Genomic DNA, 57,671 nt, shown 5'->3' with positions numbered 1-57,671 from the left:
GTCGGCCGATGAGGTCGTAGCGGAGCATGGTCGGTCTCCTGGGGTGCGTCGATGCGTCGGGCGGTGAGGCAGGCGACAACGGTCGTGGCGACAGCCGCTGCGAAAACGGTGGTGAACGCCGTGGTGCCCGTGGACAGTGCGTTGAAGAGGGCGCCGCACACGCCGATGAGCAGGACGCTGCACAGGCTGTCGGCGAGTTGGAGGGCGGCCGTGCGGGCGCCGTGGAGCCCGGTCGGGGAGCGATCGAGAACGAGGACGCCGATACCGGGCAGGAGCAGCCCCATGCCGAAGGCGGAGACGACGAACCCCGCGGGCGCCGCCACCGGGTGCAACTCGCGCGCCACGCCGACCATGACCGCCGCGACCCCTGCCGTGTGCGTCAGTGCGCCCAGTTGCACGACCCTTGCGCGGGGCAGACGGAGACCGGGCCGGCCTTGGAGCCACGAGGCTCCGGCCCAGCTCAGCGACGCGAACGTCAGGGAGGCCCCGGCCTCCGTGGGCGTCCAGTGGTGGGCCTTGACCAGCAGAAGCGGAATGTACGACTCAACAACGAAGTAACCCGCGGCCGCAAAGCCCCGCAGCAGCACCAGGGACGGAACACCCCGCCGGGCTCGCAGGGTCCCTGCGGGCAACAGGCGCGGCAGGCACGCGGCCACGGCGACGAGCGCGGCCACCGACAGCCCGGCGGTGAGGGGCGACGGCCGGGAACCGGCGTACTGCAGCACGCCGACGCCCAGGGCGACGAGGACGGCGGGGATCAGCCGACTACGGCCGGGCGGTGCCGACTCGTGCGCGCGCAGGCCGGAAAGCGGACGCCTGAGCAGGCCCAGCGTGCCCAGCGCGAGGACGGCGATGCCGTGGAAAACCCAACGCCACGACAGGTGTTCAGTCACCGCTCCGGCGACGAAGGGGCCGATCATCGACGGCAGCACCCAGCAGGCCGTGACGAGCGAGAACATACGGGGACGCAGCGCGCTCGGATAGCCGTGCCCCACGACCACGTACAGCGTGACCGTCAGGGCTCCGCCGCCGAGGCCCTGGAGGAACCGGCCGACGAGGAACATGGGCATCGACAGGGCGGCTCCGGCGAGTATCGAGCCGGTGACGAAGCACAGGCCCGATACGAAGAGCGGGGTCGCAGGGCCGCGTTGGTCCGCCCACCGGCCGCCCAGCACAGTGCCCACGAGGCTCGCGGTGAGGTAGCCGCCGAACGCCACCGCGTACCACGGCATCCCGTCGAGGGATTGCGCGGCCACGGGCATGACCGTGTTGAGTGCGAACGCGGCGGAGGCCAGGAGCACGAAGGCGGCGGCAACGGGAAGCGTCCGGGACCGGTGGGTGTCCGAGAAGAGGCCCGCTGTCCGGGTCCGGTCGGCGTCACCGTCAGCGGCAGTCATCGTCCGACGGCTCGAGCGTCGGTCGTCGATGGGGTGTTGGTGGCGTGGGAGGTCATGCCTGCCTTCCGGGCCGGTGGCCGGCCATCGTCAGATCCTCGGCCGGCCGGCTCGCATGTCTTCCTGGTCTCGGCCAAACAGCACACCCCCTGCTCCGACGGTCAGTACCACCCGCTTCCCTGCAGCAGGACCGGACTCCGCCCCGACGCGGCAGCCGGGTCGCCGGCCGGTGCCGGGCGCGGAGCCCGCGCCGGCGGGCTGACGGCGCCACGAACGGCCAAGGCTAGCGCCGAGCAGTCGCGCCGGTTCCCAACTCCCCGAAAACGGGGGCGTGTTGCTGCCGACCTGGAGCGGCGAGCGGGTTGACACGAGCCATTGGTCCAGTCCACCTTTACTGAGCTACGGTCACGACGCGAGGGCCCCGGGAAGAAGCGGAACCGGGTCCTCTTCCGACGTGCGCTACTCGAAGTCTGCTGCGACCGCCGAGAGAGCGCCGTGGCTGCGCTCCGGCTGGGGCCCGGACGTTCGCGCCCGCGTGCAGCCGTCACCTCCCGCACCGAGCTTTGGAGTACCAGTACGCATGTCAACGGCATCCCCCTATCTGCACCGCGCCGCTTCCGACCTCCCTTATTTCAGCTCTGACGGTGAGACATACCTGGCCCCGACACGACTGCGCGACCTGGAGAAGTCACGGCCCCTCAGAGTGCTGTCACAAGAGGACTTCACTTTCTGGCAGACCTACGGCTACGTTGTGGTCAAGCGGGCGATCGAGCCGGAGGCGGCGAAGCGCCTGCTGGATTTCGCGTGGGATTTCCAAGGGCTTGATCCTGACCGTCCCGAGACGTGGTACGAAGAGCAGGAGTACCGCTCGGAACTCGACAGGGAGCTGCACATCTACGGCTTCGTCGAGGCCTATCACCACCAACTTCTGTGGGACAGCCGCCAGACCCGGCGTGTGTACGACGCGTTCGTCGACGTATGGGACTGCGAGGAGTTGTGGGTGACTCTGGACCGGATGAATCTGAACCCGCCGAATTCGGGGACCCGGGACCGTTCACTGATCGAGTCCCGTGAGCGCGGCTTCGACATCGAACTGCACTGGGACGTCGACACCACGCTGGCAGTGCCCCCGCAACGGGTTCAGGGCATCGTCGCACTCAACGACACCGGTCCCGAGCACGGCGGCTTCCAGTGCTGTCCCGAACTCTTCCGCACGCTCGACCGATGGGCGGCGCTCCAGCCGGACGATCGCGATCCGATCCGGCCGGCGATCGACCGGAACGAACTCCCCGTGGTCCGGCCGGACTTGCAGGCCGGAGACCTGCTGATCTTCAACGGCCACCTGGCCCACGGCGTCGGCCCGAACCGCACTTCGGACGGTGTCCGAGCGGTGCAGTACCTGGCGATGATGCCTGCTCTCGACGGCCACGCGGAGCTCCGCCGCTCCCGCGTCGATTCCTGGCGCAACGTCACCACGCCGACCTGGAACGGCACCTTGCTCGGCGACGCGTTGCGGCCGGAGTCCGAGCGGTACGGGCCCGCGGCGTTGAGCGAACTCGGAGAGAAGCTTCTCGGCCTGCGGTCCTGGCACGGGCAGGACTTCGACGAAGCGGCGGGGGAGGCAGAATGCAGCGCATCTGCCTGACTCTTCCGACCAACCGCCCGTGCGCCGAGAGCATTGCCGGCCTCGGCCAGGAGGCGGCCTACGCCGTCGACAACCACCCCGTGGAAGTCCACCTCCTGATCCTCGACTCCTGCGACGCATCGGTGTACGCCCAGCACGCGGAGGCCGTCCGTGCCCTGCCCCGGCACCCCCGCATCACCGTCCACCACCTGAGCGAGTCCGAGCAACGGGACTTCCTGGAACGGGTGATCGGGAGAACCGGTACCGCGGAGCCGGGTCGGCTTCTCGAGCTCATGCTCCCGGAGCGGGTGTCGTACGGCGCCTGTACCAACCGGGCCTTCCTCATCGCCTTCGCGCTCGGCTGCACTTCCGTGCACCGCAGGGATTCCGACAGCAACTACCAGAGCGGCCCGAACGGCGAGGCCGTCTTCCCCGTCCACCACGAACTCGCCTGCATCGGCAAGCAGGCCGCGGACGTGGCGGACGTGGTCTCGGAGACAGTTCTGGCCGAGGAGAATGCCGGTCGGCGCGTAGCGATGGTGGGAAGCTCCTTCGTGGGCGAACCGTCCGTGGACATCGACGAGATCGCGCGCGTCGATCCGGACGCCTATCAGGAGATAGTCAGCCTGTGGGCGCCGAGGGACTGGTCGGCCGCGCAGAAACGGCAGCTCGTCGAGGAATCCTTCCGCGGTGCGGGTCAGGAGCTGTTCGCGCAGGACCACTCGTTGCTCACCTTGGTCGATCCCATGCGCGTCGACATGTGCAACATCGCATTTCACGGCGTGCATGCCCAGGTGCCGTTGCCACCCGCGACCGACACGATCGGCAGCGACTACTTCCTTGTCCACCTGGTGTACAACGCCGCACTCCCCGGCGTGCTGCACAACCGCAACATCGTCAACTACTACACGCCCGAGCGGAGAACCAGCGCTGGATTCGTCGCGTACCAGGGCCGTTTCGTGAAGTTCCTCCTCTCCATGCTCTATTTCAACTTCCTCTACGACCGGCTGGCCGAAGCCGGTTCCTCGTTGCTCGACGAGCGGCTGCGGGTGCGCGCCACTGCCGTCGCCGAGTTCGCACGGCGGAGTACGGAGCTCGACCAGGAAGAGAATCGCGAGCGGCTGGACCGGATCGACGTCGCCTACCGAAAGCTCGGCGGAAAGTACGCGGACTTCGCCGATGCGCTGGCGTCCCGGCGGACGAGCCTGCTCGAGGAAGTCCGCGACGACATCCGTGATTTCGCCGTCCTGACGGAAGCGTGGGGCGCATTGGTGGGCGCCGCGCGCGACACGGCCTTGTACGGTGCGGAGCCCGGTCCCCGGCGGGCGGTCCTGTGACCGACGAGCGCCTTCTGCCGTCCGCCCGGAGCGAAGAGCCCGGGGACGACCGGATCGTATTCGACCTGGACGGCGTGCGGGAGCGGTACGAGACCCTGTGTCGAGAACTGCCCGGTGTCGACGTCCGCTTCGCCATGAAGGCATGTCCGGTCGACGGCGTACTCGCCGGCCTGACCGGACTCGGCTCCGGCATCGACGCGGCGAGCGTGCCCGAGGTGGAGCAGGCGCTGCGAGTCGGCGCCTGGCCCGCCCGCATGCACTACGGCAACACGGTCAAGTCGGATCAGGACATGGCCGACGCGCACCGCTTGGGCATCAGGGACTTCGCCACCGACAGCCTCGAGGACGTCGAGGCCCTGGCACGCTGGGCTCCCGGGGCGCGGGTCTTCTGCCGGTTGGCCACCACCGGTGACGGAGCCCTGTGGGGCCTCAAGCACAAGTTCGGCTGCTCGCCCGAGAGCGCCGTGCGCATCCTGAGGGCAGCCGAGGCCGGCGGCCTGGTCCCCTCCGGCCTCTCGGTGCACGTCGGCTCACAGCAGATGAACCCCGACGCCTGGACCGACGCCTTCGAGCGGCTCGACACGGCTATGCGGGCCCTTGCCCGACACGGAATCGTCCTGAGCCACGTCAATCTCGGCGGTGGGCTCCCCGCGCTCAACTACCTCGACCGACACGGGAATCCCCTGCACCCGCCGATCGAGAAGATCTTCCACGTGCTTCGCGAGGGGACGGCGGGACTGCGCCGGATCCACGGCGAACACCTCAAGACCGTCATGGAGCCGGGGCGGTACCTGGTGGCCGATCACGGCACGATCCACGCGCGCGTGATCCGGATGACGGAGCGCCACCTACCGGACGGCGGTCGGCAACGGTGGCTGTATCTGAGCGTCGGCAAGTTCAACGGCCTGTACGAGATGGACGCGCTCCAATACCGCCTCGTCTTCCCTTCGCACACCGCACAGCGGACGGTACCCGCGGTCGTGGCGGGGCCCACCTGCGACAGCGACGACGCCTACCCCTCCGCACACGGGCTGGTCCGGGTGCCGGAGGACCTGCACTCGGGCGATCCGGTGGAGATCGGGTCCTGCGGCGCGTACGCGGTCAGCTACATGACCGAGGGCTTCAACGGCTTCGTACCGCTGCGCCGCACCTGTACGGGCGGCGACTGGTGAGCAACGTCGCGCCGATACGCCGGATACAGGCCCGGGACTGGGACTCCATCGCGGAGATGGAGTTCATGGCCTACGCGGAACTGGGCCTGTCGGAGGGGCGGAAGATCCTGCGGTCCCGGGCGCGGCTCTCCCCGGAAACCTGCTTCGTGCTCGAAGCCGACGGCCGGGCGGCCGGCTACCTGCTCGCCTTCCCCTACCCGCCCGACCGCTGCCCGGATCTGCGGCAAGAGGCGGCAACCGCCTTTCCGTCGCGCAACCTTCACCTGCACGACCTCGTCGTCGCCGCCTCGCTGCGGCATCGGGGTATGGCCCGGCGGCTGCTGGGACACCTCGTCAGGACGGCGGAGTACCTCGGGTACGAGCAGCTGTCGCTGGTCGCGGTCGGCGGAAGCGAAGGGTTCTGGACAACCCGAGGGTTCACGCCGCGACTCGGAGTGGTCACCACGGGCGGTTACGACTCCGACGCCGTCTACATGCTGGCACCGCTGCCGGCCCATGCCCCAAGTCCGCCTCTGCAGCAGCATGAATCGAGATAGCCCCGTGTCGAGACTCCACGACCCGTTCCGCCGGGGCCAGTTGGCCGCGGCAGCGCTCTTCTTCTCCCTCGGTTTCCAGTACGCCACCTGGGTCTCTCGTCTACCGGCCCTCAAGACGGACCTCGGCCTCACGCTGGCGGAGGTGGGGGTCCTGCTGATGGCGGCCGGCGTCGGCGCTTCGGTGTCGTTCCCGCTGGTGACATACCTGATGGGACGCATGGGATCGCGGCGGCTCTCGCTCTGGTCGGCGCCGGCTCTCGCCGCGGTCCTCCTCGCACTGGTCGCGGCGCCGAACTACCCCGCCGCGCTCGTGGTGCTCTGCGTGGACGGCGTACTCGTCGGATGCCTGAACACGGCGATGAACGCCCAGGGCGCAGCCCTCGAAGCACGCCACGGACGCGCCACGATGGCGAAACTGCACGCCACATTCAGCGCGGGGTCCGCGCTCGCGGCACTCCTCGCCTCCGGGGTGCACGTGGTGACCCCGTCCGTCGTCGCCCACTTCGCCGTGGCGGCCGCCCTTCTCGCGCTCCTCGCGGTGGGCGCGCGCGGCGGGCTGCTCGCCGACGACAAGCCCTCGGGGTCCACGCGGAAGAACCCCCGCACCGCCTGGAAGATGCCCCACCGCGTGACGTTGTGGATGTGCTGCGCCATGGTCTTCGGCACCGTCACCGAGGGTGCCATGAACGACTGGTCCACCCTCTACCTCAAGGACGTCGCGAGAGCCTCGGGGGAGATCGCCTCCCTGGGCATCGCCGTCGTATCGGGCATGATGCTGCTCGCCCGGCTCTTCGCGGACGGTTGGCGCAGCCGCTGGGGGGATGGCCGCGTCGTCCTCCTGGGCAGCCTACTGGCGTGTGCGGGGCTCGCCTTCGCGCTGGTCACCGGGGGTGTGGTCACCGCGCTCATCGGGTTCGCCTGCGTCGGTCTGGGGATCGCAGCGGTGACGCCTTGCGTCTACGTGGCAGCCGCGAAGCAGGACTCGAACGCACTGCCTCTGGTGGCTGCCATGGGGACGACGGGTCTGTTGGCCGGCCCGCCGCTCATCGGCTTCGTGGCGAACGCGAGCAGCCTCGTGTGGGGTATGGCGCTCGTTTCGTTGTCCGCGCTCGTCGTGGCCGTGAGCAGTACCCGGATCGGCTGGGAGGCGCGCGAGGTCGTGCGGGACGCCGGTGACGACGGATCGACCTCCGACGAAGCCGTCCGCCGCAGTCGGTGAACCGGCTCGGGGAGAAGCTGCCGTACCTCCAACTCCGTGTGTACGCGGGACAGTTGTACTTTGACTCCACGCGCGTCACCGGCAGTGGCATCCTGGTGCGCGTGCATGACGGCCATGGCTGCGCTCGTCGGTGCTCCCTTCCGATGCTCACCGCGGAGGCCGCGACCGGATGATGCAGGAGATCGCCCCCTCGCGGAGCGGAGACCGGAGGACCGGGAGAAAGAGTGGGACCGCCACGCTCACCGAGCCGTCTTCGGTACGGACGGGGCCGCGGAGGACCGACTCCGCGTTGTCGTACGGAGCGGCCTCGCCGAGACCGGCAGCGAGCGGCTCGCCGAGACCGTGACCGAGATCCTCGGGGCCTCGTGGTCCACCCCGACAAGCCGTGCGACGAGCAGCAGTTCGACGCCCGCCCCCCTTCGCCGGCTGTATCCCGTGCCGCACCGCGCGCGAGGCGAGACAGCCCCGTTTCCGAGGAGTGCCGCATGTCCTCATACTCCGACTTCCGCCAGCGGTTGGCCGCCGCCGATGCGCGCATCGCGCTCGGCAACCACGAGCGCGCGGCCGGCGCGGACGAGCGGGCCCGCGTCATCGACTCGGAAGCCACCCGCCGCGGCAAGACGGGAACCGCCGAACTCGCCGAGGTGCTCGGCGTCTCCGTCGGAGCGATCCGCGCCATTCGCGCGCGAGCCCGCCGGGGCCCCGACTCCGCTCGCACCCTGCCGAGCGAGACCCTGGAGCTTCTCCTGGCGGCCGAAGCGGCCACGCTTCCGCCTCTCGCCCGTGCGCAGTGGACGGCGCTCGCTCGGCTGATCAGGCGCACCCTCATCGATGTCTCCTGGATCGAGCGGCCCGGCCTGCTGCTCGCCGACGAAGTGGAAGCCGAGCTGGGCGAGGAGTTCGACCCGGCTGCCCTCGCCCGGGCGTGCCGCGCCTGGAGGCGCACGCAGGCGCTCGCGGTCATCGACGCCTGCCAGCGCGACAACCTCGATGCCTTGCCCACCTCGGAGTGAGCCCCGTGGACGTCGGGCTCAGCGCCCCCGACGCCCGACGGCCTGCCCGACGGAGCGGTGGGAGCGGCACGTTGTGCGGGACGAACTGCCCGGCCCCGGGGCGGACCTCCGTGCCGCCGCCGTACGTCACCGAGGGACGATGCGTACCGGCAGGCTCTCCAGGCCGTTGACGACGATCGAGCGGACCGGGACAGCGGGCCCCGCCTGCTCCACGCGCACGGCCATGTCCAGCAACTCCCGGAACAGCACCCGCATCTCCGTCCGGGCCAGCACGGAGCCGAGGCAGAAGTGCTCTCCCGAGCCGAGCGCGAGGTGGCGATTGGGCCGCCGTGCGGGGTCGAAGCGGTCCGGTTCCGCGAAGACCTGCTCGTCGCGGTTGGCCGACGGTATCCACAGCATGAGCCGGTCGCCCGCTCCGATCGGCTGCCCCGCGACGGCCGTCGGTGCCGTGGCCACTCGCATGACCACGTTGGCGCTGGACGTCCAGCGCAGGATCTCTTCGACCGCCCGCGGCAGCAGCGCGGGATCGGCAGCCAGCCGCTGCCACTCGTCGGGACGCTCCAGGAGCGCCAGCATGCCGCCCGACGTCGCCAGCCGGACGTTCTCCGTACCGCCCACGAGCAGGTTGTCGCAGTTGAGGAGGATGTCGTCCTCGGAGAGCAGCTCGCCCTCGACCGTGCGGTTCGCCAGCATGCTCACGAGATCGTCGGCGGGCTCCTCCATGCGCCGGTACATGAGCTCGACGAAGTACTGCATGATCTCCTGGTGCGCCGCGCTCTGCGCGACGGGGTCAGCGGTGCCGAACGCCACGCCCGCCAGTTGGAAGAGCGTTTCGCGGTCCTCCGCGGGAACCCCCATGAGACGGCAGATCACGTAGAGGGGCAGTCTGGCGGCGACGTCGGTGACGAAGTCGCACGTGCCCTCGCTGATGGCCTTCGCGATGACCGAACGCACCACCTCGCGCATCGACTCCTCCAGCGAGCGGGTCGACCTGGAGGTGAACCAGTCCGCGACCACGGCACGCAGCCGCCGGTGGCGCGGCGGGTCGGTGAGCGCCAGCGTCCGGCCGCCGCCGGGGTCCTGCCCGTGGCTTTCGGGCCGCAGCACGATGCCCTGTGCGGAACTGAACGTACCGGGGTCCCGGCAGACAGCCCGGACATGCTCGTAGCGAGTGAGGGACCAGAAGCCGGGCAGCGCGCCGGGTTCGTGCCAGTGCACAGGCCGTTCCGCCCGCATCCGGCGCCAGAGCGCGTGCGGATCGCCGGTGGCGTGCAGTTCCGGATCGAGCAGTTGTTCCGGGGTGGCAAGGGCCAGAGTCATCGTTTTTCCTCAGGTTCGGGTGCGCAGGAGGTCGACGAAGCGCTTGAGCAACTCGTGGGCGGTCTGTTCGCAGAGCGCATCCGGACGGAAGGTGAGTACCAGCCGGACGCTGCCGTCGGGTCGGGGCCAGGCTTCCGTGTGTGCCTCCAGGGGCAGTTGAAGGTAGGGCTGCCGTACGAAGCGGGTACGTACACCGTCGAGTCGGAGCGTCGCCGCAGTGTTGTCCTGGAGGACGAAGAGGGTCTGGAAGAGGGGCGGCCGGGCGCTTCTGCGCGGCCTGACGAGGTCGAGGATCTCCGACAGCGAGAGGTCCTGAGCCCCGAACGCCCGCTCGACGGCGCGGCCGGTGGCCGGCACGGAGTCGTCGTCGCTCAGCGCGGAGCCCCGCAGCCTGATGCAGACGGTCTCCACATGGCAGCCGATGGCGTGCTCGAGACCGCTGTCCGCCCGCTGAGCCACGGGCACGCCGACCGCGAAGTCTCGCTGCCCCGTGACCGCGGCGAGAGTCCGCGCATAGGCGGAGAGCAGCAGCACGAAGCGGGTGACACCGGCACCGGCGGCACGGGCATCGAGCGCGGCGAGCTCGGAGGGAGAGAGCAGAGCCTCGACTCTGCGCGGCGTGCGCTGCCCGGCGGGGGGCGGCGGACCGGGCCAGCGCACTTCGGGCACGTCCGCCAGCTCCTCCCGCACGGAGGAGCGCTGTGCCGCCAGATCGGCCCGCGTGCGGCGTGCGGTGCGCCGTTCCCAGGCTTCGGCCAGGGACGGGGGCGCCTCGGCCGGATGTCCGGCACCCCGGGCCACTGCGTTGTAGCCGGCGGCCAGTTCCTCCGCCAGCAACGCCTCCGACCAGCCGTCGAAGGCGATGTGGTGGACCACGATCCCGAGGACCGCCGTGTCCTTCGGAGCGACGGGCGCGAGGACCGCACGCCAGACCTCTCCTTCGGTGATCTCGAGCTGGTCGGAGAGTTCGGTCCGCAGCGCTTCGACCGCCGCTGCTGCCGAGGGCTGTTCGTCGAGGAGCTCCAGGGCCGGCGGCTCGATGGCCACAGGGCGCGCGGACGGTGGCGAGGTGTTGAGGTACGCGCTGTGCAGCGGCTCGTGCCGGCGGTGCACGTACGCGAGCGCGGCAGCCAGCGCCGCACGGTCCAGCGGGCCACTGCACGTCCAGGTGAGCATGCAGTACGCGGTCCGGTCGGGGGGATCGAGCAGATGGCGGGTGAGGTGAACCGTCTGCATGGGCGTCAGCGGGACGGCGTCACTCCGGCGGGCCTCCGCCGCCGGCGCGTCCGGAGCTGCCAACTCCGCGTTCGCCGCCTGCGGTTGCACGGCGATCCACGCGGACACCCCGGTCACCGTAGGGGCCTTGTAGAACTGTGAGAGGGGGACGGGGAAGCCGAGACGCGCCGCGAGCCGAGAGCACACCCGCCCGGCATCGAGAGACGTTCCACCGAGTTCGGCGAACGGTGCCCCGTCCGCGACGTCCTCCGCGTTCAGGACGGCCGCGAAGGCCTCGCGGACCAACCGGACCGTTCCGTCCTCGCCTGCGCTTGCTTCCGGGGGCGCCGCGGGCGCCGTGCGGGCACGGTCAGGAGGCGGAACGTCCGCAACAAGAGGGAGCAGACGCCCCTCGTCGAGCTTGCCCGTCGACGTCAGGGGGAACGCGTCGACTCCTACCACCAGGTCCGGCCGCTGGTACGACACGAGGGCGGCGCGCAGCCTGTCCGGCGCCTCCGTCAGCGGATCGCCGGGGGTCCTCGGCACGCAGAACGCCAGCAGCCCCTCGGCCGTCCCGTCCGCGCTGCGGCGCGCAACCACCCGGCAGGCACGCACCGAAGGAAGCAGCGCCTCGATCTGCTGCTCTACTTCGGCGGGCTCGATCCGGTGGCCCCTGACCTTCAGTTGACGGTCGGCCCGGCCGCGGTAGTGCAGCACACCGCTGTCGTCCCAGTACCCCAGATCGCCGGTGCGGTACGTCCGTTCGCTCCTCCCGCCGACGGTCGTCGGCGGGAAGGCGGACCGGTCGATCCGCCCCGCGTTCAGGTACCCCAGGGCCAGCCCCGCCCCGGTGACGCAGATCTCGCCGGTCTGCCCCACCGCACACGGTGCGCTCCCGTCGAGGACGTGGATGCCGGTGCCGGGAACCGGTCGGCCGACGGGGATGCCGTCGGGGTGCGCGCAATCGGCTTCGGAGACGTCGTGGGCGGTGGCGAAGACCGTGCTCTCGACGGGGCCGTACCCATTGACCAGGCGTACGTCGGGGTGCCGACGTACGAAGGCTCGTACCCGGGGGACCGACAGCCGTTCACCGCCCGTCATCACGACCCGCAGGCCCGTGAAGGCTTCCGGGTCCTCGTCGACGATCATGTTGAAGAGGCTGCTGGTGAGCCAGGCCGTCTGCACCCCGTGCCCGGCCACGGAGTCCCGCAGTGCCTGAGCCGAAAGATACGGCTCCTCGACGATCACGGAAGTGCCGCCGTTGAGGAGCACGGCCCAGAGTTCCAGGGAGAAGGCGTCCCAGGGGAGAGAAGCTGCCAGAGGCATCACCGTCTCGGGACCGAACGGCAGGAAACCCTCCGGGTGGAAGAGTCGCATGGTCGCGCGGTGCGGCGACACCACGCCCTTGGGGGCGCCCGTGGTGCCGGAGGTGAAGAAGACGCAGCAGGGTGCGGTGCCGGCGACGCTCGCCGCCCGGAAGCCCTCGGGAGGGGACACCTCACCGTCCGGGGGGACCCAGGTGGGCAGATCGGTTCGCTCGGTGCCGTCCTGGTTCGTCACAAGTACGGGGGCGCCGAGTTGGCGAGTCACCTCCTCGATCCGCGGGTCGGGCCAGGCCGGGTCGCACAGGGCGTACGCCGCGCCCACCTTCAGCACCGCCAGTACCGCGGTGACGAGCTCCGTGCCCCGTGGCAGCAGGACCGGTACCAGCGAGCCCTGCTCGACGCCGGCTTCGGCGAGCTGGGCCGCCCACGCGTCTGCCGCGGCGTCCAACTCCCCGTACGTCATGCGGCGGTCGCCTTGAACGAGAGCGACCGCGGACGGACGCAGCCGCGCGATGTCGGCCGCCTTCTCATGGACGCCTTCGACCGACCGGTGCGACGACCGCACCGGGGGCCCATCTGCTTGCTTCTGCACGGACCGTCCCGTCTGTGAGGGAGTTGCGTCGTCGGGTGGGGAGCGCGCGGTACTCGCGGCGGTGGTGGCGGCTTTGCAGGCCGTCACCACCGGTTTCGGCGAGTCAGGCGCGGATCGCGGTGACCATGACCCTGGGTACGGTCTCCAGCGGCCGGGGAGCCTCCAGCGCCTCGTCCACGAGCACTTGGCACGCGCTCTCGCCCATCTCCCGTGCGAGTGCGTCCCGTTCGTCGAGGATGCGCGCGTACACCATGAGCTGGCGCTCGGTCGAGCCGGTCACCTCGGCCGTCCCGATGTCCCGGAAACCCGCGGGTTCGAGGAACCACGCGTAGTCGAGATGCTGCGGCGCCCACGTCGTGAACACCAGCGGACTTCCCGGGCGCAACAGTCGGGACAGCTCCGCGAAGGCGGCCGGTTTGTTCAGCACCATCCACAAGGCGTCGATGCTCATCGCGCCGTCGAATCCGCGCTCGGGCAGTCCGGTGTCCGTCGCGCTGGCGACGAGGAAGGAGGCGGGAGGAGCGTCCGCGAAGGAATTCGCGAACCGCGCCGCCTCCTGGACCGCCTCGCCGACGATGTCGACGCCTGCGAGCGAGGCAGCCAGCTCCCTTGCCACCCAGAGCCCCGGACCACCGCAGCCGCATCCGACATCGACGAGCCGGGACACGCCGTACTTCCCCAGGAAGCCGGCGCAGGAACGGAGATCGCTCCTCGTGACGAAGCCGAACGGACGCACGTCGTCCGGGTATTCGTCCCCGTAGACCTCCCGGTAGATGGCGCGCAGCGTACGGCTTTCCCGTTGGTTCGCCAGCACGGGGCGGTAGCGGTCCTCGTGCACGGTGATGGACTCGGTATTGCTCACAGCGCCTCCTGCCTTGTGCCGATCACTTCTTGGTCGCCCGCAGCGAGTACATGAGCGGCACCCGGGGCCGGCCGGTGGGCAGACGGAAGGCACCGTCGGCATGTGCCTCGAGGGCGGGGAACTTCTGGAAGACCGTGCTGTCGTGTTCGTGCAGGAAGTCGACCTTCATCCCCGCCGTCACAACGGCCGAGACGACGTCGCCGAGTCCGTGCTGGAACGCGACGGCCCGGGTGTTGCGCGTCGACGCCTCGGTGTCCGCGTAGGTGCCGCGCATGTCGCCCACGAGCGGTCCGTTGCCGAAGTAGTCGTGCGTGACCGTTCGGCCGTCGGGCGCGAGGGTGTCCGCGAAGGGATGGAACTCCGAGAGATAGAGCATGCCGCCGGGTGCCAGCAGCGAGGCCACCGTCTCGGCCCACTGCTGCATGTCCGGCAGCCAGCACAAGGCTCCTACACCGGTGTAGACGATGTCGTACGCACCGGTGCCGAGCAGGGCGCCCGACTCGTAGACGTCGGCGGTGACGAACCGGGCATCGAGCGACAGCTCGGCAGCGAGTTCGCGCGCCTGCTCGACAGCCGGAGCCGAGAAGTCGAGCCCCGTCACCCGGGCCCCGCGACGTGCCCACGCCAGCGTGTCCAGCCCGATGTGGCACTGCAGGTGGGCCAGACGCTTGTCGGTGACGTCGCCGACTTCTCCGGGCTCGAACTCGCGCAACGGGTCGACGCCGCGTTTGAAGCCCTCGACGTCGTAGTACTCGCTGGCGGTGTGGATGGGCACCCGCTCGTCCCAGAGGGCCCGGTTGAGGTCGAGGTAGTCGGCTTCCTCGTCCGTTTCGCCCGCCAGCAGAGCCGCCACCACCGCGCGCTGGCCGCCGAGCGTACGGGCGGCGAGCATGTCGCGGACGGGGATGTCGAGGCCGAGCTCCCCCGCGACGTCGGCGGTGATGCGGGTGATCAGGAGAGAGTCACCGCCGAGCTCGAAGAAGTCGACGTCGTCCGTGAGATCGGACCGACCGAGGTGCGCCGACCAGGCCCGGGCCACCGTTTCCCGCGGGTCCGTGGAAGCCCTGCTCTCCGCGGCCGGCGCGGCGGCCGCAGGCGCGGGTGTCGCCGACGGTGCCGGGGCGGTGGTCGGCACCTCGACCGGCAGGGCCTCGGGTGCGATCCAGTCGGGACCGGCGAACTGGTAACCGGGCAAGCGGGTCGGGCGGCCGTCCTCGCAGAGCACCGCCGGGTCGACGGGCTGCCCCATGACCCACAGCTCGCCCAACGCGGCGAGCGGCCCCGTGCCCGGACTTCCGGGCCGCGCGGCGGCAAGCGGAACGGTCGTCAGGCCGACGGACTCCGCCAACGCCGACAGCGTCCTGCCGGGACCGACCTCGACGGTCACGGCGTCGGGGTGGGCCGCGAACACCGAGGTGAGCGCGTCGTGGAACCTGACCGTGCGGCGGGCCTGCTCGGCGAACATGTCGGGCTTGATCTCGGCACCCGCGGGGACGAGCCGGCCGGTGGTGTTGGTCGCGAGCGGCAGGCACGGAGGCGCGAGCCGGACGTCGCGCAGCGCGGTCTGCAACTCGGGGATCGCGGGCTCCACGAGGGCTGAGTGGAAGGCGTTCCCCGTCCGCAGCCGTTGGCGGACGATCCGGTCGTCGAGCCGGGAACCGAACGCCTCGATCGCGTCGACCGGACCGGCCACCACGCAGTTTTCCGGGCCGTTCACCGCGGCCAGCTCGAGTCCGGCGCCGTACTCGTCGATCAGCTTCGTCGCTCGGGCCTCGTCGCAGTGCAGGGCGAGCATGGCGCCGGACGCGCAGCCCTGCATGGCGAGTCCGCGGGCGGTGACGAACCGGGCGGCGTCGGTCGGCGTGAGAACTCCCGCGAGGGTTGCAGCGGTGATCTCCCCGAGGCTGTGCCCGACGAGTACGGACGGGGCGATTCCCAGCGCGGTCAGCGCAGTTGCCGCCGCGTACTCGACGGCGAACAGGGCCGGTTGCGCGAGTGCCGTCGACTCGAGTTCCGCGGCCGGGAAGTCGGCGTCCGTCAGCGCTCGGCGCAAGGTCGCCGCCTGCTCGTCGGGGAAGGCGGCAAGGCAGGTGTCCAGCGCTTGCGAGAAGCCGGGGAGGGTGTCGAGAAGAGGCAGGGCCATGCCGGGCTGCTGGGTGCCCTGTCCCGGGAAGAGGAAGATCACGGGGGCCGGCTCTCCTGCCGGAGTGCCGTGCACGGCGCCCTGGCCCGCGCTGAGGCGCTCGGCCACCTGGGTGCTGGTGCGCCCCGTCACCGCACGGCGACAGGGCAGTTGGGCGCGGCCGGTGGCGAGTGTACGAGCGACGTCGGCCAGGCTGGCCCCGTCCTCGCCGAGATGTGCCGAGAGCCGCGCGGTGGAGCGCTGCAGGGCCTCGGGCGTCCCGGCGGACAGCACGACCAGCCGCTCGCGCGCGTCCTCCGTGTCTCGGTCGGCAGCGGCCTGCGGGGCTTGCTCGACGATGACGTGGGCGTTGGTGCCCCCGATACCGAACGAGCTGACTCCGGCGCGGCGCGGTGCCGGCCCTGTCCAACCAGCCGCCTCGACGGGTACGTACAGAGGAGAATTCGCCGTCTCCAGAAGGGGGTTGAGCTCGCTGAACCCGGCGACGGGCGGCACCGTGCCCGTCTTCACCACCAGCAGCGCCTTGAGCAGCGAGGCAAGGCCGGCCGCCGCGTCCAGGTGCCCGATGTTGGCCTTGGTCGCTCCCAGGGCCACTTGGCCGGCGCCTGCGCCCATGCCGTGGAGGGCAGCGGAAGCCGCCGACCACTCGATCGGGTCGCCTACTGACGTGCCCGTGGCGTGCGCCTCCAGATAGCCGAGGGAGGAGGCGTCGACCTCTCCGTTGCGCAGCGCGGCGCGGATCACGGCTTCCTGACCGCGGCCGGAGGGTGCGTTGTAGCCGGCCTTGTCGGAGCCGTCGTTGTTGATTGCCGTACCGACGATGACGCCGTGCGGCTGCGGCCCCGAGGCGAGAGCGTCCGCCAGCGGGCGCAGCACCAGGCACACCACCCCGGAGCCGGCCACCGCGCCGTCGGCGTTCGCGTCGAAGGGCCGGCAGACTCCGGAGGCGGAAAGGATGCCGCCCGGCACGTAGCGGTGGCCCGCCTGCGGGAAGTCGACTCCCGCGGCCACCACGACGGCCTGGTCGCAGTCGCCGTTGAGCAGTGCCTGGACGGCCGTATGGACGGCGACGAGAGAGGAGGAACAGGCTGTCTGCACGGTGAGCGCAGGACCTGTCAGCCCGAGCCGGTACGCGATCCGGCTGGCCAGGTAATCGGGCTCGGTGCCGCGCAACGCCTGTTCGAGCGCCGCGGGAGCCAGTCCGCCCGCGCTCAGCATGCGGCGAAGGTAGGCGCTGCCACTCGCGGAGGCGTAGACGCCCGTGGGGCTCGTGGCGTTGAGAGGGGATACGCCCGCGTCTTCCAGAGCCCGCCACGCGGTTTCCAGCATCAGGCGCGCCTGGGGGTCCATCAGTTCGGCGTCCCGGGGAGTTATGCCGAAGAGCTCGTTGTCGAAATTGTTGGCGTCCGCCAGATAGCCGCGGACGGGGACATACTGCGGGTCGTCGACCAACTCGGGTTCCACACCGGCGTCGAGCAGGTCGCTTCTCTCCAGACGCCGGGTCAATATCCGGCCGGCCTGCAGAGCGGCCCACCACTGATCGAGGTCTTCGGACTCCGGAAAGCGGGCTGCCATACCTGTGACGGCCACGTCGAGAGAGCGATCACGGGTCATTTCGTCGCCTCCTGGCAGGGGTGCTGCGGCACTCGCGTGAGTTCTTTCCGGCCTGCTGGCGGGAGTTGGGGGAGGGCAATGCTCATACTTCCTCCGGCGAAAGCGTTGGGGTCACGTGGAGTGGACGGCCCCCGGAACGCCCCAGCGGCTCCGGCCGGTCGGGAAGCGGAAGCCGGGGAGTGTTGCTCCGAGGCGGAAGGGAAGGGGGTCAGGGGGAATCCGCGACCGGTCCGGCGCGCCGTACCAGGCCCCAGACGAGTGCCACCGCGGTCAATGCCGTGAAGCCCGTTCCCGTCAGCACCATGCCCGTCCAGCCATGGACTTCGTAGGCGGACGCGGCGGCGAGCGAACCGATGGCACCGCCGGCGAAGGACGAGAGCATGAAAATGGTGTTCAGTCGAGCCGCGGTCTCCCCGCCGAGCACGAAGATGCGGGCCTGGTTGGCGATTTGGCTGGCGCTGGTACCGAGTGTCAGGAAGTTGCTGCCGATCACGAGGGCGACCATCGAGTGTCCGAATAAACCGAACGAGGCGAATGCCGCACCGATACAGGCAAGTGCCCACGCGTTGACCGCGGTCGGCCCGTATCGGTCGTTGAGCCGGCCCGCGTATGCGGACATCAGTGCCACGGGGAGCGTGAACAGGCTGAAGAGACCGACGAAGCCGGCCCCCCGATGGAACGGAGCGCCGGCTATGTGGAACGAGAGGATGGCCCAGAAGGCGTTGTAAGCGGCGAGCACCGTTGCCCCGAGGAACGCGGCCAGGCGCACTTCACGATGGGCTGCGAGCAGTCCGGGCAGGCTTGCCAGCAGTCGGTGATACGGCATTCGGTTGCCCTCGCGATGGAGCCGCTCCGGCATGCAGCGCGGGAGAACGAGAACGAGAGCAGCGGTGAGGGCCGCCGCGACCAGGTACGCCGCGCGCCAATTGCCGGCCGCGTCGGAAATCGTCCCGGACACCGTGCGCGAGAGTGTCGAGCCGAGGGTCAGTCCGAGACTGATGAGGCCGACGACCTGGCCGCTGCGTTGCGGACCTGCCATGGCGGCCGCAACGGGCGTGATGACCTGCGGCACCACCGTGGCTGTGGAGACGGCAAGGGTGGCGACCGTGAGGGTGAGCAGGTTGGGAGCGGCCGCGGCGACCAGCAGCGCGACGCTGGTGGCGGTGAGCAGCGCAGTGGTCAGCCGCCGGACCCGGGCGACGTCGGCGAGCGGCACGATGAGCAGGATGCCGATCGCGTAGCCGATCTGGGCTGCGGAGGCTATGAGACCTGCGCTGTTCTCCGAGATGTCGAGGCTGCGGGCGATCGCCTCCAGGAGAGGCTGCGGATAGTAGATGTTGGCAACCGTGACAGCCCCCGCGACCGACATGACCAGGACGTTCACTCGCCTGGCAGAAGGCTGGGCAAGGGTGGAGCCGCGGGAGGCGGAGGGGGAAATGGGCAAGACAGCTCCCTCTTGGCGAAACCGTGCCGACCTGCTCGTTCGGTGCGACCTGTCCCGACGCTAAGACCTCCTTGCCAGTCTTGGCAAGAAGCTGGCACTGGCTTGCCAATATTGCGAAGAATACTTGCCCAGCCTTCTGCCGGAGGGCTACTGTCGCCGCACGCTGTCACTCCGCTCACCCACCCACCGACCGTCAGTAAGGAGTTTCCATGGCATGCTCTCTCCCCGCGTCCGACGGCCGTGACCTGCGCGATGCCTGCGGTGCGCATCCGCTCGGCCTTGCCGAGACCGACTCCTCAGGCCCGGTACGGCGCACGACCGCGCTGCTCCCGACCGACGTGCGTGTTTCCCCGCAGGCCACTGCCGATCGGCACGGCTGCACGGTGCACTCCGTCGGCCTCGCGGCACTCGCGATCGTTCTCAGCCGCCGCGCCGGTCACGCCCTGACTGTCACCGACACCCTCACCACTGACACGACCGTTGCCGTCCCGGTGGCCGTGCGGTTGCCATCAGGCAGCACATGCACGGACCTGCTCACGGAGGTCCGATCCGCGTACGAGAACGGTGGGCCCAGGAGCGGCGGCCGGCCCGCCGAGTGGTCGGACATGCCTGCTCGGCGAATGCTGCTGCGGCACACGGCCGACGGAGCCGGTCCGCTCCCGCTAGGCCCCGGCGACGAGTACGAACTGGTGGTGGATCTCAAGGAGCGCGGGAATGCGGTCGAACTGTCCGCCGAGTACGACGGCTTGCGGTACCCCGAAGCCGATGTGCTGCGCTTTCTCGGGGAAATGCAGGCGGTGCTGAGCGCGCTGGCCAACGCGGAGAAAGACTCCCCGGTGGACGACATGCAGTCGGTCGTCGGCGCTGAGCGGGCCGAGTTGCTCGCCCTCGGGCGCGGCTCCGCACTGCCGGCTGCTCCGCTGGAGCCGGTGCACGTCGCAGTGCACCGGCAGGCCGCTGAGAATCCGGGAGCCGTAGCCGTCGTGTCCGGAGGCGACCGGCTCGACTACGCCGGGCTCGACGGGTGGGCCGAGGCTCTGAGCAAACAGCTCCAGGCACTCGGCGTGGGCCCCGGCGACCGGGTCGGAGTGCTCGCGGAGCCCTCAGTCGCGATGATCGCGGGAGTGCTGGGGGTCCTGGACGCCGGAGCCGCCTACGTGCCGGTGGACCCGTCCCAGCCCGACGACCGCGTAACGGCGGTGTTCTCCGACGCCCAGGTTTCCGCCGTGCTCACGACGGCCACTCTCCGGGACCGCGCCTCCGGGCTCGGCCTGCCCGCCGTCGACCTCGACGGGACCGCCGGAGAAACGGCAACCCCCACGCCCGTGAGCTGCGGCGCCAACGACGCCGCCTACTTGATCTACACCTCCGGTACCACAGGCGAGCCCAAAGGCGTGGTCGTCGAGCATGCCCAGCTCGCTGCCTCGACGTCGGCCCGGCGCAGCGTCTATCCGGGGCGTCCGGTGTTCCTGCTGGTGTCTCCGCTCGCCTTCGACTCCTCGGCGGCGGGCATCTGGGGCACTCTCACCGCGGGTGGCCGGATCGTGGTCGCGCAGCAGGACGAGGTGCGGGACACGGAACGCCTCGTGAAGCTCGTGGAAGAACACCGTGTCACCCACCTCTTGTGCGTCCCCTCGCTGCACAGCGTGCTGCTGGACGCGGCCGAATCGCTGGGCGCCCATCGGTTGCGTTGCCTGGACACGGTGGTCGTGGCGGGCGAACCGCTGACCGGGAACCTGCTGGAGCGCCATTTCGGACTGCTCGGCGAGACGGCCTCCCTCGTCAACGAGTACGGGCCGACCGAGACGACGGTCTGGGCCAGCTACCGCCTCTTCGAGCAAGCAGCGTCCCCGGACATCGGCGGACCGGTTCCTGGCGCCGCTCTCTATGTCCTGGACGACGACCGCCGCCTGCTTCCCCGGGGAGTGACGGGCGAACTGGCCGTCGGCGGCGCGGGCGTGGCCCGTGGCTACTTCGGCCGGCCCGACGCCACCGAACGCGCCTTCGTCCGCGATCCCTTCGCCGGTGACACGCACGCGCGGATGTACCTGACGGGGGACCTCGTGCGCTGGAGCGCCGAAGGAACGCTGCAGTTCCTCGGCCGCCGGGACCACCAGGTCAAGATCCGTGGCCATCGCATCGAAATCGGTGCGGTGGAAGCGGCGCTGCACGGCCTCCCCGCGGTCCGTGACGCCGCAGTGGTGCTGGACGACAGCCGCACCTCGCTCGTGGGCTTCGTCTCGGCTCGGCACTCCACGACTCAGGAGGACATGCGCACGGAACTGGCGCGCACCCTGTCCGCTGCGACGATCCCGGCCCGAATCCATCTCCTCGACCGCCTCCCGCGCACCGCCAACGGCAAGGTCGACCGGGCGGCCCTGAGCGCGATGGCACGTGACGCGGCAGCGCCCGCTGCACGTCGGCAACCGCCGGGCGACCGGACGGCCGCCGCGGATCTGACGGCCCGCGTCGCCACGGCATGGGGCGAAGTGCTCGGCATCTCGGAGGTCCCGTCCACCGTCAACTTCTTCGATCTCGGCGGACATTCGCTGATGATGTTCCGGCTCCAGGACGCTTTGGAAGCACAGACGGGCGTACGTCCCTCGCCCGTCGACCTCTTCCGGCACACCACGGTCGCCGCCCAGGCGGCCCTGGTGCGTGAAGGCGGTGACGGCGCGGGAAGCGCCGCCCCGGAACCCCGCAGCCGAGACAGGCGGGCCCTGGCTCTTCAGGCGCGCAGGAGGCGCGCCTCGCGTACGGACGACGCGAGTGACGGTGCGTCTCCGGTCGGCAAGGCGCCGCGATGACTTGGCTGCAGTGTCTGCGGTCGGACCCGCGCGCTCGGCGGCGACTCGTCTGCTTCCCGCATGCCGGAGGTTCCGCCTCCTACTTCCGTCGCTGGGCGTCCGAGCTGCGCACCACGGAAGTGCACGCGGTCTGCTACCCGGGTCGGGCCGCCCGGATCGGGGAAGCCCCGCCGGCCGGCGGCCTGACCGGGATGGCAGCGGAGATAGCCACGGTCGTCGAGCAGCAGTCCGACGAAACGCCGTTGGTCTTCTTCGGGCACAGCATGGGAGCACTGGTGGCCTTCGAGGCCGCCCGGCGGCTCGAAGCCCGTGGAATCGCGCTCTCGCATCTGCACGTTTCGGCATGCCCCAGCCCGCGTTCGAGCCGGGTGCGGCCCGCCGACCTCGACGAGGACACGGACGCTGCCGCCGCGAGGCTCTTGTCCCTGGGCGGCACGGACGCTGAGCTTCTCTCCGACCCGGCCTTCAGACAACTCGTCATGCCGTACGTCATCGGCGATTTCCGCATGCTGAGCGCCTACGAGTACCGCCCGGGACCGCCTCTCACCTGCCGGGTCAGCGCCGTCGTGGGTGACGCGGACCCCTCGGTGAGTACCGCCCAGTCCGCTGCCTGGAGAGCGGAGACGAACGGCCCGTTCCGGCAACTGACCGTTCCGGGCGGCCACTTCTACCTTGCTGACAGGGCCCCCGGTCAGCTGCTCGAAGGAGGTACCGTGACCGGCTCCGCACGGGCCGGGGGCGTCGGAGTTCCGGTTGCGGATCAGCAGGGCCGGGGCGGGCCGACGGAAACCCGGCCGGGCGCGGAGCTTGACGGCGCGGCAGGCGAAGAGGCCGTTGCGCACCCCGGTGTTCGGGAGTACGGGCAGGCAGGGCTGCGGTGAGCGTCTTGCGGTGGGCTGCGAGACATGCGGTCGACGGGCCCGTCGACCGTCCGTCCCTCGGCCGCCGCCGGACGTACGGCGAGGCCCCCGGGACTCCCCAGCGGTGAGAGCCCGACTCTGCCGCCGACGTCGGGCGTCAACCTCGCGGCGACTTCACGTCAGCCGAAGGCGTGGCCGGCCTACCGGGAGGACGGCCATCGCGGCAGCCGGCACGGTGAGGCGGTAGCCGACACCGCGTACGGTCTCGATCCACGCGGTGCTGCCGAGCTTGGCGCGCAGCGAGCCGATGTGGACGTCGAGGGTACGGGTGGAGCCGGCCCAGTTGTCGTTCCACACCTGGGCCATGATGCGCCGCCGTTCCAGGACGATCCCCGGCTCCCGGAGGAGCAGGGCGAGCAGGTCGAACTCCTTGCGTGTGGTGCGGATTTCGAGTTCCTCCAGTAGCACCTTGCGGGTGCGCAGGTTGACCCGGAGGGGGCCGGCGCGCAGCTCCCCGGCGGTGGCCGTCGGGGGCTGTGTCGGCGCGGGGATGACGGTGGCCGAGGGCGCGGGTGCCGCGGGCGGTTCGGCGTCCTCGACGTGGGCGGTGGTGCCGGCGTCGTGTTCGGGGCAGCCGGCGGTGCGCCGGAAGACGGCCTGGATGCGGGCGATGAGCTCGTGGCGTCCCACGGGCTTGGTGATGAAGTCGTCCGCGCCCAGGTGCAGGGCCATGACACGGTCGAGTTCGTCGGTGTGCCCGCTGATCGTGATGACCGGGACACAGGAGCGTGCGCGGATGCGGCGGCAGACCTCGTGCCCCTTCAGGTCGGGCAGGCTGAGTTCCAGCAGGACGAGTGTCGCGCCGGTGAGTTGGTCGAGGGCTTCGCCTCCGGTGCGAACCCGTCGGGTGTGGTGGCCGTGCAGTGAAAGTGTCCGCTCCATTTCCTCGGCTGCCGCTTTGTCGTCGTCGACGATCAGAACGTTCATCGATCCAGTGCCCCCCGTTGGTGGGACGTTCAGCCGCTCACCCGTCCGTTGACGGCTGGCGTGCGCCCATTTTTGCAAGCCGGTCGACCGGTTTTCAACAAGAGCGATGCGGCGGTACCCAGAGGAGTACGGCGCGATGTCTCCTTCGGGGTACGGGCGCCGGAACGCGGAGCCTGCGCGTGCACCTTGCGGGGCCGCGTCCGGAGCTTTCTCGGCGGAAGCCGCGGGGATACGCTGCGAACGCCGAACTTCTCGCAGTACAGGGAGAGTTGAGCCGGTCGGAAAGGGGTGCGATGGCGACGGGGCAGGGGGTGGGGAGCGCCGCGGCGGCGCTGCTGGACGCCCACCTGGAAGGGGTACTCACCGCCTACGAGGCAGCCTTGCGCGGTACGGACAGCGCGTCGCTCCGAGAGGAAGGCGACGTCGGGCGCTACCTGGCCGAGGCCCGGCAGGTCCTCCTGCACGTCGTCGCGGAACTGCACCGGGGCACGTACCTGCCGCAGCCGACTCGGGCGCCCGGCCGCACCGTTCCGGCGGCCGGACGGACGCACCCCGCGGACTCGGAGCGTGCGGCGACGGCGCTCTTCGACGCGGTCGCCGTGGTGCTGCTGAGGACGCCCGAGGACGAGCGGCCGTCGGGCGCCGAGACGGCGGTGCTCTTCTCGCTGCTGCACCGTCGGATCGTCTCCCGGCACACGGCGCGGTCCGTCGCGCACGTCGGCCACCTCCTGCGACGCGTCCGCAGCGCTCACGACGACGAACGCCGCCGGATCGCCAGGGAGCTCCACGACGAGGTGGCGGGGCAGTTGGGCTCCGGGCTCAATTGGCTTGAGCTGTACGACGTTTACCGAGAGAGTGGGGAGCACGTCCGCGCCGGAGAGCGGCTCGAATCGGCGCGGGACACCGTACGCGGTTCGCTGGCCAGTCTCCGGGAGATCATGACGGGCCTCCGGGACCGGGTCGACGCGGCACTGCTGCGGGCGGCGCTCGCTCGTGAAGCGGCGCAGCTGGGTGAGAGCGGAGTCGAGGTGCGGGTCGGTGTCACAGGGGACGAGTCCGCGCTGCCGGCCGAGGTGACCGAGGAGCTGTTCCTGCTCCTCCGTGAGGCGCAGCGCAACGCGGCGCGGCACGCGGGCGCGACACTGGTGACCGTTCACGTGCGGGTTTCGCCGGGCGGCGTCCGAGCCGTGGTGGAGGACGACGGCGCCGGGTTCGACGCTCGGGCGACGGTTCCGCGCGGCCGCGGCGGCATGCTGTCGATGCGCGAGCGCGCCGAACTCCTCGGCGGCGGCGTGACGGTGGAGTCGCAGCCGGGCCAGGGGACCAGAGTCGTGGTCTTTGTGCCGTTGAGGGGGGAACCGGGTGGCGACGACACCGGAGGGCAGGCCGCTGCGCCTCCTGATCGCGGATGACCACACGCTCTTCCGCGAGGGGATCGTGGAGATCCTCACCGCTGCCGGTGGCCTTGAGGTGGTGGGTACGGCGGGGGACGGCGAAGAGGCATGCCGCAAGGCCGCCGAGCTGCGTCCGGACATCGTCGTCCTGGACGTGGAGATGCCCGGGCAGGAGGTGCGGGAGACGCTGCCTCGGCTCGCACACGCCTGCCCGAAGAGCCGCGTGGTCGTGCTCACCATGCACGACGATGTCGTGCTCGCCCGGGAGATGCTCGCTCTCGGCGCCAGTGCGTACCTCGTCAAGGGGTCGACGCGGCACGAACTGCTCTCGGCCCTGCACAGCGTGGTCGTGGACCGGGAGCCGGGCCATGTGATCCTCTCCGTGACGCAACGTGGGTTCGACCGCGTGAGTCAGGCCTCAGCCGACGCGCTCTCGGCGCGGGAACGCGAGGTGCTCGGGCTGACGGCCGAGGCGCTGAGCAACGCACAGATCGCTCGCAGACTCTCCATCGCCGAGGGCACCGTCAAGCGCCATCTGCGCAACATCTACCGCAAGCTCGGTGCGGTGTCGCGGCTGGACGCCGTGAACAAGGCGGTCGCTGCGTCGCTGATACCGGCGCCTCACCAGCGGGACGCCCGTTGAGGCCGCGCGCGGGCGGTCTCCGTGCGCAGCCGGACGCCGGTCCGTAGCGGCCACCGCGTGGATGCCTGACGGCGCGAGGCTTGGCAACAGCGCTGCCAAGCTCTCCACTTCGGCATGCGAGGTGTCGGCAGCGGCGCTGCCTGCGAGGAGGCGGCTTGTGCAGCTTTCCATGGTGGCGGATGCGCCGTGATGCCGGGTCACGTGGGTGCCCAGGCGCGTCGGTCGACGTGCAACCTCCCTTGCCAAAAGTTTCCAAGAAGGGCAACCTTGGGTGTTGTCCGTCACGCGGTCCTGCAGGTGCGTGGAGGCACGGCGTCCTCGGCGGTCAGAAAGGCACGCGCCATGACGAACCTTCTTCCGCCCCCGCTCGTGTCTCCGCGCGACCGCGCCCACGCGAACCGCCGGCGGGAGCAACGCACGCTCCACTCCGGTGACTTGACGCCCGCACTCGCCCCGCGACGCCCCCGAGGGCCGGTCGCACGGAGAAGGGACGGGCTCGCGCCGGAGCACGCGTGCTCCGCCGCCCCGCCGTCGAGAAAGGGACGTGCGCCTCGCAGGGCGGCGGTGTGCGGCCGGATGCCCGGGTCGCACACCGCCTACCCCGCCCATCCAGCTCGCGGACGGGTCCCGCCCGGGCTCGGTCCGTGTTCCCAAAGGGAGGAACAGTGAGGGACCCCGCACCCAAGCTCAGCATCGTCATCCCGTACAAGCAGCGCCTCGCCAACATCGAGACGGTGTTCACATCCCTGGCCGAACAGACCCTGGACAGCGCCGACTTCGAGGTCGTCGTCGGTGCGATGGAGTACGACCCGGCCTACGTCGCGCTCGCCGCCGGCTTCACCGAGCGGCTCTCGCTGACCTCCGTCCTCACCGCCGAACCGTGGAACACCAGCAGGGCCCGGAACCTGGGCATCAGGTACGCCTCGGGCCGGGTGGTGGTCGTCGTGGACGCCGACGTGGCGCTTGCGCCGGATGCGTTGCGGACACTGTGGGAGCGGTACTTCCAGCACGGCCAGAAAGTCTGCGTACTCGGCCAGGTCATGGGCTACGAGGAGGTCGTCGAAAGCGATGCCGCCTCGCCCGACATCCAACCGTACGCGCACTACCGCAAGTTGCTCGACGACCTGGAAGGCGCCGACCGGCACCGGTTGGACCCGCGCTTCTCCGCCGCGTACGCCCCGGCGTTCGCCCGGTTCCCCTGGGCCTTCGCCCGGACCGGGCTGATGGCACTGCCCACATCGACGCTGCACCAGCACGACCTGTGGCTCGACGAGGGCTTCACCGGCTGGGGCGCCGAGGACCAGGAGTGGGCGCTGCGCATCAGCCGCACAGGTACTCCGCTGCTGCCGGCCGGCGACGTCTACGGACTGCATCTGCCGCACCGCCGCGACTTCTCCGCGCAGGAGGACGCGGCCCGGCGCACCAACCGCTACTACCTGGCCAAATGGCCTCACCTGGAGCTGGAGTTGGCGATCGCCTTCGGCGGCTGGCTCGAGGCTCACCGGCTGTGCCCCCAGGCCGAGGCGGAGGTGGCGCGGGTGGCCGCCGGGCGGCGGCCGGCCGTCGTACGGGGGTTCCGCGAGGGCAGGCCGGCGCTGGCCGTCGGCGCGCTCGTGGACGGCGCGGGCGGGCTCGTCGACGCCGAGGCCGAGGCGCTCTTCGACTCGGCCGCGGGGCTGCGGGTGTTGCCGCTGGTCGGACTCACCCTGCCGTTCGACGACGACGAGTTCGAGAGCTGCCATCTGCTCCCCCTCACCGAGCAGTTGGCGGAGCCGTTCCGCGGCGCCGTCCGACGTGAGGCCGAACGCGTCTGCGCCGGCGCTCCCCGCCGCATCCCCGCGTCTTCGGGCCACGAGCCCGTGTCGCCCGTCCACAGCGCCCACCCGTAGAAGGAGTCACAGTGGCCGCCTCCGCGTACCCCACAGCACCGCACGAGCAGGACGTGAGCATCTCCGCCGCGGTCATGGCGCACCCCGAACGCGCCGAGGCCGCACACGCGTTGGCCGAGCGGTTGCCCGAGCTGGCTCCCCGCGTCGTCTACGACCCGCAGCCGGACGGTCCGCCCTCGGCACTGCGGACGGCGCGGCTGGCCTGGTCGCTCGCCGCTCCGGACGCCACTCACCACGTGGTGCTCCAGGACGACGCGCAGCCGGTGGCGGATTTCCTGCCCCGCCTGCGGGAGCTGCTCGCCGCACGGCCGACCGACGCGGTCTCCCTCTTCACCGAGTGGGGTTCGCGTACCGCCCACGCGGTCCGGCTCGCCGCCATGCTCGGGTACACCCTGGCGCCCGTGGTGGACGACTACATCCCCTGCGTCGGTCTCGTCCTCCCGACCGGGGTGGCGCTCGGGTTCGAGGCATATGCGCAGGCCGAGGAGGCCAACGGCGCTCCGGACGACGTGGCGCTCCTGGGCCATCTCGTCGAGCGCCGGGTGAGGACGGTGATCCCGGTGGCCAACCTGGCCGACCACGACCAGGAGTCGTCCAGCCTCGTGGGCAACAGCGTCTTCGGCCCGCGCAAGGGTGCCTGCCTCCCGCCGGCGAGCGCGGTACCCGCCGGCGAGCACACGCTGCTCACCGGCCTCAGCACCATCCCGTACTACGACTTCTGGGGTCAGTACGCGGACGCGTGCCTGCCCGACGCCGCCACCCTCGACGGGTGGGAACGCACGTCGGCGCGTGCGGCGCTGCGGCAACGGGGCATCACCGAGCAGTACCTGGCGACGGCTCTGGAGGAGGCGCTGACGCGGGTCCCCGGGCACGCCCGACTCACCGACCGGCTGGGGGAGATACCGCTCTTCGAGGTCTGGATCGTCGCGTTCCTCCACGGTGTGGTGGCCGCGGATCTCGCCCGGGAGCACGCCGTCTCCTTGGACCTGGAGGCGCCCGTGGCACGGGCGGCGCTGGCGACGCTCGGGCCCGGCGCGGTCCGCCGGGTCGTACCCGCCCGCTGGCTGCCCGCGGTGGGGGAGTGGCTGCAGCCCCTGGTGCTCGAGGGGGTTCGGGCCGGTGCCGCGGTGGCGGAAGGGAAGCGCGACCCGGCCATGGCGTGAACCCTTCGCAGCGCTCGGAGGCCCTGCTCACCCTGGGGTGGGCAGGGCCTCTTCGTGGCGCCGGGACGGGGCGCTGTCAGCTGTAGCTGCGGGCCTGGAGGGAGAACAGGTCGGCGTACAGACCCCGCTGTGCCATCAGCGCGCCGTGGCTGCCGTATTCGCGGACGGCGCCCTGCTCCAGTACCGCAATGCGGTCCGCCATCCGCACGGTCGAGAAGCGGTGCGAGACGAAGACCGTAACGCCCCCGCCGTCACCGACCTGCCGAGCGGCACCGGCGAAACGCTCGAAGACGGCGTGCTCCGCCGCCGCGTCCAACGCCGCCGCCGGCTCGTCGAGGATTTGGAGCAACGGCCGGTCACGGAGCGTGGATCGGGCCAGGCCGAGGGACTGCCACTGACCGCCGGAGAGTTCGGCGCCGTCGGCGTAGCCCTGACCGACCACGCCGTCCAGACCGCCCGGGACCCGCTGCACCACGTGCGTGGCTCCCGCGGTGCGCAGCCCGGCGAGGAGCGCCTCGTCCTGGTCGAGGCGCGCCAGGTCGCCCACGCCCACGTTCTCCCGCAGGGTGAACTCGAAGCGGGCGAAGTCCTGGAAGAGCGAGCCCACCCGGGCCTGCCATTCCTGCGGAGTCAGCTCGCGCAGGTCCGTTCCGTCCACCAGGATCCGGCCGTGCGTAGGCTCGTACAGCCCGCACAACAGCTTGACCAAGGTGCTCTTCCCGGAGCCGTTCTCACCGACGAGTGCCGTGGTCCCGCCGGCCGGGAGGTCGAGCGTGACGTTCCGCAGCACGGTGCGGTCGGTGCCCGGGTAGGTGAAGCTCACCCCCTCCAGCCGGATGCCCTGCTCCAGGCGGCGCGGGACGGCGGCGGCCGAACGCGCGGCGCGAGCGGGCCGGGTACGGATCGGCCAGTCCCGCAGTCGGGCCAGCCGCGCCACCATGTTCCCGGCGGCCTGGAGCGTGGAGAGCATCCCGAGCCCCGCCCCGACCTGGACGTTCAACTGCACGGCGAGAGTGACGGTGAGGACCACGTCGCCGATGCTCACGGTGCCGGCCACGGCGTTGCGCAGCACGAGGTAGATGGCGGAACAGCAGGCGAGGGTGAACGCGAGCTGGCCGAGGGCACGCAGCCCGGCCCCGGCCAGCCGCCCCTGGCACAGCCTCCTGGTGGCGCGCCGCCAGGCGGTGTCGTGGCGTTGACGCAGGGCCTGCTCGGCACCGAAGATCCGCACCTCCTTGGTGGAGGCCGCCGAGGTCGCCACGAGCAGCAGGTGACGGGCGAGCCGGAGGTCGGCGGCGGTGGCCGTTCGCGAACGGTCCACGAAGCGCTGCGCGTACCGGCCCATGAGGACCGGGGGCACCGCGCCCAGCGGCAGCAGGAGCAGCCATGGCTCGAGCGAGGCGAGGATCAGCGTGGTGATCGTCAACTGTACGGCCATGGCGCTGAGTTGGAGCAGCGCTTCGAGGTAGCCGCGGAGTTTCTGCACCTCCTCGCGGACCAGGATGACGGCGTCGGCGAACTCGGCGTCGTCGAGGTGCTCCATTCCGGGGCTGCCGTTGGCGTACCTGATGAGGTCGGCGTTGACCTCTGCTTCCGCCTGTTCGCCCACCTCGAAGTAGTAGAGGTGGGCGAAGTGCCCGAGCATCAGCTCGGCGACGAGGATCGCCGCGATGACGCCGCCGGCGAGCAGCCCGGGACCGAGGTCGTTCGCGAGGACCCGATCGGTGAAGCTGCGCAGGGCCAGCGCCACGGCCGGCGTGGCGAGGTGTCCCACGAGCAACAGGGCGGCAGCGGCGAGGAGTTTGCGGGGGTCGGCGCGCCAGGCGGCCGCAAGCAGCCAGCGCGCGGTGTGGACACGGGACGTCATGAGACCACATCCGTCGTGGGCGTCGGGTGGTGGGCGGGGGAGGGCTCGTCGGCGAAGCGCTCGGCCTGGAGGTGGAAGAGCCTGGCGTACTGGCCGTCCGCGGCGAGGAGTTCGTCGTGGGTGCCCTGCTCGACGACCCGGCCGCCGTCGATCACCACGATCCGGTCGGCGCGGCGGACCGTGGAGAAGCGGTGCGAGATGACGACGGTGGTCAGGCCGCGCGTGATCTCCAGGAAGCGGTCGAAGAACTCCACTTCGGCGCGGACGTCGAGCTGCGCGGTCGGCTCGTCGAGGATCATCACGGAGGCCCCCGTGTGGACGGCGTGCAGGGCCCGGGCCAACGCGATCCGCTGCCACTGCCCGCCCGAGAGGTCGCGGCCGCCTTCGTACTGCCGGGAGAGCACGGTGCGCAGCCCGTCGGGCAGGGCGGCCAGCGCCTCGGTGGCGCCTGCGCGCCGGGCCGCGGCGAGCAGCTCTGAGTCGTCGGCCGGGGCGTGCGGTGCTCCCATGCCGATGTTGTCCGCTGCGCTCAACTCGTAGCGCACGTAGTCCTGGAAGATGACCGCGAGGCGGCGGTGCCACTCCTCGGGGGCGAGCGTGGCGAGATCCCGGCCGTCGACCGAAAGGTGGCCCGTGGTGGGTGCGAACAGCCCGGTCAGCAGCTTTACGAGGGTCGTCTTGCCCGCGCCGTTGACGCCCACGACAGCGGTGGAGGTGCCGGCGGGGAGCTCCAGGTCGAGGGCGTCGAGCACCGGGGGTGCGTCGTCGCGGTAGCGGAAGCTGACGCCGTGGAAACGGATCGCCTCCCCGGGCAGCCCGTCGGCCGAGGCGTTGCCCACTGCGGTCTTCCGCTCGGCGAGGGCGCGGGAGCCGTCGCGGAAGGAGCGCAGGGCCTGGTAGGCGAGGGAGCCGTACTGGGTTTGCACATCGGCTTCCGGGAAGTAGACGCCGAAGCGGATGAGGATCAGCAGCGCCTGGAGCGCGATGCCCAGGTGGAGGAGTGACATCGACCCCTCGACCGCGTTCTGGGCCAACATGCCGACGACGACGGTGGCACCGGTCAGACCGACCGCGGAGAGCACGAGGAACGGCGGCCCCAGCAGCCGACGCCGGCCTCGCCACATGGTGGTGAGGTACGCGCGGTGCTCCGCGGTGTGGCGGGCCAGCAACCAGCCGAGCAGACCGAGCAGCCGGGTCTCCTTCGCGGCCTGCACGCCCGAGCCGAGGTACTTGACGTACGTGGCGCGGCGTTTCATGGAGGCGAGGCCGTCGTAGAAGTCGCCGAAGCGGCCGAGCGAGCCGCGCTGACCGTATCGGATGGTCAGAGCCGTCAGTCCGATGACGACGGCGGCCACGGGAGACACCGCGTACCCCACGAGGACGGCGGCCGCGAGGAGTTGGGTGTAGCGGGCCACCAAGGCGAGCGCGCCGGCGGCGGCGTCGCCGGGGGACGCGGACGTCCGGTCGAACGCCTCTCTGGCCACGGTCAGTCGGTCGAGCATGGCCGGGTTGTCGAGGGCGACGGCCGGCGCCTCGGAGAGCGCCGCGTGCATCAACTCGTTCCGGCAGTGCCGGTCCACGTGGCGCATCACCACCTCGCCCGTCGCCTCCTGAAAGGCCATCAGCGACTGCTGGAGACCGAAGGCGAGACCGGAAAGGACGAGGACGAGCAGCAGCGCGGACCACTCCGGAGAGCCGCCGCCCGCGGCTTCGGCGGCCGGGACGCGCTGGAGCAGGATGCTCATCCCGACGACGAAGGAGATGGGCAGCAGTCCGAGGACGATGTTGAGCAGCAGGGAGGTGATCGCTGCTCCGGCCGGAACGTGCCTGAGTAACGAGAGGATGGTCAGCCAGCGGGCTGCACGGTTGCGCAGCAGCTGTACAGGAGGTCCCATGCGCGGGCACCTTTCTGTGCGTCGGAGGCGCGCGTTGCAGCCGGGCCGGTCGGGGAGGCCGGCCTGCGTCGTACCGCTCGTACGGTTCGCGTGCGCGTGGCTCTCGGTGGGGCACCCCGGGCGGGGTTGCCTGCGGTGGGGCGGCGTTTCGCCCTGATGTCGGTCACTCGTCGGTTACCGGACGAGGCGCCGGCCGCGCCGCAACCACTGCCCACCCGGCGGTGCCGTTCGGTTGGACGCAGCCGTCATGACCCCCATGTTGTCAGGCTAGTCACAAACTGGGCAAGGAGTTGACACGTATGGGGGCTGCTTGACGAGGAGCGAGGGCGGCTCCGTGGCGGCGCGCAGATCCGGGTCCGGGATGGAGCGGCGTCTGGAGGCCGTACGGGCGAAGTTGAGTCGGGGCGTGGCCTCTTCGTGGTAGCGCTTGAACCTACGGCCAAGTGGAAGCAACTGGTCAGCGCTGTCGGGTAGTTGTGAATTACTGGCCAACCGGTATGCTTTGACATACCGGGTGACCAGTTTCTAATCTGTCGAGACGATGGGCAGCCGGCGCAAGTCGAGTCATCCGGCCGGTACTGGGCACCGCAGACGCGTGAGGTTGGCCAAGATGGTGAAGCAGCAGCGTTCGGCGCGCACGCGGGAACGCCTCGTGGCCGCCGCCGCCGAGGAGATTGCCGAGCACGGCTTCGCCCGGGCAACGCTCGCCGATGTCAGCCGCGACGCCGGAGTGACCAAGGGCGCGCTCTTCGGTCACTTCGCGACGAAGGACCAACTGGCGGGGGCGGTGCAGTCGCGCAGCCAGGATCTGCTGGAGACCGCCGTGGAAGAGCTCACGGAGGGCGAGCCGTACATCCTGCAAGTGCTCGTCGACCTCTCCCACTTCCTCAACACGGTGCTGCGCGACGACCCGTTCGTCCGGGCGAGTGTGCGCATCTCCCGGGAGCGGGCGCAGGGCGACCCCACTCCGCTGGACTTCTTTTCCCTCTGCTTCGGGCGGCTCTGGCGGCTTCTCGAACTGGCCAGGAAAAACGGCGAACTCGGGCCCGCTGTCGCGGACGCGTCGGCACGCGCCCTCGTGACGGCCGTCGTCTCCGGCGTCGAGACCCTGACCTGGGTGGGCGTGCCCCGGGACGAGGTGGAGGAGTGGCTCAGTCGCCTGTGGGCGCTGGTGCTGCCGCTCTTGGCCGTGGTCGGCAACGCGCCCCCGGTGCGCACACGTGCCCCGTCGACTGGTTCGACGTCGGACGGCACGACGGGTGCGTCAGCGGCAGGACCGCGTGCTCAACTCCCCGAGCGCGTGGGTCCTTCGGCGGATTGAGCGGCCAGTTCGGCCTTGTCCTGCTCGATCACTTCCCACAACTCGGCCGAACCCTCGGGCCGGAAGCGTGAGACGCGACGCGCGGGGACGATGCCGGGTAGCTGCCAGGTCCACATGTCGGTGACCCGCGCGTGCAGATCCTTGCGGCGGGCGCGCACATGAGAGGCCACCTGGATCCCCGCGAACGCCCCGACCACGTACGTCGCGAGGTCGCCGACGTTGATCTCGGGCTTGACGTCGCCTCGCCCCTGCGCGGGGGCGAGACTGTCCCTCATGTTCTCGATCCAGCCGTTGTAGAAGGCCGGGTCCGGGTCGGTGAAGGAACCGAACTCCATCACGAGACGGATGCCGGCGCTGATCCGCGCCCGGCTGCGCAGCCCGTGCGCCATGAGGTGGCTGATGTCGATGGCCGTCTGCACGCCGGGGCGCTCTGCTTTCGGCAGCAGGGACAGGATGCTGAACTGGTTCGACATCAGCTCGTGGGCGAGGGCTTCCTTGGACGGGAAGTGAAAGTACATGGCGCCCTTGGTCACGCCCGTCTGCTTGGCGATGTCGCCCAGGCTCGTACTGCCGAAGCCGCCCGCGTCGAATGCTACTGCCGCTCCGTCGAGGATCGCCTGCCGTGTGAGCTCTGCTCGCTCACGTCGCACTCCCACTGAACTTCTCCCTCCGCCGCGGCGTAGCTGCTGCGGTCCGGCGCCTGGGGCACCGCGGCTCCGAGGTGACATTATTGCGCTTGCTTGCTTTTAAATACCAGTCGGCCGGTACTATAACGGCAGTCGCACCACTGAGGCCGGGCGCGCCGCCCCGCCTTTCACCTGCTCAACTACCGTGTCCCGGCCTGGGGACACGCATGTAGGGAGGCTCTGATGAGTGCACTGATCCAAGCCGACCGGTCGGCTTACGTTGGGCAAGTGCTCGACGAACCGGAGTTATTCGAGCAATCCGTGCCCCGCAGACTCGTCCACCGCGACGCCGTCTCGGAGGTTCTGCTGACGGGGTTCCGGCGCAGCAGCGGCATCTTCCGCGTCGGAGTGCAGTGGCCGCGCGGCCACAGCTACTACGGGGCGGTGGCGGGGCGTTGGCACGATCCGATGCTCTTCGCCGAGGGCATCCGCCAGGTGGGCCTCTTCCTCGCCCACCAGGAGCTGGACGTCCCCCTCGGCAGCCACTTCGTCACCGACAACACCTGGTTCACCATGACGGAGAAGGGCGCCCGGCTCGCCGACGGCCCCGCCAACATCGTGCTGGAAGTCGCCTTCTCGGAGGTCGTACGGAGACGCGGCAGCGTCACGGCGTACGCCTACGACGTGACGGCCTACCGGGACGGCGAGCGCATCGGTGCCGGCCACCTCTCCGCGCAGGTCATCGCCGACCGGATCTATCGGCGGCTTCGCGGGGACCGGCTCGGTGCCCGCCCGCCCGCCGGCGTCCCGTCGGCGGTCAGCCCCCGACTCGTGGGACGCAGCACCGGGTTCGACGTCGTCCTCGCTCCCGGGACTCCGACCGTGCTGCGGGTGGACGCGAGCCACCCGGTGCTCTTCGACCACCCCGTCGACCACGTGCCCGGGATGGTCCTCCTGGAAGCGGCGCGGCAGAAGGCACTCGCCGAACTCGGACGTCCCGAAGGCCTCCTCACCGACTGCGCCGCCGCGTTCACGCGGTACGTGGAGTTCAACTCGCCCTGCCTGGTCAAGAGCTCCCCGCCTCGGCGGAAGGCCGCCGGGCAGTACGAGCTGGCCGTCGACTTCGAGCAGGAGGGAGCGGTCGTCGGCTCGTGCCGTGTCGGCATCGAGGAAGGCGACCGGCCGTGAACTCGGCCCCGACCGGAGTCCGGAGCGAGCACCCCGGGACGGTCCTGGTCGCGGGCGGTACCGGGTTCGTCGGACGGGCCGTGGTACGCGAGTTGGTCGCGGTGCGGGCGAGGTCCCGGACGGCGCCCCGGGTACGGGTGCTTGCACGCCGGCCGCCTCGGCGGGAAGCGGTGCCCGGGGACGGCGTCGAGTACGTCTCCGGAGACCTGACCGCTCCGGAGACGTTGGCGGCCGCCTGTTCGGGGGCGACCGCTCTGGTGCACGCCGCCAGTTACGTGGGCCGCGACCGAGCGCGGTGCGACGCGGTCAACCACCGCGGAACGCGGACGCTGATCGACGCGGCGGACCGAGCGGGCATCCGGCGCGTGCTCTACGTGAGTACGGCTGCCGTCTACGGTGCGGGGCCCCACCGCGGCGCCGCCGAGGGGGAGTTGGCGCCGTCGCCGCAGTCGGCGGCGAGTGCGTCCCGGCTTGCCGCGGAGGAAGCAGTGCGTGCTGCGGGCGGCGTCGTTCTGCGGCCGCATCTGATTCTCGGGAAGGGCGACAAGTGGGTACTCCCCACGCTGATCCGCTTGTTGGAGCGGGTGCCTTCCTGGGGCGGGACGGCCCTCTCGTACAGCTCGACGATCGCGGTCGAGGAACTCGCGAGGCTCGTACGCGCGTTGGTGCAGCAACCGGTGACGGGACAGGGCGAGGTGTACCACGCGGCGCATCCGCGGCCCGTGCAGATGCGCAGCCTGGTGCTCGCCCTGTCCCGGCTGCTCGGCTCGGGGCGGCCGCGGGGCGGCCCCCCGCGCGAAGTGCACCGGGAGTCCGTCGGGCGCGCCCTCCCGGAACTGACGGCGCACCAGTACGCGCTGCTCACCCAGGACCACTGGTACGACAGCAGCCGCGTGTGGCGGCTCTGTGGTCTGGAGCCGGGGCCGGACGTGACGGAGCGTCTCGCCGGCTACGTCGACCGGGACGATCGGCGCGTCAACTGCCGCGCGGGATGACGCGGGAACTCCCCGGGCGCGTACGTCGCGGCGCGCGGGGAGGCTCGCGGCGGCGTTGCCCGGGCGGGGCCGCCATGGCTGGGTCCCACTCTTCGAGGGCCCGCGTCGGCGTCGAAGGGTTCGTCGGTACGTCGAAGTCGCTCGATCGACTCTCGGGTGGCGGTGGCGGTGGCGGTGGCGGCTTCGGCCAGCGGCCCGCCGGCCGGCGGCCCCGGCTCCTCGGGTGAGTCCCGCTCAAGGCCAGTCGATCTCACCGGATTCGGTCGTGCTCGTCGCTGCGCATGTGTCGGCAGCGGTGCCTTCGGACATGGGCGTCTCCTTTCGACAGGTCCCTGGCAACGGGAACGGCTCTCCTTGCCACACTTCGCCGAACTGCCGTAGCCGGGCAAGCAGCTTGCGGGAAGAATTACCCAATTTGTCGTGGTCCTTCTGCGTCCCTGTCACCGCTCTGATGTGACAACCTGAGGACAAGCGAATTGCCACCTCGGTGCAGCCGAAGGTAAGGTCCCTGTTAACGGACGCAGGGAACGGCAGGGCAGGACCGGGATGACTGTTGACTCGTCCTTCGGGGCACGCCTGAAGGCCATACGTGTGCAACGTGGCTTGTCCCAGGCCGCATTGGCCGACGGAAAGATCTCCACGGGATACCTCTCGCGCCTGGAGTCGGGCGCGCGGCCGCCCACCGAGCGCGTGCTCGCGCACCTTGCGCAGCGGTTGGACGTCGACCGCTCCACTCTCCTCGACGCGCCGCCCGGCGGGGCCGACGGCGCCAGTCCGCTCACGCAGGCGCTGAGTATCGCTGCCTCCGCGGAGAGCGACGAGGCCGTCGAGGGGCTGGTCGACGTGCTCGCCGAAGCGGCGGACGAGGACGCCCTGCTGCGCTGGCAAGCCCTGTGGCTGATCGCTCGATACCGGGAGCGGCAGGGCGAACGCGCCGCGGAGCAGACCTGCTTGGAGTCCCTCTCGGCGCTCGCGGACGAGAGCGGACTCCCGACGCTGCAGTGCCGCTCCCGCACCCAGCTGGCTCGGTGCCTGCGGTCGACGGGCCAGGTCGGGCGGGCGCTCGATCTGGCGCTCAGCGCATACCGGGTGGCGCAGCAGAACGAGCTGTCCTCTCAGGACACCGGGCGCGCGCTCCTCGTACTCGTCTCCACCGAGGTGGAGTTCGGCCGGCTGGCCGAGGCCATGGAGCACGTGCGGGACCTGGTGTCGCTCGTCGCGGGCCGGACGGACACGCTGCGTGTCGAAGCCCTCTGGTCCGCCGCCACCGTCTGTTCGCGGCAGGGGGACGACGAGGCGGTGGACGCCTATCTGAAGCAAGCGATGGCGGCGCTCGACAGCTACGTCGCCCCGGTGCTGTGGGTGCGCCTGCGCCTCGCCGCGGCCTCCCTGTACCTGCAGTCGAAGCCTCCCCGGACGGAGGCGGCCTCCGCCTGCCTGACGGAGGCGGAGGCGGCGCTGCCGATCGTCGGGACGCCGGTGCAGGAGCAGGAGTTGCTGGTCCTGCAGGCGCACCTCGCTTTCGCCGAGGGCCGCTACGAGGACGCCAGAGCCGCCTACGGCGGGGTGGACTTCGACGCGCTCGTCCTCGCATACCGCGACCGGATCCGGCTCGAGACCCTGGACAGCTTGCTGCTGATCGTCGAAGGACACCAGGAACAGGGCCGTGCCCAGCTCAAGCGGCTGGGTGAGGAGGCCAGGCGGGCGCTGAACCTCGATCTCGCCGCCGATATCTGGCTGCTGCTCGCCGAGTCGCTGGAGAACAGCCTCAGCCGCTGATCCAGCACGGACACGGCCAGGACCGCCCGTCCCGCGCGCACCGAGCGGGGCGGGCTTCGTCGCGTCCGCGGCCGGCCGTGCCGCCGCGCGACTCCGTCGACCGCCTCCTTGGCAAATCTTGTTCGGATGTTGACTGATGCGAAGAATATGTGTCACTGTCATTGCCAAGTTTGTAAAGCACCATGCTCTTTCCGGTTGCCAGGTATGACAGTTGGGTTGCATGCTGTGTGCCTGCGTCGACCGGGTTCCTGCTGAGGAAGGGAATCCTGATCGTGCCCGCATATCGCACCTACACGCCAGAGCGGTCGCTTCGGCTCGATGCCGCGCAGAGCGCCCAGTTCGAGCAGTCCGGTTACCTTGTATTGCCTGGACTGTTACCCAGTGGGCTGGTGGAGCGTGTCAAGTCGGAGGTGGACCGCTGGGTCGATACCGGTCTGCGCGCCCAGACCATCGCAGCCGCCCTCGACCCCGCGTCGTGCGAGGCGCCGGCCGTGCTCGAACTCGACCTGCCGGCGCACGGCGAACTGCTCGTCCACGAGCCGCTGTTGGGGGTGATATCCCAGCTCGTCGGGCCCGGCTTCGTCCACCACCACATGCACAGCGACCGGCACGCCCCCGACCTGCCGGGCAAGCCCTGGCACCACGACTACGAGCAGCACGTCCAGTCGTACCGGACCCACGCCATGGTCCACGCGCTGCACTACCTCGACGGTATCGATCCCGACATGGCCGGGCTCGCCGTCCTCCCCGGCTCGCACCACGAGGTGGCCGACAAGTCCGCGCGCGCCCATGCGGGCACCGACCCGCTGCCCGGAGAGGTCTTCTTCGAGGACCTGCCGCCCGGCTCGACGGTGCTCCTCCACTCGGCCCTGTTCCACACCCGCCGTACGAAGCCGGGCCAAACCGGGCGCCCGCGCTACTTCGTCGACGCCTCCTATTGCCAGACCGGAACGCTGTGGCCCCCGGTCAAGCCCTTCTGGCGGGAGGCGCTGCGCCGCGGCCGGCAACTCGACTACGACGAGGCGGCCTGGCCCGAGCTCTTCGCCGAGCGGCACTTCAGCGAGTACGTCAAGCCTCAGTGAAAGTGAGGTCAGATGGTGTATGCGGGAGTCTCATGGCACGCGGACGGCTACCGTCTCGCGGTGATCGATCGGAACGGCCGGTGCGTACAGCGGACCGGGTTCACCTCCCCCCACGTGGACGAAATCGCCGCGCGGCTACGGGAGTACGAGGACCTCGCGCCGGTCGTGGTGGAGAGCACCAACGGCTCGCTCGACGGCCGGTTGATGGCCGCGGGGCTGCGCGTCCACCGCGCTGACCCCCGGCTGCTGCCGGAGCGGCCGCTCTTCGGCTCGGTCCCGGCGGAGGTACTGGCCCGGACGGGCCTGGACGGAGGCGACGGCCTGGTACCCCTGGAGCGCCACCGCGGTACGCAGACCGGACGCGAGGACCAACTGGCCCTCCAGACAACGGAGTCGGCCACCACCGACCGCCGACTCAGGGCCGCCGGGCAGCTACTCCGCCACGGCCCGCGCGACCGCCACGAGGTGGCACTCACCTTCGACGACGGTCCACTACCGCCGTACACGGACCACATCCTCGACATCCTGGGGCGGTACGGCATCCCGGCGACCTTCTTCTGCCTCGGAATCCACACGGCGGGCTTCGCCGAGCACCTGGTGCGGATGCGGGAGCAGGGTCACGCCCTGGGCAACCACACCTGGTCGCACCCCTTCTTGCCGGAGCTCTCCCGAGCGCAGGCGGCCGAGCAGATCGAGCGCACCGCCGAGGCCGTCGCCGAGGCGAGCGGGGGTGGGGCTCCCCGGCTCTTCCGGCCGCCCTACGGCGCGCGCACCCCTGAAATGCTGAGCCGACTGCCGGCGTTCGGCGTCACCACCGTGCTCTGGGACGTGGCGCCGGACGACTGGGCGATGCGTACGGCGGACGACATCGCCCGGGACGTGCTGGCCGAGGTCCGCCCGGGTTCGGTCGTCCTGCTGCACGACGGCGGCGGCGACCGCGCCCCGACGGTTGCTGCGCTACCGCGGCTCATCGAGGGCCTGTTGGCGCGCGGCTACACCTTCGTACGGGCCGACGCGATGGTCGACGGTGCGGCGCAGTCCCCGGCGGGTGCCGTATGACCGGGCTGCGCAACTGGGCGGGCAACCTGGATCTCGGTGCGCCGTACCTCGCGCGCCCCGAGTCGGTGGACAAGCTGCGCCGTATCGTCGCGGAAAGCACACGCGTCCGGGTACTCGGTGCTCGGCACTCCTTCTCCGGGCTGCTCCCCACATCGGGAAGGCTCGTGTCCCTGGACCGGCTTCCTCCGAGCGTGGAGATCGATGCCGGGTCGCAGACCGCGACGGTGAGCGCAGGCATGCGGTACACCGACGTGGCCGCCGCGTTGCAACGGGCGGGCTATGCGCTGGCGAACCTGGCGTCGCTCTCCGACATCACGGTTGCCGGCGCCTGCGCCACCGGGACCCACGGCTCGGGAGACACCCAGCAGGGCCTCGCAGCGGCCGTGGCCGGTATGCAACTGATCGGCCCCGAGGGCGACTTCGTCGAGCAGAGCAGCGAGGTCGATCAGGACACCTTCGCCGGCGGCGTGGTCGCGCTCGGTGCGCTGGGGGTGGTCTCCCGGCTGACCCTGCGGATCGAACCCGCCTACGAGGTGGCCCAGTCGGTGCGCATACGGGTGCCGTTGGACGAGGTGCAGGCGGCGGACGGGCTGGCTGCGGTCTTCGGGGCCGCATACAGCGTCAGTCTCTTCACGACGTGGGCGGACGAGGCGGTCGTCTGGCTCAAGCAGCGCGTCGACCGGCCCGGCCCGGGACTACGGCTCGGAGTCCCCGCCGACCGTCCGACGAGCCCGGTGCCAGGGGCCGACCCGAGTCCGTGCACCGATCAGTCAGGCGTTCCGGGACCGTGGAACGAGCGGCTGCCGCATGTCCGGGCCGGCACCACGGGCGGGGTCGGTGGCGAGTTGCAGTCGGAGTACTTCGTGCCGCGCGCCGCCGCGCCCGCGGCGTTCGCGGCTCTCCGCGAGCTGTGCCCGCTCCTGGCCCCGGTTCTCCAGGTCGGCGAGGTGCGCACGGTCCGGGGAGACGGACTGTGGCTGAGCCCGGCGTTCGAACAGGACTCCGTGACCTTCCATTTCACCTGGACGAAGGACATCGGCCGCCTGCCCCCGGTGCTCGACGCGGTCGAGAGAGCGCTGGCACCGCTCGGCGCGCGACCGCACTGGGCGAAGCTCACCGCGATGGACGGCCCCCGCCTTCGCGCCGGCTACCGCCGGGCCTCGGATTTCCGCGAACTGGTGAGCAAGCGCGACCCGGAGGGAAAGTTCAGCAGCCCGCTCGTCGACGAGGTGCTCTCCGACGAGCCCTCGTGACCCGACTCATGCGTTTGCGACCCACCAACCCCGCCTCGACGTCAGGTCGGCGTCGCGCGGCGCTCATGTTCAAGGAGGCACTTTCGTGGAGAGACGACTGCTGACCAAGAGCGGACGGAAAATCTCCGTAGTCGGCCTGGGTACTTGGCAGTTCGGCGGTGGATGGCACCACGTCGAGGAGCACGACGTCCGCGCCGTCCTCGACGCTTCCGTGGAATCCGGTGTCGACTTCTTCGACACCGCCGATGTCTACGGGGACGGGCGCAGCGAGCAGTTGATCGGCCGTTTCCTCAGGGAGTTCACCACTTCGCCCGGTGAGCGGCCCATGGTCGCCACCAAGTTCGGGCGCCGTGCGGCACAGGAGCTCGGTGCCTTCACCCTCGACAACTTCCGCGCGTGGGCGGACCGTTCCCGGGCCAACCTCGGCGTCGACACCCTCGACCTGGTGCAGTTGCACACTCCGCCGGAGGCCGTTTTCGCCTCCGACGCCGTGTACGACGCCCTCGACACCCTGGTCGACGAAGGCCGGGTCGCTGCCTACGGCGTCAGCGTGGAGACCTGCGCGCAGGCCCTCACCGCGCTCGACCGGGAGAACGTCGCGTCACTCCAGATCATCCTGAACCTCTTCCGACGCAAGCCCCTGGAGCGAGTGCTGCCTGCCGCGCAGGCGGCGGGAGTCGGAGTCATCGCCCGGGTCCCGCTCGCCTCGGGTCTGCTGTCGGGGAAGTTCCGCACGGACACGGTCTTCGCCGACGACGACCACCGCGCCTTCAACCGGAACGGCGAGCAGTTCGACGTCGGCGAAACCTTCTCCGGCGTCGACTACACCACGGGCGTCGCGGCCGCAGCCGAGTTCGCCGCGCTCGTGCCGCCGGACATGGCGCCGGCCCAGGCCGCACTGCGGTGGATCACCGAGCAGCAGGGGGTCACCACGGTGATCCCGGGCGCTACCTCGGTGGCGCAGGCGCGCGCGAATGCAGCGGTCGGGTCGATGGGGCCGCTGCCGGACGCCGTCCTCGACTCGCTGCGGGAGCTCTACGACCGCCGGATTCGCCCCCAGGTGCACCACAGGTGGTGACCCGCCCGCCCTGACACCGCCGAGGGCTGCGTCCGGGTGCGCTCCCTTACACCGAGGAGACGAAGCATGCAGATCGCTGGAGAGACCGTCCTGCTCACCGGCGCCACGGGAGGCGTCGGAAGGGTGCTCGCCCGTCGCGTCACCGAGGCAGGAGCCGACCTGATCGTGACGGGGCGCGACGCGGACGCGCTCCGCGAACTCGCCGAGGAACTCGGCGCCCGCTGGATTCCCGCCGACGTCAGCGATCCACAGCAGGTCGCGGAGCTCGCCGAGCGCTGCCCGGACGTCCGCGTCCTGCTCGCGAACGCGGCCCTGCCCGCCAGCGGCGACCTGCTCGAATACGCTCCCGAGCAGGTCGCTCGGGCTCTGGAGGTCAACCTGGGCTCCGCGGTCCTGCTCGCCCGGCTGCTCGCTCCGGCGATGGTCGACGCCGGGCGGGGGCACCTCGCCTTCGTGGGCTCGATGTCGGGGAAGGCGGCGACTCCGTACTCGTCCCTGTACACCGCCACCAAGTTCGGCTTGCGCGGTTTCGCACATGCTCTGCGCCTCGACTTGGGCGCGGCCGGCGTCGGAGTCTCGCTGACCCAGCCGGGCTTCGTCGGAGGGGCGGGCATGTTCGCCAGGACCGGAGCGCCGCTGCCGCGGGGGGCGCGTCCTGTCACACCGGACCAGGTGGCGTCGGCGGTGCTGCGGGCCGTCGCGGAGAACCGTGCCGAGATCAACGTCGCGCCGCTGGGGCTGCGGGTGCGCTGCGCCCTGGCGGTGCAGTTCCCGTCCGTCGCGGCCTGGCTCGCCGGGCGGGGCGCCCCCGACCCCAGTACGGAGCAGATCGTTGCGGCGCAGCGTTCCTCCCGCTGAGCACGCATCGGCAAAGGAGCGGACGTCGTGCAGCGGGCGTGGAGGCAGCTCCTCCTCACAGCCTCGAGCCGCCCGACGCGTCGATGCACTGCCCGGTGATCCACCCCGAAGCGCCGGAGGCGAGGAAGGCCACGATCTCGGCCACGTCGCCCGGTTGTCCGAGGCGGCCGAAGACGGACCAGGAGGCGAGCGCGTCGCTCTCCTGGTCCGTCGTGCGCTTCGACGCGTTCATATCGGTCTCCACGAAGCCGGGCGCCACGGCGTTCACGGTGATCCCGCGGGGCCCGAGCTCCTTGGCGAGAGCCAGCGTGAAGGTGTTCAAAGCGCCCTTGCTCATCGCGTACACGACGGATTCGGGATAGGCGATCCTGGTGGCCGCCGACGAGACGTTGATGATCCGGCCGCCGTCACGCATCCGTTCGAGCCCCTGCTGCACGACGAACAACAGCGTCCGGACATTGACCGTGAAAAGCCGGTCGAACAGCTCGGGCGTGACCTCGTCTATCCGTGACGACCCGCTTACCGCCGCGTTGTTGACGAGGATGTCGAATCCGGGACTCTCTCCTGCCTCGCCGATTCCCTCGTCGAACTTCGTGTAGAGGGTCTCCACGTCGTCCGGAGTTCCGAAGGTGGCGCGGATGGCGAAGGCACGCCCCTGCGCCTCGCGGATGTGGGCCGTGGTTTCGCGCGCGGCTGCCTCGTCGTTCCCGAAGTGCACCCCGACCAGGGCTCCTTCGCCGGCCAGCTTGCATGCGATGCCTCGGCCGATGCCGCGGCTTCCTCCGGTGACGAGTGCTGTCTTGCCGCTCAAAGCACCCATGTCGTCGCTTCCTTTGCGCACATGACGGCGGCTGGAGCCGATACCTCCCCCTCGACGAGCGCTCTCGGCCGCTGAGAGTGGCACCGCCCGTTCAACCGGTCGGCTCGGCAGGTGACCGCACGTTTCGGTGTCCGTCCGCCGGTGGTCCGGCGGTACCCATGCAGGAAGAGGCGAGGCCCCTCGTTGCCTTCTCGTCGACCGACTCCCGGTCACTGTAGTCGAGTTGGAGCAGGCGTGACGGCTCCACAGCGTAGAAACCGACCCGTCGGGACGTCAACACATACCGGTCGGCCGGTGTATTTTCGCGCGGTGAGCGGACCCCCGACTCCGTCGACTTCGGTCGGAATCGGAGACGCGGCTTTCGGGTGCGCTGTCGGCATGCAGCCGGTACCCGCGCTGGGCGGCCTCGGTAGGGCTGTCGGTGCCGTTGTTCGTCTTCGCGCCGCGGGTTCCGGCGTCACGAGGCGGCGGGGTCGAGGTCGCTGACGTCGTCGAATCCGGCCTTGCGGTTGAGGTTGCCGGTGATGCGGGCGACCGTGGTCCGGGGGAGCAGGCGCGGCGCCCAGGTTCCGGCGCGGGTGGAGGTGCGTCCGGGAAAGGAGATGGACCGGCCGCGCGAGAAGTCGTCGAGTGTTCTGGCAGCGACGTCGGCGGAGGTGTCCGTGGTCTTCGGGTCCATGGACGCGGTTGTCCGGTCGAAGAATCCGGTATCGGTGGCTCCCGGGTGGGCCGCCATCACACGTACGCCGGTATTGCGGACCTCCTCGGCGAGCGCCTCGGTGAACGAGAGCACGAATGCTTTGGTGGCGGCGTAACTGGCCTGGTACGGCATGGGTTGGAAGGCGGCGGTGGAGGCGACGTTGACGATGCCGCCGCGGCCGCGTTCGACCATGCCGGCGCCCAGGAGGTGGACCAGGCCGATCAGCGCGGTGACGTTCACGTCGACGGACCGGAGGTTGGGTTCGAGGGGACGGCCGAGGAAGGGTCCCACCGACCCCATCCCGGCGTTGTTGACCAGGAGGTCTACTTCCAGACCAAGTTTCTCGACGGTGTCGACCACCGTCCGCGGGGACCGCCGGTCGGACAGGTCCGCGACGATCACATCGACTCGGACGGAATGCGCCGTCCGGATCTGCTCGGCAAGGGTGTGCAGTGCGTCGGCCGAGCGGGCGACAAGGACGAGGTGCGCGCCGCGGGAGGCGAGTTCCCGCGCGTAAGCCTCGCCCAGCCCCTTCGAGGCGCCGGTGACCACGGCGGTGGTGTTCGTGTAGTCGTGCATGAGTGAGTGCTTCCTGTTCGGCTGGGCGACGGCGCGTCGGAGCGGACGGGCCGCGGGAAGGACTGGACGTGCGGAGCGTCCCGATCCGGCGACGTCTCGGGTCGGCAGCGGAGCGAGAAGCAGTTGCTTCGAGACTCGAACAAAGTAACACTTCGAGACTCGAAGCAAAAGGCTAGGATGAAGCCATGAAGCGAAGCATCCTTGAGGCAGCGGTGGTGACGAACCACGAGATCTTCATGCAGACCGGCGACCGGATCGAGAGCGTCCTGGCCGAACACGGTCTGACGCGCGCAAATGCTCAGGCACTCTGGATGATCGACCCGGCCGAGGCGCCGCCGTCGATGAAGGAATTGGCCGGCCGGCTGCACTGCAACGCGCCCAACCTCAGCTTCGTCATGAATCAGCTCACCGGTCGGGGACTCGTCGAGCGTTTCGCCGACCCCACCGACCGCCGTTCACGCGTCGTAGCGCTCACGGAGGACGGCCGACGGACACGAACCGCGGTGATCGAGGCAACCCTGGCGTCGAGCCCCTTCGCCCGACTGGACACCGACGACCTGCTCAACCTGGTGAGTCTGCTGGGGAAAGCCCTCGGACCGACCGCAGGTCCGTGAGACGGAGCCAAGCGCCACACGGGAACCAAGCAGAGACAAGCCGACGGAAGTCGTGCGGTGTGTGTCGCAGTGGGGCGAGCCGGTACTGAAGTTTCCCCGTGATCCTGGTGACTCGTCGGTTATGCCCGGCTTCGCTTTCTTGTCCGGCCGGGTCAGAGAACACCGCTTGCGGCGGGTGACGCCTCGGATGTCGCGCTCGCGCATCACGCGGGCGATGCGTTTGCGGTTCACCCGCCGTCCCGGACGCCGCAGTTCGGCGTGGATGCGCGGGACACCGTAGGTGCGGCGGGAGGCGATGTGCAGCACCGTAATCTCGTGCGCGAGCGCGTCGTCGGCGGCCTGCCGGGCCTGGCGGGCGGCCTCGCCCTGGTGCCAGGCGTAGTAGGAGGAGCGGGCGACGTGCAGCACTCGGCACAGCACAACGAGCGAGTAGTTGGCCTTCTCAGCATGGATCAACCGGTCAGCTCGCTCACCGGTCGTTCTCCTTCACGAAGAAGGCGGTCGAACTCTTCGGTGCACCGCTTCGCGTACTTGCTTCCCACCTGGCGCTACTTCCTCTGGAACCTCAAGCCCCAGTCTCCAGGTGTCCATGATTGAGGGGAAGCTTCAGTTCCTGGGTGGTGGTGCGGGTTGGCGGAATGGTCGGGTCGGCTGGTCAGTCGGGGTTGGGGAGGACTTGGAACTGGTTCATGGCGTTGGTGATCACGCGGGTCCAAGGCTGACGGGCGCCTTACTCGAGCACCGGAAGTTCGACGATGAGACCTGCTGGACAAGCGACGCGATCATGCAGAGGGCCAGGGCCAGGGCCAGGGCCAGGGCCAGGGCCAGGGCCATCATGGCGATGAACGTCCCCCGCGGCCGTCGACGCGACTACTCCTGCCGTCTGACCGGGCCGCGTTCCCGGGGGGGCTGTGCCGCGCGCAGTGGGCGGCTTTCGGGTGCGCGGCCGTCGTGGGGCCTTCAACACAGCTGCCGCCTGCGGCAGTCGGGCACGTACGGCACAGGTCGGCCCTCCCGGCGCTGTACGCCAGGAGGGCCGACCCGGGTCACGCGTCGGGGATCAGCGGTAGTAGACCTTGTACGAGCCCCTACCGCCGGGCCCGTCGCACCACACCTCGTCGTAACCCAGCTGTGCGGCGGGGTCCTTCTCCGAGTCCTCGCACGCCTTCTTGGAGTCGTAGGTGAGCTGTCCCTGCGGCTCGCCCCAGCCGTCGCCGGGCGGGGCTTCGGCAACAGCGGTGGCTGCGGCCATCGGCAGGGTGACCGCTGCGACGCCGGCGACAATGCCGACGCGGGCGCGGGAACGCCACGACTTCATGAACTCTCCTTACGTGCGCTGTATTCATCCACGCATGCACGTTTCTACGGCCGGCAGCCGTCCGAGAACGTCGAACCGGCCCGCGCGCAGCGTCGATCGATGACACCTCGGGGTTCAGGGCACACTGGCCCGTCCGTGCGCTAGCAGCACACCAGGCGCTGCGCCCCCCCAAAGTTCATCCAATATCACTGCGGCGGCCGGTGACAACCCTGATCGATTCCGATCGGGGGATCGCGCGGCTGCACCTCTCTGCCCAACTCGCCTTGTGAAACGGTGACATGGCCGTTCGCCCGCCCCGGCTGCCGCCCATCCGGCCGTGGTTCGTCGGCGTATTGCCGTGGAGGTCCGACTTTCTGCCCGCCACGCCGTGGCTCCGAGAGGGGGAATCGTGCCGGAGGGACCGACAACTCGCCACCGCCAATTGGGCTTTCGTCTGCACGCGCTGCGGGAGGGCTCGGGCCTCACCGCAGAGGAGGCAGGACGCAGAGCGGGCGTCTCGAAGGCCACCGTCAGCCGCTACGAACGGGCGAAGGGCACAGTTCGCTGGAGCCACGTCGACCAGCTCTGTCGTGTCCACGGACTGCCGGACGCCGAGCGAGAAGCGCTCGTCGAGTTGGCGAAACACTCGACGGAGACCGACGGTTGGTGGGTGTCGCAGGCCGACAACCTGCCCGAGAAATTTTTCAGGGACTTTCAGCTCTGCCAGAGGGACTTCTCAGGGCTGTTCCGTCGTACAGACGGAGAAGACCGTGACAGAGCTGAAGACCTCGGAGTCGCAGGTCAAAGCCCGGCGCTCAGCACTCGATGACGTTCACCGCCAGCCCGCCCCGCGCCGTCTCCTTGTACTTGACCTTCATGTCGGCTCCCGTCTCGCGCATCGTCTTGATGGCCTTGTCGAGGGAGACGTGGTGGCGGCCGTCGCCGCGCAGGGACATGCGGGCCGCTGTGACGGCCTTGACGGCTGCCATGCCGTTGCGTTCGATGCAAGGGATCTGCACGAGGCCGCCGACGGGGTCGCAGGTGAGGCCGAGGTTGTGCTCGATGCCGATCTCGGCGGCGTTCTCGACCTGTTCGGGGGTGCCGCCGAGGACTTCGGCGAGGCCGCCCGCCGCCATCGAGCAGGCGGAGCCGACCTCGCCCTGGCAGCCGACCTCGGCGCCGGAGATCGACGCGTTCTCCTTGAAGAGCATGCCGACGGCGCCGGCCGCGAGGAGGAAGCGTACGACGGCGTCGTCGTCGGTGCCGGGGACGAAGTCGCGGGCGTAGTGGAGGACGGCGGGGATGATGCCGGCGGCGCCGTTGGTCGGGGCGGTGACGATCCGGCCGCCCGCGGCGTTCTCCTCGTTGACGGCCATGGCGTAGAGGGTGACCCAGTCGGTCGCGTGCGCGGACGCGGTCTCCGGGCTTCCCTGGGCGCGCAGTTGGCGGGCCGAGACGGCGGCGCGGCGGCGGACCTTGAGGCCGCCGGGGAGGATGCCCTCCGTGCCGAGGCCGCGGGCGACGCACGCGCGCATCACCTCCCAGATCTCCAGGAGGCCGGCGCGTACCTCGTCCTCGGTGCGCCAGGCGCGCTCGTTCTCCAGCATCAGCGCCGAGACCGAGAGGCCCGTCTCCCGTGTGCGGCGCAGCAGTTCGTCGCCGGTGCGGAAGGGGTGGCGCAGCACCGTGTCGTCGAGCTTGATGCGGTCCTCGCCCACGGCGTCCTCGTCGACGACGAAGCCGCCGCCGACCGAGTAGTACGTCTTCTCGACGAGCGGCGCGCCCTCGGCGTCGTAGGCGAAGAGGGTCATGCCGTTGGCGTGGTACGGCAGGGAGCGGCGCCGGTGCAGGATGAGCTGGGTGCGCTCGTCGAAGGGGACGGTGTGCGCGTCGCCTATCTCGGTGGCGAGGAGGCGGAGGCGGCCCGCGCTGCGGATCTCCTCGATCCGGCGGTCGGCCTCCGCGGTGTCGACGGTCCGCGGGGACTCGCCCTCCAGGCCGAGGAGGACCGCCTTCGGGGTGCCGTGCCCGTGACCCGTCGCGCCGAGGGAGCCGAAGAGTTCGGCGCGGACGGAGGCGGTCTGGGCCAGCGCGCCTTCGTTCTTCAGTCGCCGGACGAACATCCGCGCGGCGCGCATCGGGCCGACGGTGTGCGAGCTGGACGGGCCGATGCCGATGGAGAAGAGGTCGAAGACGGAGATGGCCATGGTGCGGACTCCTTTGTCCGAACGGGGGGTTGGCCCCCGGTGGTGCAGGGCGGGGCGCGCCGTGGTCGACGGCGCGCCCCGCGCGGCTTGCGTGCTCAGTTCGCGGTGCCGAGCTCCGGGTAGAGCGGGTGCTTGTCGGCGAGGGCCTTGACGCGGGCCGCGAGCGACCGCGACGTGGCCTCGTCGAAGCCGGGCAGCAGGGCCTCGGCGAGGACGTCGGCGACCTCGCGGAAGTCCTCCTCGGTGAAGCCGCGGGTGGCGAGCGCCGGGGTGCCGACGCGCAGGCCCGAGGTGACCATGGGGGGGCGCGGGTCGTTGGGGACCGCGTTGCGGTTGACCGTGATGCCGATCTCGTGGAGGCGGTCCTCGGCCTGCTGGCCGTCGAGTTCGCTGTTGCGCAGGTCGACGAGGACGAGGTGGACGTCGGTGCCGCCCGAGAGGACGGAGACGCCCGCGTCGACGGCGTCCTGCTTGAGCAGCCGCTCGGCGAGGAGCTTCGCGCCCGCCACGGTGCGCTGCTGCCGCTCCTTGAACTCCTCGGACGCCGCGATCTTGAAGGCGACGGCCTTCGCCGCGATCACGTGCTCCAGCGGACCGCCCTGCTGGCCGGGGAAGACCGCCGAGTTGATCTTCTTCGCGTGCTCCTTCTTGGTGAGGATCACGCCGCCCCTCGGCCCGCCGAGCGTCTTGTGCGTCGTGGTGGTGACGACGTCCGCGTACGGCACGGGGGAGGGGTGGAGGCCGGCGGCGACGAGGCCGGCGAAGTGGGCCATGTCGACCATGAGAAGGGCGCCGACCTCGTCCGCGATCCGCCGGAAGGCGGCGAAGTCGAGCTGCCGCGGGTACGCGGACCAGCCGGCGACGATCATCTTCGGGCGGTGTTCCTTGGCGAGGCGCTCGACCGCGTCCATGTCGACCTGGTCGGTCTTCTCGTCGACCTGGTAGGCGACGACGTCGTAGAGCTTCCCCGAGAAGTTGATCTTCATCCCGTGGGTGAGGTGGCCGCCGTGCGCGAGGTCGAGGCCCATGATGGTGTCGCCCGGCTTCAGCAGCGCGAACATCGCGGCCGCGTTGGCCTGGGCGCCCGAGTGCGGCTGCACGTTGGCGGCTTCGGCCCCGAAGAGCTCCTTGACGCGGTCGCGCGCGAGGTTCTCCACCACGTCGACGTACTCGCAGCCGCCGTAGTAGCGGCGCCCGGGGAGGCCCTCCGCGTACTTGTTGGTGAGCACGGAGCCCTGCGCCTCCATCGCCGCGACCGGCGCGAAGTTCTCGGAGGCGATCATCTCCAGGGTCGACTGCTGGCGGTGGAGCTCCTGGTCGACGGCGGCGGCGACGTCCGGGTCCACCTCGTGGAGCGAGCTGTTGAGAAGCGACATGTATCCATCCCTGTGGCGAGGCTGGGTGAGTCTGCGGTCTGCCGGCGGGCCGGCGGGCCCCGTGCCGGGCAGTCCGCTGCGGGTCCGCGAGCCTTCCCGCGCTCGGCGCTGAACCCGGGGTGCGCGCGGCTGGCGGCGGTGGTCAGTTCCCCGTTGCGAACGCCGTGTACTCGTCGGCGCTGAGCAGGTCGTCCGGGGCTCCGGACGGGTCGAGGCGCACCTTGAAGAGCCAGCCGCCCTCGAACGGGGCGGAGTTGACCAGTGCGGGGTCGTCCACCACGTCCTGGTTCACCTCGGTGACCTCGCCGCTGACGGGGGAGTAGAGGTCGCTGACGGACTTGGTCGACTCCAGCTCGCCACAGGTGTCACCGGCGCTCACGGTGTCGCCGGCGTCAGGGAGCTGGACGAAGACGACATCGCCGAGCGCGTCGGCCGCGTGCGCCGTGATCCCGATGGTCGCGACGCCGTCGACCGGCTCGGAGAGCCACTCGTGCTCCTTGCTGTAGCGAAGCTGCTGGGGGTTGCTCATGGTCTGATTCTCCTCGACGACGGACCCGGACAGTAAGCGGTCTTGGCAGATGGGACGAGGCGCACAGTGCACAGGCGTGTGGCGGCGCCGGCGGTGCACGCCGGAGCGCGGCGGCGCTCGGCCGCGCGGCCGTTGGCAGGAGCGCGCTCAGCGCTCGCGCTTGTAGAAGGGGAGCGCCACGACGTTGTACGGCTCGCGCGAGCCCCGGATGTCGACGGCGACGCCCTCCGTACCGGGCACCGCGTGCCCGGCGTCGACGTACGCCATCGCGATCGGCTTCCCGAGCGTCGGCGACGGGGCGCCCGAGGTGACCTCGCCGAGCACGGTGCCGTCGGACGAGACGACCGCGTACCCGGCGCGGGGCACCCGGCGCCCCTGCGCGACGAGCCCGACGAGCACCCGCGGCGGCGCCGACTCGGCACGGGCCGCAGCCTCCTGGAGCGCCTCACGCCCGACGAACGCGCCCTCGTTCCCCGGCTTCTCGAACTTCACCGTCCGGCCGAGCCCGGCGTCGAACGGCGTGAGCGCGGTGGAGAGTTCGTGCCCGTAGAGCGGCATGCCGGCTTCGAGGCGGAGGGTGTCGCGGCAGCTCAGACCGCACGGGGTGAGGCCGTCCCCGGCGCCCGCGTCGAGGAGCGCCTGCCAGACGGCGGGTGCGTCGGCAGGGGCGAGGAAGAGCTCGAAGCCGTCCTCGCCCGTGTACCCCGTGCGTGCGATCAGCGCTTCCGCGCCGGCGACGGTGCCGGGGAGTCCTGCGTAGTAGCGGAGCCCCTCCAACTCGGCGTCGGTGAGCCGGGCGAGGATGCCGGCCGCCGCCGGGCCCTGGACGGCGAGGAGCGCGTACGTGTCGCGGTCGTCGGCGACCTGCGCGTCGAAGCCGGTGGCGCGCTCGCGGAGCGCGGCGAGGACCGTCCCGGCGTTGGCGGCGTTGGCGACGACGAGGTAGCGGTCCTCAGCGGTGCGGTAGACGATCAGGTCGTCGAGGATGCCGCCGCGCTCGTCGCAGAGCATCGTGTAGCGGGCGCGGCCCGTGCGGAGGGAGCCGAGGTTGCCGATGAAGGCGTAGTCGAGGAGGTCGCAGGCGGCGGGGCCCGAGACGGTGAACTCGCCCATGTGGGAGAGGTCGAAGAGCCCCGCGCGGGTGCGGACCGCCTGGTGCTCCTCGCGCTCGCTGGCGTAGCGGAGCGGCATCTCCCAGCCGGCGAAGTCGGTCATGGTGGCGCCGAGCGAGCGGTGCACCTCGTCGAGGGCGGTGCGGCGCGGGGGTGCCGAGGGCTCGGTCATGAAGGGGCTCCCGTAGGTGTGCTGACGCGGATGTCCTCCCCATCTGTCATCGGAACCTGAGAGCTTCACCGCGACCCGGAGCGGGGACGCGGCTTGCACCGTGGGTGGAGCCCGCGGGGGCTCGCTTTCCAGATCTGCCTGGCCCGCGCGGTATCGGGGCCTGAGAGATTCAAGGGAGGATCTTGCTCCTTCGGCGCCCCGGGCCTTCTGTCCCGGGAACTCTCCCGCGCGGATTCATGCGGCCGGTATGGAGTTGGCGGCGGCCATCATCGCACGGTGAACGCGCCGTGCGCTGCCCCCCGTCGGCCGGCAATCGCCTTGAAGGCCATTACCTTTCCTTGGCATTCTGACCGTGCTGAGCGACAGCGCGGGGGCGCGCACGGTGCGCGAGCACACCCGGGGAGGGCACCAGTGGAGAGCCTGCGCAGCGGGCATCCGGCGGGCGGTGGGGCGGCGTCGGCGTCTCCGGAGGTTCCGTCGGAGGACGCGGGGCCCGAGCTCCGCTGCAGGGATCTGCGCGGTTCCGCGGAGCGCAGGACGCTCCGCTTCCCCGCCGGCGATCTCGTCGTCGTCTCCGGGCTGCCGGGCAGCGGCAAGTCCACGCTGATCGGGCGGGCGGTACGCCCCGGACGGCACCTGGTGCGCATCGACTCGCAGGACGTCAGGGAGGACTGGGCCCGCAGAGTCCCGAGTTGGCTCCCCTACGCGCTCTACCGCCCGCTCGTGCGCCTGGCGCACTACGCGGCGCTCCACCGCGCACTCGCCTCCGGGTCGGGCGCCGTGGTGCACGCGTGCGGGGCGCAGGCGTGGGTGCTTCGCTGGATCTCCAGGGCGGCGGTGCGCGGCGGGCGCGGGATGCACCTGCTCCTCCTCGACGTCGCTCCCGGCGACGCGCTCCTGGGCCAGGCCGGCCGGGGGCGGCGCGTCTCCGCGTACGCGTTCCTCCGGCACCGCAGAGCGGTCGCGCGGCTGATAGCGGGGGCGGAGCGGGGGCGGATGCCGTGGCCGTGCGTCTCCGTCGTGCTGCTCGACCGCCGGGCCGCCGCGTGCGTGCGCCGGCTCGCCTTCGGGCGGCGCCGCGAGGCGGAGCCCGACCGCGCCGGCCGCCTGGCCGTCGGCTAGCGGAACCTCAGCCGTCCAACGGGCCGGACCGTGCGGGCGGTTCGGGCGCCGCGGGCACCTTCGCGTGCGCCTCGGGCGCGGTGTGGGTCGGCAGCCCCGGCATGCGTGCCGTCGGCAGGTTGCCGCCCGCGACGAGTGCGGCGAGCAGGTCCATGGACCCGGTGAGCGCGGCATCGGCAGCGCTGTCGACGCGGGCGCGGCCGCCGCTGCGTGCCGCGTCGGCGAGCGCGCGTACGCGCTTCTCCAGCCGGTCGGCGGCGCGCTGGACGAGTGCGGCCGAGTCGGCGGCCGTGCGGTGTCCCGAAGCGCGCGCGGGGGTGGCGGTGCGGACGGTGTCGAGGGCGCGGACGGCCTCGGCGACGCGGCGGTCCGCCTGGGACTCGGAGAGCCGGGCGCCGTCGCTGAGCACCTCGGTGAGGAGTGCGCTGACGGGGCGCAGCACCTGGTCCGCACGCTCGAGCGTGCCTGCCGTCTCGGCGAGTTGGGGGCGTGCGGGGGCGGAGTGGCTCGGGGTGCGGGGCGCGGGCTCGTTCCCGGCTGCGGCCGTGCCGGCGGCGAGTGCGAGGGAGCCCGCGAGGGCGGCTGCCGCGGTCGCCGCCGCGACGGTTCTGGAGAGACGCATACCTGTTCCTCGGGTCTGTCGGAGTGGGTCCTTCGTCGCCACCGGCTGCGCGGCCGGTGCGTCCCGGCGCCTCCGGCGCGATGGCCGCACTACGGCGAGGGGACGGGAACCACCCTTGGCGCCTCCGATGCGGAGCGCAACCGGAGGACTCCGCGGAGTGACGGGTGTGGAGGCCGTGTGTCCCTCGCGCGCGTTCCGGGTGGGCGGGGCGGGGTGTCGGCGGCAGCCTCTAGGGTGTTCCCCATGACCATTCCGCAGCAGTACGGCTCCGGCGGCGGGCCCGAGGAGCCCGGCCAGGGCGGCGGCCCGCCGGGCAACGAGCTGGAGGAGACCCTCGCCGCCTCCCTCGGCGTCCAGCAGGCGGGCGCCCGTCTGCTGGAGGTGCTCGCGCGCAGCAGCCTCTGGGTGCCGCTCCCCGAGGGCGGCGGCCCCGACAGCTCCCATCTCGACCTGCCCACGGTCGAGTTGGGCGGCGCACCGTACGTTCCGGTCTTCAGCTCCCAGGAGGAGTTCCTGCGCGTGGCGGGCGCGCACCTGTCGTTCACCGTGGCGCCGGCGAGGGAGTTCGCGCGCGGGCTGCCGCCCCAGGTGGGCATCGCGATCAACCCCGGGGGTGCCGTCGGCGTCCCGCTGCCGCCCGAGGCCGTTGCGGAGCTGTGTGCCAACACCGCCTCGGAGCAGGCCGTTTCGGGCGTGGCGCGGGGTGCGCGGATGCGCCTCTTCGAGCCCGACTGGCAGGACGACCCGCTGGAGTTCCTCTCCGCGGCAGGCGCCGAGCTCCAGCAGGTGGGCGCCGTGCGCTCGGCCCGGCGGGCGCTGGCGAGCGCCGAAGGCGACCCGCCCGCTCTCTACGTCGGCGTCGAACTCGACCTGCTCGACGCCCCGTCGCGGCAGGCGGTGCACGACGGGGTCGGCCGCGCGCTGGGCCGTGCCACGGTGAAGTGGCCCGTGCAGCTCGTCTTCCTCGACGCGGCCGAGGACCCGATGGTCGCGTGGATGCGGCAGTGCGTGCGTCCCTTCTACGCGCGCGAGGGGCTGCCCGTCGCGCAGTGAGGCTCCGGCGCGGCCGGACGCGTCGCTCGATGGGGCGCCCACCTAGCCGTACGCCTACTGGGCCGCCTCGTAAGCTGGTTGGATGGAGCGGGGGCGCCGAAGCGTGCCCGGGTGGCAGGCGACCTCGGTGTCGGGGGAAGACGGGAAGGCGGCCTCAGGTGAGCGCGGGTGAGAGCGTCGAGCAACTACTGCGTCAGATCTCGCCGGGCAGGTACGACGCCTACGAGGCGCTGTTGAACGCACTCGCCCGCGGCCAGGTCTGGATGCTGCTCTGGAACGGCAGGGCGGGCTCCCCCGACGCGCAGTACGGCAACATGGAGGTCGCCGGGTACGGTTACGCGCCGTGCGTCACCTCGGCGCAGGAACTCGCCGCCTCCGGCTGGAACCGCGCGCACGAGGTCGTCACGGGGCAGGAGATCGCCGCGGCGCTCTTCCCCGAGCGCTGGGGGATCTGGCTCAATCCGCACGCTCCCGGCGGCGGCGTCGGCATCCCCTGGCTCGACCTGCGGCGCATCGCGACGGGTCTCGACCGGCTGCCGGCCGGCCCGCTCCGGATCAGCGAACCGGCCCTGAACGCCGCCCAGTTCTACGCCGTCCTCACCCAGAACGCGCACCACACGCCGGCCGTGCGCTCCCTGCGCAGGGCGTGGGTGCAGCCGGCGCTCGGCGTCGCCTACCTCGCGATCGGCCTGGAGCTCTACGACGACAGCCCGCAGGCGGTGGAGGGCGCCCGGCGGATGATGGGGCAGTCGGTGGCCGCGGCGCCCGAGGGGCTGCCGGTCTCCAGCGTCGCGATGTCGGACGACTACGACCCCGTCGCCATGTGGCTCCGCCGCAACTCCCGTCCCTTCTTCGACCGCGACGTGCACGCGGGTGCCGCGCCGGGGAGCGTGCCCGGGTTCGGATACGGCAGCCCGCGCGCCTGACGCCGTCGCGCGCCGTCCCGGGTGTCCGTGCGCCGGTGCGGCGGAGGTTCCGCATGTGAACTCCGCGCGGCTCGGGGGTAGTCGAGGGGAGTGAGCGTGAAGCGCCCCCAGAGGGCGGCAGATTGGGCGGGTGTCGTCCACGGGTGTCCCGCGGGACCAGGGGTCTCCGTCGGGGCCCGACGCCCGCGCTCCCGCAGCGCGCTGCGGAGGTTCGCCGTCCCAACTCCGGGGCGGAATGCGGAAGTCCCGCCCGGCGTTCTCAATTCCCTTTGCAGTAGGGGATTTTCGGCCGTGCGGAGCCCTCTCGAGAGGTGCGGCGCTGGGCGTTCCCAACCGGGACATAAGCGGGCGCACAGCCCCGCAGAGCGCCAACTTCCGTTCGCATAACGGAAGATGCAGAACGACATCACAGTTGCGCATCCTTTCGCGGGGAAGTCTGGCGACTGATCACCGGCGGGATGAAGACTCCCGGCGATGAGGCCATCGGTCTTCTGTACGAACTGCTTGCGAACAAGCCGCCACAGCGGCAGGCGTGGGCTGGTCACCGCCAGTCGAGAGGGGTTCCCACCACGATGACGGCACCATTGCATGACACGGCGGCCGAGACGGCTCCGGTCGAACCCGTCACCGGTGACGGAGCCGCCAAGGCCGTCGAAGGACGCTCGCCCGGACGGATCGCCTGGGAGCGGCTGAAGCGCGACAAGGTCGCGCTCACCGGCGGTGTCATCGTGCTCGTCCTGATCCTCGTCGCGATCTTCGCGCCCGTGATCACCGCGCTCCTCGGCCAGTCGCCGGACGAACGCCACGAGGACCTGATCGACCCGCTCTTCCAGACCCCCATCGGTTCGTTCGGCGGGATCAGCGGCGACCACCTCCTCGGCGTCGAGCCGGTGAGCGGCCGCGACATCCTCGCCCGCATCGTCTACGGGGCGCGAGTCTCGCTCCTCGTCGGCTTCCTCTCCGCAGTCGTCGCGGTGATCCTCGGGAC

General features: G+C 70.9%; 45 protein-coding genes, 4 pseudogenes and 2 riboswitches (2 of these 51 only partly in view). Of the genes and pseudogenes, 27 read left to right on the top strand and 22 right to left on the bottom strand.

The window, feature by feature from the left end; genetic code table 11:
• A protein-coding gene (locus tag UWG_RS0125580) for a zinc-dependent alcohol dehydrogenase (RefSeq protein ID WP_016910044.1) crosses the window boundary here: on the bottom strand, positions 1–28 show its start. 974 nt of this gene lie to the left of the window's left edge; the window shows 28 of its 1,002 coding nt (coding positions 1–28); its start codon is at positions 26–28; the stop codon falls past the left edge of the window.
• Positions 1–1,397, bottom strand: the 5' portion of a protein-coding gene (locus tag UWG_RS31050) for an MFS transporter (protein WP_016910043.1). 4 nt of this gene lie to the left of the window's left edge; the window shows 1,397 of its 1,401 coding nt (coding positions 1–1,397); it begins with the start codon at positions 1,395–1,397; the stop codon falls past the left edge of the window. Before UWG_RS31050 ends, UWG_RS0125580 begins: the two co-directional genes overlap by 32 nt.
• A gap of 577 nt (positions 1,398–1,974) precedes the next feature.
• Between UWG_RS31050 and UWG_RS0125570 the strand changes: the two genes are divergently transcribed.
• The 6 genes from UWG_RS0125570 (at position 1,975) to UWG_RS0125540 (ending at position 8,295) form a co-directional block, all read left to right on the top strand.
• Positions 1,975–3,039 carry a phytanoyl-CoA dioxygenase family protein gene (locus tag UWG_RS0125570; RefSeq protein WP_029391770.1) on the top strand — a complete coding sequence of 355 codons (1,065 nt, stop codon included), beginning with the start codon at positions 1,975–1,977 and terminating at the stop codon, positions 3,037–3,039.
• Positions 3,021–4,355, top strand: a complete 1,335-nt coding sequence (locus UWG_RS0125565) for a DUF6271 family protein (protein WP_016910041.1) — start codon at positions 3,021–3,023, stop codon at positions 4,353–4,355. The genes UWG_RS0125570 and UWG_RS0125565 overlap by 19 nt, the downstream gene beginning before the upstream one ends.
• Positions 4,352–5,527, top strand: coding sequence for a type III PLP-dependent enzyme (locus UWG_RS0125560; RefSeq protein WP_016910040.1), 1,176 nt, complete (start codon positions 4,352–4,354; stop codon positions 5,525–5,527). Before UWG_RS0125565 ends, UWG_RS0125560 begins: the two co-directional genes overlap by 4 nt.
• Positions 5,524–6,063 carry a GNAT family N-acetyltransferase gene (locus UWG_RS0125555; protein ID WP_016910039.1) on the top strand — a complete coding sequence of 180 codons (540 nt, stop codon included), beginning with the start codon at positions 5,524–5,526 and terminating at the stop codon, positions 6,061–6,063. The genes UWG_RS0125560 and UWG_RS0125555 overlap by 4 nt, the downstream gene beginning before the upstream one ends.
• Before the next feature lie 4 nt (positions 6,064–6,067).
• Positions 6,068–7,282 carry an MFS transporter gene (locus UWG_RS0125550; protein ID WP_016910038.1) on the top strand — a complete coding sequence of 405 codons (1,215 nt, stop codon included), beginning with the start codon at positions 6,068–6,070 and terminating at the stop codon, positions 7,280–7,282.
• 485 nt (positions 7,283–7,767) lie between these two features.
• Positions 7,768–8,295, top strand: coding sequence for a hypothetical protein (locus UWG_RS0125540; RefSeq protein WP_016910036.1), 528 nt, complete (start codon positions 7,768–7,770; stop codon positions 8,293–8,295).
• Positions 8,296–8,421: 126 nt separating this feature from the next.
• Here the strand turns inward: UWG_RS0125540 and UWG_RS0125535 are convergent, their stop codons facing one another.
• From UWG_RS0125535 to UWG_RS31035, 7 genes and pseudogenes are all read right to left on the bottom strand, one after another.
• Positions 8,422–9,615 carry a cytochrome P450 gene (locus UWG_RS0125535; RefSeq protein ID WP_016910035.1) on the bottom strand — a complete coding sequence of 398 codons (1,194 nt, stop codon included), beginning with the start codon at positions 9,613–9,615 and terminating at the stop codon, positions 8,422–8,424.
• 9 nt (positions 9,616–9,624) lie between these two features.
• Positions 9,625–12,720: a non-ribosomal peptide synthetase gene (locus UWG_RS0125530; RefSeq protein WP_016910034.1), complete on the bottom strand. Its 3,096-nt coding sequence runs from the start codon at positions 12,718–12,720 to the stop codon at positions 9,625–9,627.
• Positions 12,721–12,850: 130 nt separating this feature from the next.
• Positions 12,851–13,609 (bottom strand): class I SAM-dependent methyltransferase, encoded by a 759-nt coding sequence (locus UWG_RS31825; RefSeq protein WP_016910033.1) that lies wholly within the window; start codon positions 13,607–13,609, stop codon positions 12,851–12,853.
• Between the two features lie 22 nt (positions 13,610–13,631).
• On the bottom strand, positions 13,632–14,858 hold the full coding sequence (locus UWG_RS34330; RefSeq protein WP_420235645.1) for a methyltransferase: 1,227 nt from the start codon (positions 14,856–14,858) through the stop codon (positions 13,632–13,634).
• Between the two features lie 114 nt (positions 14,859–14,972).
• Positions 14,973–15,779, bottom strand: a pseudogene (locus UWG_RS34325) (acyltransferase domain-containing protein); the annotation flags it as partial.
• A gap of 72 nt (positions 15,780–15,851) precedes the next feature.
• A pseudogene (locus UWG_RS34320) lies at positions 15,852–17,366 on the bottom strand (beta-ketoacyl synthase N-terminal-like domain-containing protein); the annotation flags it as partial.
• A 208-nt stretch (positions 17,367–17,574) separates the two neighbouring features.
• Positions 17,575–18,750 (bottom strand): MFS transporter, encoded by a 1,176-nt coding sequence (locus UWG_RS31035; protein WP_237720290.1) that lies wholly within the window; start codon positions 18,748–18,750, stop codon positions 17,575–17,577.
• A 665-nt stretch (positions 18,751–19,415) separates the two neighbouring features.
• Between UWG_RS31035 and UWG_RS31030 the strand changes: the two genes are divergently transcribed.
• Complete coding sequence (locus tag UWG_RS31030) at positions 19,416–21,617, top strand: non-ribosomal peptide synthetase (protein WP_202800761.1); 2,202 nt, start codon at positions 19,416–19,418, stop codon at positions 21,615–21,617.
• Positions 21,614–22,498, top strand: a complete 885-nt coding sequence (locus UWG_RS31025; protein ID WP_078495736.1) for a thioesterase II family protein — start codon at positions 21,614–21,616, stop codon at positions 22,496–22,498. The genes UWG_RS31030 and UWG_RS31025 overlap by 4 nt, the downstream gene beginning before the upstream one ends.
• A gap of 153 nt (positions 22,499–22,651) precedes the next feature.
• Here the strand turns inward: UWG_RS31025 and UWG_RS31020 are convergent, their stop codons facing one another.
• Positions 22,652–23,464, bottom strand: coding sequence for a response regulator transcription factor (locus tag UWG_RS31020; RefSeq protein ID WP_016910028.1), 813 nt, complete (start codon positions 23,462–23,464; stop codon positions 22,652–22,654).
• A gap of 293 nt (positions 23,465–23,757) precedes the next feature.
• Between UWG_RS31020 and UWG_RS31820 the strand changes: the two genes are divergently transcribed.
• The 4 genes from UWG_RS31820 (at position 23,758) to UWG_RS0125480 (ending at position 28,553) form a co-directional block, all read left to right on the top strand.
• Positions 23,758–24,876, top strand: coding sequence for a sensor histidine kinase (locus tag UWG_RS31820; RefSeq protein ID WP_016910027.1), 1,119 nt, complete (start codon positions 23,758–23,760; stop codon positions 24,874–24,876).
• Positions 24,827–25,501 (top strand): response regulator, encoded by a 675-nt coding sequence (locus UWG_RS0125490; RefSeq protein ID WP_016910026.1) that lies wholly within the window; start codon positions 24,827–24,829, stop codon positions 25,499–25,501. The genes UWG_RS31820 and UWG_RS0125490 overlap by 50 nt, the downstream gene beginning before the upstream one ends.
• Before the next feature lie 665 nt (positions 25,502–26,166).
• The gene (locus UWG_RS0125485) at positions 26,167–27,390 is read left to right on the top strand and encodes a glycosyltransferase (protein WP_016910025.1); all 1,224 of its coding nucleotides are present in this window, start codon (positions 26,167–26,169) and stop codon (positions 27,388–27,390) included.
• 11 nt (positions 27,391–27,401) lie between these two features.
• Positions 27,402–28,553: a hypothetical protein gene (locus UWG_RS0125480; protein ID WP_016910024.1), complete on the top strand. Its 1,152-nt coding sequence runs from the start codon at positions 27,402–27,404 to the stop codon at positions 28,551–28,553.
• A 76-nt stretch (positions 28,554–28,629) separates the two neighbouring features.
• On the opposite strand, the gene UWG_RS0125475 is transcribed toward UWG_RS0125480, so the two are convergent.
• Positions 28,630–30,420: an ABC transporter ATP-binding protein gene (locus UWG_RS0125475; protein ID WP_016910023.1), complete on the bottom strand. Its 1,791-nt coding sequence runs from the start codon at positions 30,418–30,420 to the stop codon at positions 28,630–28,632.
• Positions 30,417–32,315 (bottom strand): ABC transporter ATP-binding protein, encoded by a 1,899-nt coding sequence (locus tag UWG_RS0125470; RefSeq protein WP_016910022.1) that lies wholly within the window; start codon positions 32,313–32,315, stop codon positions 30,417–30,419. Before UWG_RS0125470 ends, UWG_RS0125475 begins: the two co-directional genes overlap by 4 nt.
• A 610-nt stretch (positions 32,316–32,925) precedes the next feature.
• On the opposite strand from UWG_RS0125470, the gene UWG_RS31010 reads away from it, so the two are divergent.
• On the top strand, positions 32,926–33,636 hold the full coding sequence (locus UWG_RS31010) for a ScbR family autoregulator-binding transcription factor (RefSeq protein ID WP_016910021.1): 711 nt from the start codon (positions 32,926–32,928) through the stop codon (positions 33,634–33,636).
• Here the strand turns inward: UWG_RS31010 and UWG_RS31005 are convergent.
• Positions 33,600–34,292: a ScbR family autoregulator-binding transcription factor gene (locus UWG_RS31005; RefSeq protein ID WP_237720289.1), complete on the bottom strand. Its 693-nt coding sequence runs from the start codon at positions 34,290–34,292 to the stop codon at positions 33,600–33,602. The genes UWG_RS31010 and UWG_RS31005 overlap by 37 nt on opposite strands.
• A 258-nt stretch (positions 34,293–34,550) precedes the next feature.
• On the opposite strand from UWG_RS31005, the gene UWG_RS0125455 reads away from it, so the two are divergent.
• The 8 genes from UWG_RS0125455 (at position 34,551) to UWG_RS0125420 (ending at position 43,554) form a co-directional block, all read left to right on the top strand.
• A complete protein-coding gene (locus UWG_RS0125455) occupies positions 34,551–35,450 on the top strand; it encodes a ScbA/BarX family gamma-butyrolactone biosynthesis protein (RefSeq protein WP_237720288.1) in 900 nt (299 codons plus the stop codon).
• Entirely contained in the window at positions 35,447–36,445 is a 999-nt protein-coding gene (locus UWG_RS31000) for an NAD-dependent epimerase/dehydratase family protein (RefSeq protein ID WP_016910018.1), read from the top strand. The genes UWG_RS0125455 and UWG_RS31000 overlap by 4 nt, the downstream gene beginning before the upstream one ends.
• A gap of 546 nt (positions 36,446–36,991) precedes the next feature.
• Positions 36,992–38,224: a helix-turn-helix domain-containing protein gene (locus UWG_RS0125445; RefSeq protein WP_029391769.1), complete on the top strand. Its 1,233-nt coding sequence runs from the start codon at positions 36,992–36,994 to the stop codon at positions 38,222–38,224.
• 272 nt (positions 38,225–38,496) lie between these two features.
• Positions 38,497–39,306, top strand: a complete 810-nt coding sequence (locus UWG_RS0125440; protein WP_272943213.1) for a phytanoyl-CoA dioxygenase family protein — start codon at positions 38,497–38,499, stop codon at positions 39,304–39,306.
• Between the two features lie 60 nt (positions 39,307–39,366).
• Positions 39,367–40,365 (top strand): polysaccharide deacetylase family protein, encoded by a 999-nt coding sequence (locus UWG_RS0125435; protein WP_237720286.1) that lies wholly within the window; start codon positions 39,367–39,369, stop codon positions 40,363–40,365.
• Positions 40,362–41,618 carry an FAD-binding protein gene (locus UWG_RS0125430; protein WP_016910014.1) on the top strand — a complete coding sequence of 419 codons (1,257 nt, stop codon included), beginning with the start codon at positions 40,362–40,364 and terminating at the stop codon, positions 41,616–41,618. Before UWG_RS0125435 ends, UWG_RS0125430 begins: the two co-directional genes overlap by 4 nt.
• An 85-nt stretch (positions 41,619–41,703) precedes the next feature.
• Positions 41,704–42,696, top strand: coding sequence for an aldo/keto reductase (locus UWG_RS0125425; RefSeq protein WP_016910013.1), 993 nt, complete (start codon positions 41,704–41,706; stop codon positions 42,694–42,696).
• Between the two features lie 66 nt (positions 42,697–42,762).
• The gene (locus UWG_RS0125420) at positions 42,763–43,554 is read left to right on the top strand and encodes an SDR family NAD(P)-dependent oxidoreductase (protein ID WP_016910012.1); all 792 of its coding nucleotides are present in this window, start codon (positions 42,763–42,765) and stop codon (positions 43,552–43,554) included.
• Between the two features lie 55 nt (positions 43,555–43,609).
• On the opposite strand, the gene UWG_RS0125415 is transcribed toward UWG_RS0125420, so the two are convergent.
• Positions 43,610–44,374, bottom strand: a complete 765-nt coding sequence (locus UWG_RS0125415; protein ID WP_016910011.1) for an SDR family oxidoreductase — start codon at positions 44,372–44,374, stop codon at positions 43,610–43,612.
• A gap of 457 nt (positions 44,375–44,831) precedes the next feature.
• Positions 44,832–45,653: an SDR family NAD(P)-dependent oxidoreductase gene (locus tag UWG_RS0125410; protein ID WP_016910010.1), complete on the bottom strand. Its 822-nt coding sequence runs from the start codon at positions 45,651–45,653 to the stop codon at positions 44,832–44,834.
• Between the two features lie 185 nt (positions 45,654–45,838).
• On the opposite strand from UWG_RS0125410, the gene UWG_RS0125405 reads away from it, so the two are divergent.
• The gene (locus UWG_RS0125405; RefSeq protein WP_016910009.1) at positions 45,839–46,267 is read left to right on the top strand and encodes a MarR family winged helix-turn-helix transcriptional regulator; all 429 of its coding nucleotides are present in this window, start codon (positions 45,839–45,841) and stop codon (positions 46,265–46,267) included.
• Between the two features lie 174 nt (positions 46,268–46,441).
• Here UWG_RS0125405 and UWG_RS34315 read toward each other — a convergent pair.
• Together UWG_RS34315 and UWG_RS0125395 are read right to left on the bottom strand one after the other, a co-directional pair.
• Positions 46,442–46,675 (bottom strand): annotated as a pseudogene (locus UWG_RS34315) (IS3 family transposase); the annotation flags it as partial.
• A gap of 652 nt (positions 46,676–47,327) precedes the next feature.
• Positions 47,328–47,585: a hypothetical protein gene (locus UWG_RS0125395; protein WP_016910007.1), complete on the bottom strand. Its 258-nt coding sequence runs from the start codon at positions 47,583–47,585 to the stop codon at positions 47,328–47,330.
• Positions 47,586–47,901: 316 nt separating this feature from the next.
• Here UWG_RS0125395 and UWG_RS32370 point away from each other — a divergent pair, with 316 nt between their 5' ends.
• A complete protein-coding gene (locus UWG_RS32370) occupies positions 47,902–48,393 on the top strand; it encodes a helix-turn-helix domain-containing protein (RefSeq protein WP_337459957.1) in 492 nt (163 codons plus the stop codon).
• Here UWG_RS32370 and UWG_RS0125390 read toward each other — a convergent pair.
• From UWG_RS0125390 to gcvT, 4 genes are all read right to left on the bottom strand, one after another.
• The gene (locus UWG_RS0125390; RefSeq protein WP_016910006.1) at positions 48,380–49,771 is read right to left on the bottom strand and encodes an L-serine ammonia-lyase; all 1,392 of its coding nucleotides are present in this window, start codon (positions 49,769–49,771) and stop codon (positions 48,380–48,382) included. The genes UWG_RS32370 and UWG_RS0125390 overlap by 14 nt on opposite strands.
• 95 nt (positions 49,772–49,866) lie before the next feature.
• Positions 49,867–51,147 carry a serine hydroxymethyltransferase gene (gene glyA / locus UWG_RS0125385; protein ID WP_016910005.1) on the bottom strand — a complete coding sequence of 427 codons (1,281 nt, stop codon included), beginning with the start codon at positions 51,145–51,147 and terminating at the stop codon, positions 49,867–49,869.
• 142 nt (positions 51,148–51,289) lie between these two features.
• On the bottom strand, positions 51,290–51,676 hold the full coding sequence (gene gcvH, locus UWG_RS0125380) for a glycine cleavage system protein GcvH (RefSeq protein ID WP_016910004.1): 387 nt from the start codon (positions 51,674–51,676) through the stop codon (positions 51,290–51,292).
• Positions 51,677–51,823: 147 nt separating this feature from the next.
• Entirely contained in the window at positions 51,824–52,960 is a 1,137-nt protein-coding gene (gene gcvT, locus UWG_RS0125375) for a glycine cleavage system aminomethyltransferase GcvT (protein WP_016910003.1), read from the bottom strand.
• A gap of 33 nt (positions 52,961–52,993) precedes the next feature.
• Positions 52,994–53,098: riboswitch (glycine riboswitch) on the bottom strand.
• Positions 53,099–53,197: riboswitch (glycine riboswitch) on the bottom strand.
• A gap of 174 nt (positions 53,198–53,371) precedes the next feature.
• On the opposite strand from gcvT, the gene UWG_RS0125370 reads away from it, so the two are divergent.
• Positions 53,372–54,082, top strand: a complete 711-nt coding sequence (locus UWG_RS0125370) for an AAA family ATPase (protein ID WP_016910002.1) — start codon at positions 53,372–53,374, stop codon at positions 54,080–54,082.
• A gap of 7 nt (positions 54,083–54,089) precedes the next feature.
• Here UWG_RS0125370 and UWG_RS0125365 read toward each other — a convergent pair whose 3' ends face one another.
• Positions 54,090–54,704 carry a hypothetical protein gene (locus UWG_RS0125365; protein ID WP_016910001.1) on the bottom strand — a complete coding sequence of 205 codons (615 nt, stop codon included), beginning with the start codon at positions 54,702–54,704 and terminating at the stop codon, positions 54,090–54,092.
• 243 nt (positions 54,705–54,947) lie between these two features.
• On the opposite strand from UWG_RS0125365, the gene UWG_RS0125360 reads away from it, so the two are divergent.
• The 3 genes and pseudogenes from UWG_RS0125360 to UWG_RS0125350 form a co-directional block, all read left to right on the top strand.
• Positions 54,948–55,757, top strand: a complete 810-nt coding sequence (locus tag UWG_RS0125360; protein WP_016910000.1) for an enhanced serine sensitivity protein SseB C-terminal domain-containing protein — start codon at positions 54,948–54,950, stop codon at positions 55,755–55,757.
• 158 nt (positions 55,758–55,915) lie between these two features.
• Positions 55,916–56,683, top strand: a complete 768-nt coding sequence (locus UWG_RS0125355; RefSeq protein ID WP_016909999.1) for an enhanced serine sensitivity protein SseB C-terminal domain-containing protein — start codon at positions 55,916–55,918, stop codon at positions 56,681–56,683.
• A gap of 572 nt (positions 56,684–57,255) precedes the next feature.
• A pseudogene (locus tag UWG_RS0125350) lies at positions 57,256–57,671 on the top strand (ABC transporter permease); the annotation flags it as partial.

The organism is Streptomyces xiaopingdaonensis (genome assembly GCF_000262345.1).
Taxonomy (GTDB): domain Bacteria; phylum Actinomycetota; class Actinomycetes; order Streptomycetales; family Streptomycetaceae; genus Streptomyces; species Streptomyces xiaopingdaonensis.
This window is presented reverse-complemented; position numbering and strand designations above follow the sequence as displayed.

Excerpts from the sequence above, each read along its gene's own strand:
- UWG_RS31030 (WP_202800761.1), top strand. The coding sequence starts at position 19,416 with ATGCCTGCTCGGCGAATGCTGCTGCGGCACACGGCCGACGGAGCCGGT.
- UWG_RS31025 (WP_078495736.1), top strand. The coding sequence starts at position 21,614 with ATGACTTGGCTGCAGTGTCTGCGGTCGGACCCGCGCGCTCGGCGGCGA.
- UWG_RS0125365 (WP_016910001.1), bottom strand. The coding sequence starts at position 54,704 with ATGCGTCTCTCCAGAACCGTCGCGGCGGCGACCGCGGCAGCCGCCCTC.
- glyA (WP_016910005.1), bottom strand. The coding sequence starts at position 51,147 with ATGTCGCTTCTCAACAGCTCGCTCCACGAGGTGGACCCGGACGTCGCC.
- UWG_RS31820 (WP_016910027.1), top strand. The coding sequence starts at position 23,758 with ATGGCGACGGGGCAGGGGGTGGGGAGCGCCGCGGCGGCGCTGCTGGAC.
- gcvT (WP_016910003.1), bottom strand. The coding sequence starts at position 52,960 with ATGACCGAGCCCTCGGCACCCCCGCGCCGCACCGCCCTCGACGAGGTG.
- UWG_RS0125475 (WP_016910023.1), bottom strand. The coding sequence starts at position 30,420 with ATGACGTCCCGTGTCCACACCGCGCGCTGGCTGCTTGCGGCCGCCTGG.
- UWG_RS0125540 (WP_016910036.1), top strand. The coding sequence starts at position 7,768 with ATGTCCTCATACTCCGACTTCCGCCAGCGGTTGGCCGCCGCCGATGCG.
- gcvH (WP_016910004.1), bottom strand. The coding sequence starts at position 51,676 with ATGAGCAACCCCCAGCAGCTTCGCTACAGCAAGGAGCACGAGTGGCTC.
- UWG_RS0125570 (WP_029391770.1), top strand. The coding sequence starts at position 1,975 with ATGTCAACGGCATCCCCCTATCTGCACCGCGCCGCTTCCGACCTCCCT.
- UWG_RS0125405 (WP_016910009.1), top strand. The coding sequence starts at position 45,839 with ATGAAGCGAAGCATCCTTGAGGCAGCGGTGGTGACGAACCACGAGATC.
- UWG_RS31010 (WP_016910021.1), top strand. The coding sequence starts at position 32,926 with ATGGTGAAGCAGCAGCGTTCGGCGCGCACGCGGGAACGCCTCGTGGCC.
- UWG_RS0125420 (WP_016910012.1), top strand. The coding sequence starts at position 42,763 with ATGCAGATCGCTGGAGAGACCGTCCTGCTCACCGGCGCCACGGGAGGC.
- UWG_RS34330 (WP_420235645.1), bottom strand. The coding sequence starts at position 14,858 with ATGGGGCAGCCCGTCGACCCGGCGGTGCTCTGCGAGGACGGCCGCCCG.
- UWG_RS0125565 (WP_016910041.1), top strand. The coding sequence starts at position 3,021 with ATGCAGCGCATCTGCCTGACTCTTCCGACCAACCGCCCGTGCGCCGAG.
- UWG_RS0125445 (WP_029391769.1), top strand. The coding sequence starts at position 36,992 with ATGACTGTTGACTCGTCCTTCGGGGCACGCCTGAAGGCCATACGTGTG.
- UWG_RS0125430 (WP_016910014.1), top strand. The coding sequence starts at position 40,362 with ATGACCGGGCTGCGCAACTGGGCGGGCAACCTGGATCTCGGTGCGCCG.
- UWG_RS0125390 (WP_016910006.1), bottom strand. The coding sequence starts at position 49,771 with ATGGCCATCTCCGTCTTCGACCTCTTCTCCATCGGCATCGGCCCGTCC.
- UWG_RS31020 (WP_016910028.1), bottom strand. The coding sequence starts at position 23,464 with ATGAACGTTCTGATCGTCGACGACGACAAAGCGGCAGCCGAGGAAATG.
- UWG_RS0125410 (WP_016910010.1), bottom strand. The coding sequence starts at position 45,653 with ATGCACGACTACACGAACACCACCGCCGTGGTCACCGGCGCCTCGAAG.
- UWG_RS0125360 (WP_016910000.1), top strand. The coding sequence starts at position 54,948 with ATGACCATTCCGCAGCAGTACGGCTCCGGCGGCGGGCCCGAGGAGCCC.
- UWG_RS0125395 (WP_016910007.1), bottom strand. The coding sequence starts at position 47,585 with ATGAAGTCGTGGCGTTCCCGCGCCCGCGTCGGCATTGTCGCCGGCGTC.
- UWG_RS0125415 (WP_016910011.1), bottom strand. The coding sequence starts at position 44,374 with ATGGGTGCTTTGAGCGGCAAGACAGCACTCGTCACCGGAGGAAGCCGC.
- UWG_RS0125470 (WP_016910022.1), bottom strand. The coding sequence starts at position 32,315 with ATGGGACCTCCTGTACAGCTGCTGCGCAACCGTGCAGCCCGCTGGCTG.
- UWG_RS0125535 (WP_016910035.1), bottom strand. The coding sequence starts at position 9,615 with ATGACTCTGGCCCTTGCCACCCCGGAACAACTGCTCGATCCGGAACTG.